Consider the following 57,671-nt stretch of genomic DNA (forward strand, 5'->3'; position numbering starts at 1 on the left):
TACTATTTTAAATTAGAGGTATTTATTTGCACTGTTTTACTAGATTTAAAACCAATACGATGCGCTTTAACAAGTAAATCTTTATCCTTTTGAATAAAAATAGGCTCTGTATAGATACTCCAATATTTAGGAAACTTTCCATTATCATTTTTAATCTTATAGCCTATTGAGGCTCCTTCTGTGTCGCAATTAATAACTAATTTTTTATTGGCATGTTTCAGTGTTGGATTAGCTGTAATAGGTTGCTTTTCTAAACCACCCCATAGCTTATCTATTAGTTCAGCTTCCGGTAAATTTGGATGATCTCCAATATTTTGCAACCAATTATCCATTTCATTTCGTAGCTCTTGCAATTTTTCTTTGTACTCCGGATAAGCGGCAAGGTTATTCAGCTCGAAAGGATCTGCTATACAGTCAAATAATTCTTCTTCAGGCTTACGTTCTCTAAACCATTGTTTTTGGACATCGTTTAATTTAACTTCATCCTTTAACCTTAAAAGTTCTTGCATGCTCGGAATCTTTTCTCGATATGATAAAGGTAAATAGTAACCTTGTTCTGGTCTGTAATTTCTAATGTACTTAAATTGATTATCTCTTACTGCTCTTATTACATCTGTAACTTCATCAAAACGATCGGCTGCAGCATGAATATATTTTCTTTCTTTTTTAGCTTTATAGTTTCCTAAAAAAGCTTGACCCTGCATATATTTTGGTGGTTCCACATCTATCAACGATAACAATGTGGGAGCAAAATCTATAAAACTGACAAGCTGGTTGTCTTTTGTTTTAGCTTTTTGTTTTTTTGGAAAACGAATTATCATTGGCGTATTTAAGCCCGAATCATAAATTAATCGTTTCTCTCTTGGTAAAGGTCCTCCATGATCGCCATAGAAAAACACAATGGTATTATCTAACAAGCCATCGTTTTCTAACTGTTTTAAAACAGCTCCAACCTGTTTATCCATTTCAGCTATATTGTTGTATAGTTTCCACATATCATTGCGAACTTTTGGAGTATCGGGTAAATACGGCGGAATATTAAATTTTGTGTCTTTAGGTAAGTGTTTCGTTATTTCCGATTCTGGAATCCTATTTTTAGAATCGGGCAATCCATTTTGCTTCCATACATACGTGGTATCGCCTTCATGATAATGTCTTGTTTCAACATTTCTAAATCCATAAGGCTCAAATAAACCAGACTCATGGGTTTCGGTAAAATTAATTACAGAGAAAAAAGGTTGATTTTCCGCTCTATTCCTCCAATGCGCATAATAACTACTTTCGTCCCATGCGGTAACTGGAGCTTTAAATTGGTAATCTTCCTTGTAATTATTTGAGCAATAATACCCGTTCATTCTAAGTAACTCACTAACCATTTTTACACTTGGAGGCGGCACTGCTTCGTAGGCTGGTAAACCTGTAACCTGTGTATACGAATTAGTACGCATATGATTTGCACCAATGCTAGAAGGATACATACCGGTTGCTATTGCAGCACGACTAGGCGCACAAACACCTGATGTTGAATAAAGATTCGGATAAACGACACCCTCGTTTGCTAAACGCGTTAAATTTGGAGTTTCAACAGTTAAATCGCCAAATGGCGGTATGTATGCGCCCATATCTTCGGTAACCAACCATAAAATATTAGGGCGTTCTGGAAAGGACAAACCCGACGATTCTTGCTTATAACTAGTACTATCAGCCTTTTTAGTTTGACATCCTGTTAAACATATACAAGTTAAAAAGGCTAAGGTTAAAATTCTCATGATAAAAAAAGGTTTACTCTAGTTCGTTTTCAATTTTAACGTTTAGACTTATTTAGCCCTTAAAGATACTGTTTGCAAATCTTTGGCCATAGATGACGCCCCAACAGATATGGTAAATGTACCTGGTTCTACCACCTTTTTCAGGTCTTGATTTAAAACATTAAGCTGGTTAAAACCTAGATTAAAAGTTACTGTTTTAGTTTCGCCTGGTTTTAAGGTAATACGCTTAAAACCTTTTAGCATTTTAAGATAACGTCCTACGGAGGCATAGTCATCTCGAACATACATTTGCACTACTTCATCACCTAAAATATCTCCTGTGTTTGTTACTGCTACAGATACTGTTGTTGAACCATCAATACTAATAGTTTGGTTTTCAAGTTTTGGTGTTCCGTACTTAAATGTGGTATAACTTAGCCCATAACCAAAAGGAAATAAAGGCGATTTATCGGCATCTTTATATAAACCTTTACCAGAACCAATAAAATCTGGACGCTCTAAATACGTTACGGGAACTTGACCTACAGATCTTGGAAAAGAAACGGTAAGTTTTCCTCCTGGATTAACATCGCCAAAAATAGCATCGGCAATAGCATCACCAGATCGCATTCCTAAATACCAAGTCTCTAAAATAGAAGGTACATTTTCTGCAATATAATTTATAGTTAAAGGACGTCCATTAATTAAAACAACAATTACTGGTTTTCCTGTTTTGTGTATAGCCTCTACTAATTCATTTTGAACGCCGTACAAATCTAAATCGGAACGATCAACACCTTCGCCACCCGTTTTACGAGAGCCACCAACCACAAGTACAACGGCATCTGATTTATTTGCTGCTGAAATGGCTTCTGAAAATCCTTCTTTGGAATTGCTTAACAAATCGCAACCTTTGGCATAATTTATTTTTACTTTCCCTTTAGTTTTACTTGTTAACCCTTCTAATACAGACGTATAATATGGTGGCAATCCAGAATAACCACCTAGTAAAGCATATGTTCCTTTTTCAGGTTGCTCTTCATGTGCGTTAGGACCAATTACCGCTAAGGATTTTATGCCATTAATATCTAAAGGCAAAAGATTGTTATCATTCTTTAATAAAATGATTGCTTTTTTTGCCATTTCATAAGAAAACTCTTGATGCTCTTTTCTTCCTGCATTTACAGTTTTAGTATCAATCTCTTTTGGTTCTGCATCAAATAAACCCAATTTATATTTTGCGGTTAAAATACGAGATGTTGCCTTATCAATATACTTTACTAATTCCGGATTATTCGTTATAGTATCCTTTAATACGTTTGAATGATATGAAGATAGGTCTACACTTTTTCCAATAACTAAATCCATATCCACACCAGCTTTTAAACCTAATATTGCTGACTCTGTTCTAGATTCTGAAATAAAATGCATTGTCTCCAATCGTGCAACATCATTATTATCGGAAACAATAAAACCATCAAACCCTAATTCATCTCTTAAAATATCCTTTAGTAACCAAGTATTCATATGGTTTGGAACTCCATTATAATCTTGATGCCCAGGCATTATAGATCCTACCTTTGCTTCTTTTATAGCAGCTTCAAAAGGAGGTAGATAAATTTCTCGTAATCGACGTTCGGACATATCGCTAAAACCACCATTAATACCGCGTCTATTTTCTGGATAACCTATAAAATGCTTAGCCGTTGCAATAACATGATTCTCATCATATTGCTCATCGCCTGTGCCTTGTAACCCCTCGATAAAAGCAACACCCATTCTAGACACCAAATATGGGTCTTCGCCATAAGACTCTTCTACCCTACCATACCGTGGATCACCAGAAATTACATCTAAATTAGGTGAATAACAATGTGTAACACCTAAAGCTCGTGCTTCTAGCGCTGTTTGAGAAGCCATTTTTTTAACTAACTCGGGTTGCCAAGTAGAAGCTGCAGCAATAGCTTGAGGATAAACCGTTGTATTACCATAATAATCTAAAACAAGCCACAAGCCATGTAGTGCTTCACCATACTTCATAAACGGAATTCCTAACCTGTTATTTGCAGGAGCATCTTGGGTCATTTCTGCTATTTTTTCATCCAGTGTCATTTGACTTACGAGGTGCTGTACTTTTTTAGCAATTTCAGCATCGTCCTGTCTTTTATTTTGTGCAATTGCTTTATTTGAATTACAACCTAAAAATGAGACAACAAAACATCCTACTAATAATAACTTCTTCATAAATTCACTTTTTATTTTTAATTATCTATTCAAAATTTCTTAAACCTGGAACAATTTTCAGCTCTATTTCATCCTTGCTTTCAGGCCACTTTAATACAATTAACTTCTGGGTATTAGAATCCCAAATAAAATTTGTTGGATCGATACCTTTCGCTAATTTATAAATTTCGAGACCAACATTTTTTAAAGGATTATAGTATAAAACTGAATGATTGCCTATTAAAACAGAAAAGCCATCTGGATAATGTCTATTGGCACCAATAAATATTTTGGATGCGCCTTTACTATTATCGGGTTTTAATTTAATATCTAAATTTCGTGTAGCATGATTGAATAAAAAGGATTGAATATCTCCTGCAATAACCTGCGGAAAAGGTCGTGATATTACATCTGTAATATACTTGCGCTCTACGGTACCTGCATCGGTGCTATCGCTAAAAATAGACCATGTTGAAGGACCGCCAGGTAAAAAGTGTTGCATGGTACGATTACCTAAAAACCAAGCTTTAATTGAGCCCACACCCATCCTATCGAATACCTCTGCGGTTCGTATATAAAGCTCTCTATACTTTAATTGCCCAAGTTTACCATCTATAATGGTATCGGTTGTTGCAAAGGTAGGGAAACCCCATTCCCCTATAAGAATTGGAGCATTTAGCATGTCTGATTCTTTATCAAAACGATCCATATTTCGCTTTATATAGTTAATATCATTTTGATATATATGCGGCGCAAAAATGATGTTCTTTCTTTTTATTGGTGCTGTTATTTCAGAATATTGGTTATTGTCAATTTTCTCCCCTTTATTCATGAAGATAGACTGAAATAACGTCATTTTATCCGCATTTATTTTTTGACTTTCATCTATAATCTTTTGATATAGTGGAATGAGATATTTATTAGTTAGTTTTTCATAAGAAATATCCATGGTTAACTTTCTAGGTTCGTTTACCACATCGTAACCTAATACCGAAGATTCCTCTGAATATCGATTCCATATCACTTTCCATGCATCAATATAGGTTTCATATTCATTCTTTTTGTTTTGCCAAAACTCTTCCCAAATAAATTTATCGACTCCATAAACCGTCATTTTAAAAATGGTTTTAATACCATGGTTTCTACCTAGTGCTACCAAATTGTCTAGTTTATTCAAATACGTTGGATCTAATTTACCTCCTGGAAAATGACTTAGCTTACCTAGTTCTAATCGTATTACTTGAAAGTTAGCCCCCATTCTAACCATTCGTGCATAGTCATCGCTATTAAAAAACACTTCGCCTTTATGGTCGTTTGTATTAACCACAAAACCTCTGGGTATAACATGACGCCCCTGTGCGTCTCTTAAACCATGTTTTATCTGACCAAAAGTTGTAAAATAAGTGAATAAAAATACTCCTAATATAATTTGGAATTTCATAAGGGTTTAAAGGTTAAAATGTAATGCAAGATAAATTTTGAATACTTAATTAGTACCCTGTACTGTGCTGTATGGCATGTAACAATAAGCAAATTAAAAAAGGCCAGAATAACGTTATTCTGACCTTTAATAAAACTAAATAAAAAACTAACTTCTATCTATACCCATTATTTGAAGGATCTGATTCTAATAAGTTAGGGTTTGTTTGTAATTCTTGTAGCGGTATTGGTAGTTTAACATGCCAGGTTTTAATATTTCCTGCAGGGTCCCAGAATCTGTAATCCAAATCCTGAACTACATCCAACAGAATCCCCCAGCGTATAAGGTCGTATCGTCGCATACATTCGCCTGCTAGCTCCCACTTGCGCTCATTGTAAATAGCTTGTCTAAATTCTTGCTGAGACAATCCTAAAATAGCTTCGGCTTCTGCTACTGTTTCGTAAGCACGCTCTCTAAGTTCTTTTATATAACCATAAGCTACAGATGGATTTCCTCCTGGGCGCTCATTTTCGCATTCTGCAGCCATTAAGTGTACATCTGCTAAACGAAAAACTAACCTATTATCCGAGTGATTAAAACGAGGCGAATCGTTAACATCTAAATTCCAAAATTTAGGCATATATGGAAAGTTTAATTCAAATCCCAAATACGTATCTGCTATATTTAATGGTCGTCTTAAATCGTTAAGCGGAAACTTTTCTGCGAAATCTTTGGATGCTACTTGTAAACCTGTTCCATTAAAAGCTTCGTTTCTAGCCGCTAATGCATCGGCCAACGCACCTCTTTCTGCTGAGTTTTTAGGTTCATCTCTTAAACGAGGACTAAACATACTTGGTCTCCAGTTCCCATTACCAAAAACGGCAGGTAAAGTGCCATCCTCTCTAACCGTTCCTTCTTCAAACTGTCCTCTAATATCTTTTGCAAAATCTAAAGACCAAATAATTTCTGAATTGTATTCGTTTTTTGGATCAAAAACATCGGCATAATTAGGCAATAAACTATGAGGCGATTGGTTAATAATTTCCAAACATTTATCTAACCCTAATTGCCATTCTTTTTGCTGCATTAATATTTTGGCCTCAATTATTGCGGCTGCCCATTTTGAAGCTCTTCCTCTATCATCTTCTACATATGTTGATTGTAAATTGGCTTGAGCGAATTGCAAATCGTCCAAAATGCCATTTATAATAGTAGCTTCATCTGTTCTTCCTAAAACTTTAACCTCATCTATTTCTAAAGCTTCTGTATAATACGGTGCATCGCCCCAAAGGTTAGTTACATGCCAGTAACATAGGGCTCTTACAAATCTGGCATCGGCAATAATATCAGTTTGCGAAGCAGGTGTTATAGCATTATTATCTGTAACCCTGTCAATAACAATATTTACGTTATTAATTACTCTATACAAATCTTTCCAAGTATCTGAAACACTCATTTTTTGAACGGATACATCTGCTATAGCTTCGTTTAAGGAGTAATTTCCAATAGGCTCAAAAATATTTGCAGCACGATTAGGTTCTATAATATCGGCGCCATTATCATAAAAAACATCTAAGCCCACTTGCCCATAAATAGAATTGTTTTTTAATATTCCATAAACGCCATTCATGGCTTGTCTTGCATCATTTTCTGAAGCAAAAAATGTTTCGGGTGCAATTACTGCTTTTGGATCCTCCTCCAGAAAGCTCTCACAACTAAAAAATGCTATAGTTGATAAGATGCATAAAAATATATGTTTTGTTTTCATTTGTTTGTATTTTTAAAATGTTACGTTTAATCCAAGAGTTAATACTCGAGGGTTAGGATAAGACCCATCATTATAGCCTTGAGCAATATTTCCTAGGCCACTTCGTCCAAAATTACTTGCTTCTGGATCAATTAACCTGAAATCAGAGAATAACAACAAGTTACTACCGGAGAAATACACGGTTGCATTTTTAAAGCTATTAAGTCCCATTTTATCCACAGGAAGGTTATAGGCTAACCTTAACGTTTTTAAACGTAGGTGCGATCCATCTTCAACATACTCTGAGTTAGGAGGTGTTCCTGTAACAGAATCTGCTCCGGCTCTTGGTATATTAGATGTTGGATTTTCTGGCGTCCATCGATTTGCCAAATCAGCAAATTTTGTAGTTTCACCTCTATTGAAGAAATGGTTACGTGTTCTTAAATTGTACACTTCGTTACCAACCGTTCCTTGAAAATAGAATGAAAACTCCCAATTTTTGTATGAAAATGAATTCTCGAACCCAAAAATTAAATCTGGTAACGGGCTTCCTAGTACAACGGCATCTTCATTTGATATAATGTTGTCTCCATTTACATCTTGAAATTTAGAACCACCAACAACTTGAGGATCTGTTAATCCAGATGCATCTATCTCTTCTTGACTTTTCCATGTACCTAAAAATGGTACACCTGTAAATACAGGAACAGACTCGCCAACTATTAAACGTGTGTTACCTGACCCTAGAATAGCATCGACTGTAACATCAATAAAATCTACTCCTCCAAGATCTAGTATTTTATTTTTGTTAGATGATAATGTTAAAGTAGAATTCCAGTTAAAATCTTGATTACTAATATTGGTTGAGTTTACTAAAAACTCCCAACCTTTATTTTCTAATGAACCAACATTTTGTAGTTGGCTTGTAAAACCTGTTTGTCTAGGTATGGTTACATCCAACAACAAATCATTAGTTTTCTTGTAATAATAATTTAATTCAGTAAAAACTCTACCTCCAAATAAAGAAGCTTCTAATGCAATATCTAAGGAATTAGTTGTTTCCCATATTAAATTAGGGTTTGATGGTCTTCCTAAAGTTAATCCTGGTTGCTCTAAACCATTAATTGTAGTATTAGCTTCTACTAAAATACCTTTAGTTCTATATGGTTCTATGGCCTGATTACCCGATTTACCATAACTAGCTCTTAACTTTAAATCTTGAAAAACCGATTGATCTTGCATAAATGATTCTTCCGAAATTTTCCAAGCTCCTGCTATAGAAGGGTAAAATTCATACTTATTACCTTCAGCAAAAACCGAACTACCATCGGTTCTTCCTACCAAGGTTAAAAGGTATTTATCTTTAAATGAATAATTTAATCTTCCGAAAAAAGAAGCTATTTGAAAACCTGTAAAATCACTGGAAACGACGCTTCTAGTTGGATCGGAAAAACCTAAGTTGTTAAAACCTGTAGCATCACTAGTTATACCAAAAGCTTCTGCCTGAGCTATTTCCGTAGTTACTTTCTGAAAAGATGCACCAGCAAGTGCCGTTAAACTATGGTTCTCTCCAAAATCTGATTGATATTGAACGGTATTTTCATTATTCCAACCCGAACTTGCCACCGTTCTTACACTAGCATTCCCCAAATCATTTACAATAAGTAAATGAGGACTTTGACTAGATGTAAACCTGTTTTGTTTTGTGTTGTTAAACTCCGGACTAAATGTAGAACGAATTATCCAATTTGGTGCTGGCTTATATTCTAAATATAGCGATGCTAATAAATTATTGGTAAATGTTTCGTTTGTATTTAAAGCTATATTAGCTATTGGGTTTGACCATGGCGAACCTATAACTTCATCAAATCCATTATACGTGCCATCCTCATTATAAATAGGTTGCGTACGAAGCGTTGCAAATGCATTACCAAAACTAGCGTTTCCATTATCTTGTTCTATTCTAGAATAATTAACTCTAAACCCTGTTTTTACCTTATCGCTTAATTTATAATCTAAGTTTGATCTAAATATATATTTTTCAATACCTGTACTTTTTACCAATCCATCTTGGTTAAAGTAGTTTAATGAAGTGTAATAATTTAAGTTATCTGTTGCTCCGGAAATAGACACATCTGCATTATAAATTGGCGATGGATCTAAGAGTATATCGAACCAATCATTATCAGGATATGTTGAAGGATCGTTTGGAAAAGGTTCTGCTGCCGACCTAAATCTTGCACTCTCATTTGTAAACTCAATTTGTTCTGCTTGAGAAAGCATATCGGGTAATTCTGGGACTAATTGCATGCTAGTGTATAAATTTACACTTACCTGTGGTTTACCTGCACCTGCGCCCGTGCCATTTTTAGTACTTACCAATACAACACCATTTGCACCTCTAGAACCATATATGGCAATAGAAGATGCATCTTTTAAAATTTCAATAGATTTAATATCATTACTGTTAATGTTATTTAAGTTAAAATTGGTACCAACAACAATACCATCAATAACCCAAAGTGGTTCATTACTACCAGTAATAGAGTTACCACCTCTTACTCTAATAACAGTACCAGCGCCAGGAGCTCCACTAGTTTGTGTTACCTGAACACCAGAAGCACGACCTTGTAATGCTTGATCGACTCTAGATACGGGAACTGCAGTTAGGTCTTCTGAACTCACAGAAGAAACCGACCCGGTTAAATCCGATTTTCTCTGTGTTCCATAACCAATAACAACAACTTCGTCTAGTGCATTATCTTGCTGTAATGTGATATTAAAATTAGTTTGGTTTCCTACAAGTATTTCTTTGGTTAGGTAGCCAACATAAGAAATAACGAGTGTACTTTGCGCATCTGCATCAATAGTAAAATCACCATCAAAATCTGTACTTGTTCCTTTTGAAGTTCCTTTTAATAAAACAGTTGCTCCAGGAAGCGGTTGTCCATCTGCCGAAACTGTTCCTGTTACAGTTTGGGCATTTAGCATAGCCATACTAGACCATGCCAAAATAAGACATATAAAAGTTTTATTAAAACTTAAACACGTGCTTAATTTAATTTTTAAATTCATAAAGTTTTAGTTAATTTGTTATACAAAGTCTAAATTATTATGAATTAAGACAGGAACCATCCTGTTGCATCCTTTGGTGTCCTGCACTATCCTGTTTAGGATTTATAAACGACTATTAGCATGACGTTTTAGGTTAAAATATCTACTAAATACTATGAAATAAAAAAACTCAGGCAAACACTAAACCTGAGTTTCTTAAGTTAAAATAACGAAGATTATTCCTTTTTTTATTGAGGAATTAATTCAATTAACTTAACACTATGCGCTTCCAAATCCACTTTTAAAGTTAGCTTACCTTCCCTTTTTTGCAAAATAGAATCCGTTATAGTTAAAGGCAATTTAGCCAACTGAGTATATTTGGTTAAGTTGGAGTTTAACACGTTATCCCATCCATCTCCAAAACGATCTGATGGTCTGTTTCCATAAATACGTCCGTTCGTATTTTCAGTAATACCAGCAGCTCTTAAATCTTTATAAAGCTCGTGCATCATGATACCATGGTTTTTATCTATAGTCCACTCGTTCATTTTCCAGCTTGTACCTCCGGCAATTAATCCACCATCTAATTGAGGGTAAAGCGTTCTGTTTGAAGTGCTGGTACGGCTTGTATTATGATTATAAACCATTAAATAAATAACATCACCTTTAATAACGGGTATTACTCCGGCATGGCCACTAAGGTCTTCAATAGTTTCTAATCTGCTACCACCTTCCATCTTTAAAAGCATTTCGGTTACATTTCGTCTACCTTGAGGTAAATTACTAGATTCTATTTCTTGCCCCCAATCATAAATTTCAGTTATTCTATTTTCATATGCTAAATCTGCTATTCTAGCATACCAACTTGCGCCTAACTCTGTTGCGTCGGTTAAACTAAGCCCACGAACCCTGTTTTCGTCTCGTAATATCCCAAATTCTTGAATATCAAAAGGTATATTACTAAACTGTGGATAACTATTTAATTTAGCCCTATACGCATCTACAGTTTCAGGAAACTTAACTGTGTTTTCATCAATTTTCTCGTAGTATGAAATACAGAAAAAATCCATTTTTGTCCCTATTTCTCCTGTTGCATAATTGGTACCATTGGCACAATGATCAATTATCTCTGTTGTGAAAGTAGCAACGCCTTCGGTTAAATTATTTCCAGGACCAATAATGGCATCTGGAATAACTTTTAATACCTCATCTACCGTAATATCATAATGTTTAAAAAACTCCTCTTTAGTACCGTTCCAATGTTGTGGCGAGTAGTTTGGCTCTGTAGCTACTCGAAAACGCCATGTTTTAACCTCACTCATACCAAACTCGTTAACAAGCGTTTGCATAAATGCATTTATGTATTGTCTCCAAATATCATAGTCGTCTGGTGGGTTTGTATTTCCGTAGGTATTTACCTCTTTTACGGCATTCATTTCCCATGGCACATTATCTAATACAATTCTAGGTTTAAAACCGGTTAGCATAAAATTGCGCATATCCTTTAACAACTCACTAAAATCTGTTATGATATTTCCTGAACCATCAACACCTTTGTAAAAGTTATTTTTATTATCCGTTCTACCACCTAAAACACGAACCAAATTATAACTTTTAACATACGGCTTAACATTTTCTATATTGGCTCTAAAACCAGCGCTACTAAAACGCGTTTGATTTATCATTGGTCTTGTTGACCAGAAATTATACAATTGACCTACAACTGCGCCAGTATTAATACTAACCAAATTGTCGGGATCTACAATAATTATAGGTTGTTCTGGTACTTCTGGGTTTTCTGGTTCTTCTGGTTCTGGATTCTCAATAATCGGTTCGGTTAGATCTTCTGACTTTGAACAGGTAAAGAATAAGGTAAATACTGAAAGGAAAAACAATAATGTAAATATGTTTTTTTTATTGGAATTTGTTATCATTCTATTTTAGTCTTAAAATTAATTTTATTTGTAACAAGCTATAGCGCAATGCTCTTATAGTTTTGGTGAATTAAATGCCTACTGAATTTTAAATTGGGTATATTCAATTGTATAATTACCCGATCCCATAACTACTGCGCCTTCTTTAACTTCGATTTTATGGTCTTTTTGAAAATCGTTAAGTCGTTTATTATTTATTTTTATGCTTTCAAGTTCTGATGAGGTTACCAAAACTTTAACTTTTGTATTAAATGGCACCTTAAGGGCCATCGTTAAAGCGTTACCACTTGCAGACCATTTATTGGTAATATCTCCATAAGGTGTTGGTATTTTTACTTCGGTGCTTTTGATTGCAGCAGGAAATTCAGGGTTTACAGTAAATTCTTTGTAACCTGGTTGATCTTTAGATGGTTTAATACCACCCAAGGACTCATAAAAATAAGCTGAAAAACCAGAGTGCATAGGGTGGTTTAAAGAGTTTGTTGGCCCTTCCATTTCTTCCCAAACAAATTGGCGTTCTGGCCATGTTGTAAATCCGGAATTCATTACATAGGTCTGACTTGGAAAATCTGGTGTTGTTAAAATTTGATGCGCTAAATCTGCCTTACCATATTTAGTTAAAACAGTATAAATGTATCTATTACCATGAATACCTGTAGAATGATGACCACCTTTTACCTCAACAATATCATATTCTAAACCATTAACAACTATCGCAATTTCTTGTTCTGGAACCATACCAAATTGAAGCGCCATAACCGTAGCTGTTTGACTTTGATACCATTTATGCTCGGTATTAGGGATACTTACCAAAAATGCCTTGTTGAAAGCATCTTTCAACTCTTCTTGCTCTTGTTTCATTTTTGCAGCATAAGCTTTATCATTATTTATTTCAGCAAAGGTTTTCATTATACCTAAAACATCATAAAAGTAAGCGTTTGCCGAAATAATTGGATCGCATTCCATTGCACTGGGGTTTTTACGTCTGTCCCATTTTGGCGGACACCAATCGCCCATTCCATCTTGCATAATGCCTTTTTCATCTTTATAATTTAAATAGAAATCGGTCAAGTTTTTCATGTCTTTATAGTACTCTTTTACTATGGCATCATCACCATAAAACTTGTAATTATACCAAGGCAAATACATTGTAGCCACACCCCAATCTATTTTGGCATAAGTAGATGTTCGTTTACCTGGAGCAATCATAGTTGGTACTTGAAACTTAATTTCTGGGTTGTTGTGTCCTTTGGTTGGTCGCATTTGTGTACGGATGTCTTCCATATATTTTTTATAGAAATCGTACATATCGTAATTGTACAGCGCATATTCGCAAAATGCATGTGCATCGCCCAACCAGCCACATTTTTCGCGGTGCGGACAATCCTCTGGAATGCCATGAATATTATCAACTATAGTCCATTTACTAATGCTATGCATTTTGTTTAATAAAGCATCTGATGATGTAAAACTTCCTGTTTCTTGAATATCTGTAGCTACCAAAACTGCCTTTATCATATTAGCATCTGGCTTTTTTGAAACACCTTTTATTTTTGCATACCTAAACCCGTGATAACTAAATTTGGGTTCCCAAGATTCTAAACCATCGCCTTTACAGATGTATTTATAAATTTGTGCCATTCCATTTGCTCCTCCTCCTGTTGATCCTGGAAAAATATCCTTCCCGTTGGTAAGTAATGCTTCGGTAGTTGTAATTTCAATTAATTGCCCATCCTTTTCTTCAACATTTAATTTTACCCAACCTGCAATGTTTTGTCCAAAATCTACAATCCAATTACCGTCTGGTGCTTTAAAAACCTTTTGTGGTGCAAACTCTTTTAATTTTTTAATTGGCGGAATTTGTTGAGCACTAATCTTGTTTAATTTTGGAGAGGCTATTTTTGCATTTCCCCATTTAGCATCATCATAGCCAACTGTATTCCAATTTCCTAATTCATATCGTGCATCGTAGGTGTCTCCTCCATAAATATTATTAAATACTATTGGACCTGTAGCTTCTTTCCAGTTTTCGTCAGTATAAAAATCTGCCGATGTACCATCTTTATAATTTAATTTCACCAAACAACGCACAGTTGGCGGACCATAAGACACCCCTTTTTTATTGGATTCTGGATCTCTACTCCACGAAATATTTTGCCCGTAAAACCCATTTCCTAATATAATTCCGAAGGCATTTTCACCAGAATTCAACTGTTCTGTAATGTCGTAATTTACATAATAAGCTTGCTTATCATAATTAGATGGTGCCGGGTCCAAAACATGATCGTCAACTTTTTGTCCATTTAAATACAATTCGTAATAGCCTAAACCACAAATATAAACTTGGGCAGTTTCGACATCTTTACTAAGGTTTAACTCATTTCTAAAATAACTAGCAGCAAAACCATCAACCGGCTTCGCTTTTTTCATATTACCGGTTTTGTAATCCCTAAAACGATACGGAGAAGTTCGTGTATCTTTATTGAGCGTAATCCATTTTGAATTTCCCCAATTGGCTTCATCCATTAAACCCATTTGGAAACTTTGAGGTTCAGACCACTTAGATTCTTTATGGGATTCATCCCAAATTTTTACTTTCCAAAAGTATTTTTGCATTGGTTTTAAACCTGTACCTTGATATTTCACAAAAGTTGATTTGTTGCTTTTTACTTCTTTGGAATTCCATAAATCTGCATCTCCTTCGCTTAATTTTTCTTTTGATGATGCAACCAAAATGTGATATGCTGATTGGGATTTATTGAACCCTTCTACCTCTACAATCCACGAAAAAAGAGGCTGTTCGCTTTCAATAGCTGTTGGATTAACTTTTGAATTAATTAATAATTTTTCAAAACTTAAAGAAGCATTGGTATTTATTTTGGTTTTACACGATATACAAAGTATTACCAATAAGGTTGTAAAAAACACAAAAGGTTTATTTTTCATTATTATTGATTGATTTAAAATATTGATAGTTGAAAATTGTAAAGTTGGAAATTACATGGAAACTTAAAAAAGTTTATCCTGCACTGTCATGTATAAATTTGAAGATTTTTTATTTACTAAAAATTGAACGCAACCAAAATAAATTTATAGTAGCGTTTTAAATTAAGTTTAATTTTTACTTCTTATAATTTCCAAGAATTTAATTAACCACTATTTTGTGAGTAGAAACACCTGTGTCACTTTCTAATTGTAAGATATAAACACCTGTTTTATTATGTTCCAAACGAATCTCTTTATTTGAAACTACATAACCTTTTTGGATTTCTGTACCATTAATTGAATACACACGATACTCTGCTTTCTCGCCATGACCCAATGTTATATTAAACGTGCCTTTATTTGGATTTGGATATATTTTTACAGCATCTTGTCCAACTATGTTAGACGTAGATAATGATGCATTGGACAACTCAATAATATTTATTGAAAACTTGGGTAATGTAATACCCAAATTGCCCTCACTAATTAAAGTTAATGGGTCTGTATCAATACCCATAGTTCTTTCTTCATCCATGGTAGAAAAAGCTAGAGCTTTATGCACTGCCACATCCGTATAAGCTACACCATCAATATTAATGTTAAATGGAACATCTTGATTACTAAGATTTACGACAAACACCGAAGTTTTTCCATCTTTTGTAACCACTCTTGCATTTACTGCTTTTACACCTTCTACGAGATTTGAAACTTGTACATCACTTTTAATTAATGTGGTGTTTTCGAGTACTAAACGTATAATTTCATACGCAGATCCAAACAGCGTTTTTTCTAAAGGATATTTAATTCTTGGTCGTTCTACACCACTAGGAGAAATATAAGTTTCCCAAACATAATGTGAGTTTAATTGCCCATTTACACTAAACCAATTAGCCCGCTCAAAAACATCCTGATTTTCGCTCATAAATATATAGCAATCTGCCATTCCTAATGCCGACACCGCATTTGGACCACCAGATTTTACACCCCACTCGGTTAACCAAATGGGCTTATTGGGGGCTACTTGGTGCGCATAATCGTAAATAGAATTACCTAAAAATAACCGAGCTAAAAGTGCTGTTCCATAAGCTTCATCGCTATTTGTAGCATCATCAGGATCTGAACCGACATAAGTATGAACAGTAACTGCATCAAAATAAGAAAGGTCTTGAGTTAAATCGGCATTCCAATTAGGGTTTGCCCAACTGTCTCTTCTTAACAACGGGACAGACACTTTAATATTGGGATTTTTGGCTTTCAATGCAGCCGACATTGCTTTTGCCCGAGCAATATAATCTTCTGTATTTGGTATGATAGAGCTTCGTTGCCCTGGATAAAAACACTCGTTACCCATTTCAACAGCCTTAACCTCAAATCCTCTAGCAATCAAATCGTCGTATCGTGCTATCGTTTCTGGACACCCGTTACTAAAATCGGTACCATCTGCACTCATGTTAAAGGTCCACATCATATCGAACCCTTTGCTTGTAGTGGATTTTCTAGAAGTATTTAAACTTGTTAGTCCATCAATGCCAACTTTAATATTGTTGCTATCAAATATCTTTATATTGGCTAATAAGTCTGGAGATTTTGCTCTTATTGTCTTGTTTACTCCTTGTTCGTATTGAAAGCTTTCTGCTCCAAAAAGGCGAGTAACATCTCGTCTCCAATCGTACCAATTAGCCCATAAACCATGAGGAAATCTTATAGTTATAGGTTTTAATTTGTTAATTAAATCTTTCTCCTTTGAGGTTGAAAAATGATGTGTATTTGTTCCGAGCAACAAATTATTGTACATCTCTATTGAAGAGGAGGTTATATCAATAGCTGCCTCCATATCTGAAGGTAAAATAAAAGGATAATCTTGAGATACAACTGGCAATGAAACTAACAATACAAAGTAAAAACAAAGTAATTTCTTTAGCATAATGTGTTTCTTTTTTATGCTTAAAGATAGAGTTATTACTATCCGGTAGTATCCTGCACCGTCCTGATTAAACTATTGGACGCCACTTAAATAGAATTCCCTATTCCAACTAACACTACAGATAAAAGAATAACTAAAATTCCAGTAGTAATAGTATATTTTGTTTTTTTAGCAACGCCATACCACTCTTTCCTATAAACACCCCAGAGATTTGCTGTTAAAATAATAGTAGACATGTGTAAAATCCATGAACTTGCCCCATTACCTAATTTACTCTCACCCATACCATAGAAAAAGAATTGCAAAAACCAGATGATTCCAGCTAAAGCGGAAAACATAAGATTTTGTGATACTGGTGTGCTTTTATTAATGAAATCTTTATATGATTTATTTTTTAAACTTAACATCGTAGTCCATACTAGGTTAGAAACTAAACCACCCCAAAGTATAACTACAAAAGTTACGTTATTAGCAAATAAATGATCATAACCTGCAGCAACAGCTGCATCAGCCATAGGTTTTCCTGACTCTATGCCAAAACTAAAAAAAGAACTTAAAATACCAGAAAGTACAGCTACTATTAAACCTTTTACCAAATTGAATTCTGAAACACTTTTCTTTTTTTCTTCTTCAGAAAGTTCCTTTTCTTTCATGATACCAGCTTTACCACAAACCGCAATACCAATAATGCAAACTAAAACACCTAGCAACACAATTTGACCACCAGAACTAGCCAACATATCTGTGATAGACACCTTTCCGGCTTGTGGATTTATATTATAATAAATTGAAGGAACAACGGCACCAAAAGCGGCACAAAATCCAAGAACAACTGAATTTCCTAAAGACATTCCTAGATATCGCACTCCAAGTCCGTATGACAATCCTCCAACTCCCCAAAGCAGTCCCATTATAAAGGTAAATAGTAATATACTGCTAGAACTTGTTGCTATTATATCTAAAAAACCAGGAACGGTTAGCCAAGCTGCTATTGGTGGTACTATAAGCCATGACATGACGCCACCAACCATCCAATAAGTTTCCCACGACCATCCTTTTACTTTATTATAAGGCATGTAAAAACTACCAGCGGCAACGCCTCCTAATGAATGAAATAAAACACCTAATATTGCTTGCATAATTATTATTTTGTATTGTTCGCTTTTTTTCTAACAAATAGTAACAACCCTTAAATTTAAAAGTTTACCAAGTTTTCCTAATTTATTTCCTATGTGCCCTACGCCAATAGCACAATGATGCGATGGTCCTTGTTTAGACCATTCGTTCATAAACCCTCTTGCACCTATAGAAAAACGATAACGACTATTTGTATTTCCTATTTGTAACACAGGCCCTTCTACAGATTCACCTTCGGCAACCAATAAAAATACATCGTCTTTACCTTCTACTACAGATAATAAGGTTACTGGGCCATGTTTTACAGTCATTTGAATAGATAATCCCTTACCTGGTTTACCGTGGTATACAGGAAGCGGAACCAATTGTACATTGCCTTCTGCTATGGCAAAATGTGCTGGTCCATCATGCCCGAGCATCACAATATCATCATTAAAATCCATGGCATAAAACTCAGAAAAAGAACCACCAACACCAAAGGCATCCATAATTTTCATGGCTTGTGCATTTTTGACTTCATACTCGCCAGCTACAGGTATATTTCTCCCTGTTAATAAGGTGTTTCCTGCAATAACAGAGGTTACAATATTTTCATATTCATTTCCTGAATCTCCTTCATAATAATAGGCTAAAGATCCTAAATTATGTGCTTCAACTAATTTATCTAACGCTACAGATGTTTTAGCTGCACGTTTTATTTCGTCTTCCTCACAAGCCTCAACCACTTCAAACGTGGTATGAAATTCTTTAATTTTTTCATTTACCTCCGTATCTGTAGCTTCATCTCTATACCTTTTAAGCTCACACATTTCTACAATTTCTATATGCGTGCCAAATGCTGCCGATTGCTTCGTTAAATCTGAATATACATCTAGCATACCACAGTAATAGTGCCCCAAAACACCTAAACGATTATTGTTCATAACTTTGGCTACTTGAGAAGCATCAATCCAATCTTGGATTTCATTCCAAACGGCAGGTTCGTCTAAATAACCGGTTACAAATTCGTAATCTATTCCTGAACGATTAAAAACGTTTGCCAACTCTGGCACCGAACAAGCTTGACAATGTGCTAACCACTCTCCTGTCATTTCACCTCTATCTCCAAGCTTATTGAAACTCTCATAATCTATAGCTGAAACGGGTTGAATATTTAAAATAACAACAGGGCAACCTAATTTTTGAACCACTGGCAACACTGTTGATGACAAAGCGTAAGTCGATACATATAAGAATAGTATATCTACATCCTCTGTTTTTAAAACCTGTGCTTTTTCTCGAGCTTTTTCAGATGAATCCACTAATCCCACATTAACTACTTCGGCTCCGAAGCTTTCCATCTTATCGGCTACTTGTTTTTGGTAGCCTTCCAGTCGTTCTAATAGACCTTCAAATTGTGGCCAATAGGTATCTAAACCAATACCAAATAATCCTACTTTTATCATTCTTTTATTTTTTTTTTAATTCCTATGATTCTCTCTTAATTCAATACATTAAAAGCTTTACAGGCCCTTCGATACCTGTTGGTACTAAATCTTTGTATCGTTTAGTCCAACCAATGGTCATTTTATTATTTTTAAGCGATTTCGCGTAGTTTGCCAATACTGTGGTGTAATGAATTTCTATTTCATTATTGCCTTTTTTAAGATAATCTTCTATATCATAAAGCGCTTTTCCGTACCAACGCTTCCCTACTTTTTGCCCATTCACGTACAACTCTGTAACCCCTTCGTTTACATCACCTAAATCTAAATGTGTAAAACCTGCTGTGTTACTTACCGTTGTTTTATAAATTATTTTTCCACCAAAATTACTTTGTGTGCTATCGTTAGATTTACTAAAATCGATAAGATCTTTCATTTGCCACGTAAAACTTTGTTTATTTATTTGATTTCCTGTTATGTTCCAATTAACATCTAATACTTTAGAATCTTTTATTTTAGTACTTACGGGAACAGCTTTTACAGATGGTTTCTCGTCTTCAAAAATTAATAATAAAGACTCTAAAGGATTTAAACTGATGCTTAACTCATTTGTTTTAGAAGCGTAATAATACGGTGTTCTTTCTCCTGTTTCAGGATTCCAAACCCAAGGGTATTTCCCTTCAACAGGAAATTTAGCATCAAAATTGGTGGTTTCGAATCTGTTTATATTAGTAAAAAAGTAAATATCTTTATCTGCAGTAAACTGATGTAATTGATACACCTTTTTAGTTGGATTGCTAATTACAACATCTGCAGCAATTTTAGATTCTTTTAAAATCTGTTCTGTCCAAGGTAATAAATCATCTAAAGACTTTGGTTCTTTAACCTGAATAAATGATTTAGGATTTTCTGCCAATAACTTATTTAAAGTACTTTTTACAATGTTATCATTTTTTTCAAAATCTTTAAAATGCAATGATTTTGTTGGCATTTGATCTACAACCACTACTTTTCCTCCAGATTCTACATAGTTTTTTATTATTATTGCTGCTTCTGGGCTAATCGATTTTAAGCTTGCTAAAACAAGTAAATCATAGGTCATATCACCAAAAGAAATAGTCCCATCTTTAATTACGGAGCCTTCTAAAACTCTTTGATTGATGTATTCACACGAATATCCTAACTGACTGATAGCCTCCCATAATTTATACAAATACCCCAGGTTGTTTTGAAGTTTGCCACGGTTTAATCCGTAATCTCCCCAAACATCTGCGGTTGGACCAACTATAGCCACCGATTTTTCTGCTTGCGAATTTTGAAATACATGAGATAAACGTGCATTATAATCTGTCCAATGGTTTAAATGCTCCCACCAAGTATTTCGTTCACTAAAATAAGTACCAAAACGAACCCATCCTGGAAACTCAACTTCAGGTGGCGAATAGTTATAACCATGCACTACAGTATGATTAATTCCTGTAATAAAATTCATATCATCATGCTGCTTTATCTCTTCAAGGGTTGCTTTAAAAACCCCATGTAAATTGGTAAATGCTTCACTACTTGTAATTTTCTTTCCTGTTAAGTGTGCCCCTGCAGACGCATGCATATTCCAAAGCATATACCCATGACTTTCTTTCCATTTCCAGATAGAATCTTTCATTTCAACGGTATAAATCCAGTTATTACTTTCTGGAATATCTGGTATCATATTACCATCTAAAAGCCCCATTAAAAATGGTGTTCCGTAAGCTTGGTAACGACATAACACATTATTTTCTTCACAAAAATCTTTATAAGTTTGGGTAAAGTTTTTTAAGAATGTTTCTACCAATAATTTATTATAATCATAACGTACACGCTTTAATTGATCTTTAAACTCTGGTGTGAAATTTTTAGAATATTTATCTTTTGAATAATCATCATAGGCTAAATAAAATACAAAAGGCAACCAATTATCTAATTTATAACCATATGCTTTATAAAAAATATCAGCAAAACCATCGGTCCAGTTTGCTCCAGAAACTTCTATACTATCGCAAAATAAAGCTCTTATTAAATCGCTTAAAGGATATCCAGATCGCTCAGATATTTTCTTTAATCTATTTAAATACGCTAAGGTCATTTCTTTTTTATAATGATCCATTACAGGTCCTGCACCACCTGGCGCACCTAATGTTACATCTCTAAAATTTTGTTGTACTAAGCCATAGCTTAAAAAGTAATTTCCTTCTTTTTCTATCTTGTACGATAATTTTCCGTTGCTATCTATATACTTTTTAAGATCTATCACCTCATTGGCATTCTCGCAATTTTCTGGTACTAACGTTACGTGCGATAGTTTGTAAGTTGTACGCTCGCTAATGTGTTTTTGAGCACGGTAGTTTTTATATTTTTCTTTATATAAATTGATAAGAAAAGGTTCGTCTACAGAAATAGTTTCACCACCTTTATAAGCCACATTATCGGAAACCATACGTTGGCAAGTTTCATCGTCTTTTAGAAACTCGCCTCCAAATGGCCAACCTGTACCAGCAATCATATCGGTAATCATGCCTAAATCTTTGGCTTTTTTACTCGCATGTACTACCATATCAATCCATTCGTCACTCATCCAAACTAAAGACTTATCTCCATTATCAGGAGCTGCTGGCATACCAATAGGATTAATTTCTACACCACCAAAACCTACACTGTGTAACGACTCCAACTCACGATCTAATTCTTTCGCTTTAATTTTATCTCCGTTCCACCACCAACGAACAAATGGACGTGCTTGGGCTGGTGGATTTTGAAAACTACTATAAAGATCTGAACTTTCTTTTTGAATACTAACGTTATTCGTGTTTGAATTCTGGCTAGTACTACAACTCTGTAGCACACATATTGCCAAAACAATAAAAGTGGTTGTAACTACATTTTTGTAGTTAGTGTAAGTAGATAATCTCTTTAATTTATACATTTCTATTTTTTAGTTACTGTATTTATTATGATTATTTTAAACAATTTAATTCTTATAATTAATTATAAAGTAGCTTTTTAAACGTACCTCCTATTTTTAATATATACATGCCTTTTGAAAATGAAGATATATTAACTTTATGGCCATTACCAATTAAAACTTTATTACCTGTAATACTATAAACTTCCCATCTTTGATCTAGAGGTGTATTTACGTTAAAAACACCGTTATTACTAGGATTAGGATAAACCACTAAATTATTAAGCGAATTTTCTTTTACAGATAAAGCTTTTTTAATAAAAACTGCTTTTATATCTAAATCTGAAGTTACTGTTAAAGTAAACGGATTATCTGTACTTACTATATCTCCTGTCCAGCTTTGAAATTCCCAACCATCATTAGCTATTGCATTTAAATTAAATTGCTGTCCTGTAAAAGCAGTTCCACTTGTATAATTTAACAATCCATCACCTTCTTGTGTAAGTGTTACATTATGCGTAGTAACCGTTTCTAAAGGAATAAACTCTATTCTATCAAAAACAATACTTCCCGTATTTATTCTACTGTACACTTTAAACTCATTAATGGTACCTGACCAGTGTGACCAATCTGTAAGATTTACATCAATAGTATGCCATTCATTATCATTAGGAATGGTTATTTTTTTTCTACCTGAAGCAAATTCTGTACCAGGTATATTAGCAGCCATTTGAAGACTTGGCTCTCCAGTACTGTTTTTAACAACTAACCTTAAAATTCCATATAAATCAGAATTAATATTCAACCCTGTTATAGCCGCCATAGGAAATGCAAATCCATCTGAAAAATCTAATGTTAGCTTATCATCATCTGTGTTTACATTCATTCCTGAGCTAACTGAAGTCCAAGGCGAAAAGTCTTCAGTTGTTGTCCATACGACAGAAGTTGGCGCTATAGCTTGAACAAAATGATCCTCTGATCTGAATTCAAATTTCTGAAATGCAAAAGACGGAAGCTCAGTATTTACAGTTACTACAGAACCACTCTCTCCATCAGTACGAGATATAGTTGTTACACTTGTCCATTCACTAAATTCTTCTGGATTTGGATTAACATAGGCATTATAGGCCGTTAAGCCTGCCTCTGTTAATATACGATTTGGATCTCCCATATTATTAAAACCAGATTTAACAGTATTAGGATTTTCTTTTAAAAAGTTTTGAAGCTTGTTATTATTTTCTCCGTATGATAAACTTCGATAATAAAGCGTTGTACCAACAGGAAGATCTGTAGAAAAAGAAAGATTTACAAGTTCATTATCCCTATAATTTAATGAATTTGAATTATAATTGTAAATCATAGCATCATACTCTGAAGTTAATTCATTTTTAGCAAAAAAAGCATCTAATTCATTCGTTGATGAATTTGGCGTTCCTGATAATTCGGTAGAGTAATGCGTCAATCCATTCATGGTATTCAATGTTGCAATAGCAGTTGGATCTTGAGTCCCTGTTTTATTACCCCATCTATAAACAAACTCTAATCCTTTGTCTTTATTTTTATAAAAAATATTAGAAAAAGCTAACTCTACAATTTCTGCATGCGAGGTTGCATTATTTATAAACCCTTTTCCATCTGCCCCATTCATGGTTGTGACCGTTGCATACTCCATTAAATCTATCTTGGTATTTGTATTCCATTTTGGGTGATCTACTAAACCTTTAAAAAGATTATCGTATTTGTCCTTCATGTTTCTTAAAGAACTATTGCCAATAATTACATAATCTGATATTCCCCAAAAATCATATCTTAAATTATTATCAAAAGAATACTCGATAAGATCATCTATAAACGACGCAAAAGGTTCTCCTTTATAATTTAATTCGGTTCCGTTTTTAAATAAAAAACCTGGAGCTCTTGTATGAAGCCCAATAATAGCATTAGGTAATACAGATCGTACTGCTTTTTCAGTATTTTCAAAATGCTCAATAAAATCTTGTTTTGTACCATACCAATGATCTGGTGTTTCAATTTCAGAACCTACTCTGAAACGCCATTTTGAAACCTGTTCTTCCCCATAGGTTTCCACTAATTTAGTCATTAAAGCCTTTATAAAATCATGATAAGCTTGTTTATCAGCAGGAGGTAATGAGTTCCCATAAATAGACATCTTTTCGTTTTCACGGAAATTTATATTATCTCTAGTTCCTTCTGGAATAAATGTATAACCATGCTGAAAAGCCCATGGCGGTTGATCTAATGCTATTTGTAGAATCTCTGTTTGAGAGTTTACCACTTTATTAAGTCTTTCAATAAGTGGTTCCCATCTATAAACATAGGTGTTATTTATTGAATCGTAAAGACATGGATCGAAATCTAAATCTTTGTGAGAAACCCCATTAACAACTTTTCTAATACCACCAACCATTCTAACAATATTCATTTTGAGACCTGGTCGTATGTTAGAACCATTTGTAGGACTTATACGATTTGCAACATCCCAAATATTATGCAGAGGTTGATTTTTATAGCTATCATTTGTAAAATCTGTAGACAGCGTTACTTGGGCTTCAATACTATAAAAGACTAGAGTACACAATAAAATAGTGATGACTCTTTTTAATTGATATTTTTTTTTCATTTTATTCATTTTAAAATTATACATTGATATTATTTAAACAGAAGATACATCTAGATTAATTTAATTAACAATTACTTTATAAGTTGATATCAACCGGAGGATACCTCAAGGCATCAAGGGGCTTCAAATTAATATAAGTTTTAAATTTGGGAGCTATTAATGTAGTGTCAAAAGACGTAGATGCCATTGAGAACGTTGGTTTCAAATACATTTCAATTGCTTTTTCAGGACCGCCTTCGGTAATTTGCCGCTGAGGCCATTTTTCAGTACCTAACACAAAAGGAGTCAAATATTTATAAGCTTTTTTTAGGCTTCTACCATCTTCCGTTTCAAAAGCCCATAAATCTATGCCTAACTTTCTCCCCATAAGTGTCAACTCCGTCATAGACCACAAATTTAAAGTGGCATACTGTACAGATTTGGTTCTCCCCATTTCCCTAGGTTGGCTTCCATCTGGCATAATTTGATCTGCAATTCGAACTTGTTTGGCGTCTTCAATTACTTTTTTTGCTTCTTCATTCTTGCCGAGATACATCATTAACCCAACTACTTGATAATTATAATGATTTGCATGGTTCTGCCTAGTTAAACCCGCTTCAATTGCCATAGGGTTGGTTATAAGCCAATGGAGATAATCATTAAACCAAATATCCATGCCTTGTTTTACGTCTTTAGGTAGAATCCCATCGTTTTCAAACATTTGCATTGCTGTGATTACTTGAGATTGCTGACACCATTCATGAACCCCTGCTTTTCTTCCATCTGCAATACCAGGAACACCTTGACCAAAATTAATATTGGGATTTACCCTAGTTTCAGGGTTCAAATACCAAACCTTAATTAATTTAATCGCTTTTTCTGCAAACTTCTTATCTTCTGAAAAATAATAAGACCATGTTAGCTTCTCGATAGCATCAAAAAATTCAGTCTTCCTGTTAAAATCTGTATCTGCACCACGTGAAACTGGATTAATTACACCATCTCGAGCAACCCAAGGCAAGCCATCTAGTTTAGAAGCATCTGGCCACCTATAAGGCGCGTAACTTAAATAATCGTGCAAATCTTTACTAGGAGGAATTTGGGTTTTATTTGTTACAGGATCCGCCACATAATCCAACGCCGCTTGTCCTTCTTTTAACACCTCATGGTACTTAATATTGAAATAACTATCCTTTTCTTTAATTCGTTTTTTTACTAATTGTAAATGAAGTTCATTGTAATAAATCAAGATATTAGACTTATCATCTGCAATGCTATTTTCGCCTATTGAGTTTAAACTCTTTTTCCCTGAAGCGTTACAAGATGTTAGTATTAAAACCATTAGTAAAGTATTATTTAATATACTTCGTAATAAAAAATGTTTCATATAATCTTTATTTATTCAAAATATTTAATGATCTGGTTAGCAATTAACTCATGTCCTTTTTTATTAGGATGATTTATTTGTGCCATGTATTTTTTTAGTTCTTTGGTATCACCATAAAGAAATTCGAAGGCCTTATAACTATCTACTAAACCTACATTATATTTTTTGGCTAGTAACCTAATTTGATTTGTATGCTGTTTTAATTCGTTTTCAGGGTTATTATAATCAACTCTCGTGTCTGGGGAAGGTGTTAATAATACCACAGGAATGTTTTGTTTTAACGCTTCTTCAATCATCTTTTTCCACGCTTTTTTAGCTTTTTCTAAACCAACACGTCTATCATTTAAAGCGTAGTCTATAAAAAGCACATCTGGTTTGTGGTTTAAAACAGTATTTTTAAACCTAGCAGCACCCTTAACAGAATTTTCCCCACCAATACCTGTCAAAATTGTATTTATTACTGCATACGGATATTTTTCTTTTAACTTTTCTAAAACCAAATGCGGATACGCAGCTAGTGTATTTACATTTGGTGTTTTAAAATATCCTGACGGCACACTATGACCGTGAAATACAATGTTTATGGTTTTATTATCTGGCCACTTTTTTAAGAGGTCTTGTTTTACTTTAGACAAATAATTATGTGCATCTACATCTTTAGCAATTAAAGAACGAGACGTTGTGCAACCACAAAAAAGAGCTACACAACATAAAGTAATAAAATACCTAAATCTTAAGACCACCATTTTATTTAATTAGATTGATATATTTTTATTTCTGAAATTGATGGTGCTTTTTTAGCATCAATAATATAAATTCTACATTTTGTAGCTGTAACAGCATCAAATTTATGCGTTTTATTTGCACCACAAGTGGTATAACTTACAAGATCTTTCCATTTGTCATTTTCCCAGTATAGAATTTTATAGTTTGTAATTTGATTGTCAAACTCATTAATCATTATCTGGTTAAACGTTTGAGGTTTTACCCAAGCGACTTCTAAATATTGATTTTTAGTTTCAGCAGATAACCAGCGTGTTTCATCATCTTCATCATTGGCTTTAAAGGCTTCAAAACCTGGTAGTTTTTCAGTTTCAATAAACATAGACGATGCACTCATTCTACCTATTAAAGCAAAATTAGTTAAGTTATTTAATGGCTCTGGATAGCTTGTTTCTGGCACATCGGTCACATTAAAATCGTAAATACCAGATGTTACATTATAGATTACATAATTTCCAACCGCATCATTTTTTTCTGTACCTACGTAGCTTATATATTCTGAATTTTCGGCCAATGCTCCGCCTTCAGTTATACTATTTTTATCCGTTGCTGGTAAATATACTTTTGCCGTTGTATTTACAGGAACTTCAATATGAAATGTAGCTGTGTTTGCTTTCTTTGTCCAATTAACAACCACATTACCATACATCGATTCGTATGCTGTATTGGCATAGGTTAAATCGCCAACAGGAGCTGGTTTTATAATCATATTTTGCATTCCTAAACTTTCCGGATTTGGTCTAATTCCACCAAAACCTTTAATAAAATACCCACCAATACCTGTGTAACAAGTGTGAATTTGACTATTTCCTACCGCAGACCAACGCTCTGGCCATACCGTTTTACCTTGTTCTATAAAATAGCCATAACTAGGATGGTGTTTGTCTCTTAACAACTCATAAATTAAATCCATACGCTCACCAGACTCTGTAAAATAGCGTGTATAAAGGGCTTGACCAGAACTACCTGTATCGTAATATGGAAAATCATACAACACATTATTAACCAATTGCGCCTCTGCTTTTTCTTTTTCTGATGCTGGTGTTACTCCCGATAAAAGTGCAAAAGCTTGATCTACTTGATACCCCTTTAAATATTTACCCGTTTCTGGATTGTAAGACAGTTTATGGGTTGCTTCTTGCTGCACTTTCAATCTATTTTTATAAGCTAGTGCATCTTCAGTTTTATTCAATGCCTCTGAAATATGCATCGCATTTTCTAACATAAAAGCATATAAACAATTGTTAAAATGTGCTGCGTCTGGAGAATTACTACTTGTCCAGAAATTACCACGTGGCGTACACCAATCTCCCAAACCTGGCATTTCTCTTTTTCCTTGTTCACCAATTATTAAAGCACCACCAGTTTTGTAATTAGAATGCTCATACAACCAAGTCATCCATTTTTGCATCGATTCGTAATTGTCTTCTAGTACTTTTTTATCGCCTAACATTCTGTAAGTTTCCCAAACTGTTAGTGGGTTATTTGCTTTCCACATTAAAAACGGACGATCTTCTTCATTTAATACGGCTCTAGTTTGACCATCTAGAAATTGTGCATCTCTAGTATATTGTAAATATTGATCCATATACGCGCCACTTTCAAAATTGGGCAACGCATCACCATACATTGCAGCTACAGTAACTTCTCCCCAACCACGTCGTTCACGGTGTGGACAATCGACCAAAATACCATCCATAGTATTGGCTAAATAGGTATTTAAATTAACTTGATAAATTTGATTCAATTGCGCACTTGAAGATTCAAATTTGCTGATTTGCTTACGATTGTTAGTCACTACATAACCTCTTGCATCTGCTATTTTAGGTTCATATTTTAACCCATAAACGGTAACCCAACGTCCTCCTGCAACATTAAACCGGTTGGAAAACTTTCCTTTTCCTGATTTCCCAAAAATATATTTACTTTTTTGACTCCAATTCATAATTCTTTCGGTCTGATCACTAATTTCAAACAAAATAGAATCACCTTCCTTTCCATTATACAAATCCATTTCAAAAAAACCTGTATAGTTTTCTCCTAAATCAATACGATAGGTTCCATCATCATTTTTAGCAACCCCAATAGCTTTTATCTTCTTAAATTTTACTTGAGGCTCTACCATTTGAGCGCTTAACTCAGCTTTTATTGGACTATACAACGCACGAACTTCTCTGTTTTTATTACTGTTTAAGGCAAAACTTATATTGTTACCTTCAGGTATTTTAGCATTTAAAACTTCATAATCGTACACACTTGCATTCATCCAATTGCTGTCATTATATTGTGCAGTATTCCAATCGTCTTCTCTTTTGCTATCATCAATCGTTTCACCTCCAAAACGCAGAATATCCCAATCTCCATAATATTCAGAATTACTTTTTTTAGTTTTCCAAGTTTCATCTGTTTTTAAAGTAATATTTTCTCCTCCTGCAACAATTTCTGCTTGTGCTTTAAATACAAACGGAACCATTCTATATTCTCGAATACGTGTCCAACGTGCCCAACCAGCAGCGTGCCATACCGCAATAACATTGTTTCCTTTTTTTAATTTATCAGCAATATCATACGTTAAATAAGGAATCCTTTTTTTCATATAAGATGCCACAGGATTCAATACATTATCGGTAACTTTTTCACCGTTCACATACAATTCATGATAACCAAAAGATCCTACGTGCACAAAAGCCGAAGTAGCATTTTCTGAAAGTGTGAACGTTTTTCTATACCAGTTATGATCGATCTTTTTTTGATCTGCTTTGTAAATCCAATCCCCTTTCCAATCTTCTGATTTTAAAAGTCCCATTGAAAATTTACCAGAATCACTCCAATTAGATTCCTTGTTTGCAGCATCCCAAACTTTTACTTTCCAAAAACAAGCTTGGTTAGATGCTAATTTTTTACCCGCGTAAACATTATTTACAGACGCATTGGTTTCTGTTTTACCAGAATCCCATAAATCGCCAATATTATTGTTCAAATTATCTAAACTACTCGCAACAAGTATTTGAAACGCTGATTGTTTTTGTCCTCTTTTTTGATGTTGATCAACTAACTTCCAACTTAATCTTGGCGCAGTATTATCTATACCTAAAGGATTTATGCGGTATTCGCAACGCAAATCATTCACTTCAAGTATTTCTGAATTATCAGATTTACAACTAGATAGTAATGCTAAAAAAAGTATAGTCAGCATAGTACCGCCTACCCATTTTAGACTTTTATTGAAGAAATTATTCATTTTATAAATTTTGTTTGTAGCATGATATTCAACTATTTATTTTTGATATACTTCAAACTCTGAAACGCTTGGTTTATCTTTAGCGCTAGTGATAAACAATCTACATTTTTTAGATGTAACCGTTTGAAAATTGAATGTTTTAAGATCTCCAAAAGAAGTTCCGTTAGCAAGATCTACCCATTGGTTTTCTTTTAAATATTGAATTTTATAATTGGTGATATGCTTGTCTATTTCTTTAAGTACAATAGTATTGAAAGTTACAGGCTTCACCCATTCTATCTCTAACCATTCCTTTTCTAAACCACTTGCTTTCCAATGCGTTTCAATATTTTCGTCATTCGCTCTAAAAGCTTCAAAAACTGGTAATTTATCAGATTTAATAGTCATTGAAGACGCATTCATTCGTGCTATTAAAGCTAAATTTTCTTGTTGATTTAAAGGCTCCGGATATTTTGTTTTAGGAAGCTCCGTCACGTTAAAGTTGTACACACCAGATTCTACTTCATAAATAACATAATTTCCAACAGCATCACTTTTTTCTGTGCCTATATAATTAATTCCTTCAACATTTTCTGCAATAATATCACCCTCTAAAACATCTTTACTTGAAATGGCTGGAATGTATATTTTAGCTGATGTATTTACAGGAATTTCAATTTGAAAAACTGCTGAATTGTCCTTTTTCTTCCAGTTTACAACAATATCTCCATACATCGATTTATAAGCTGTATTCGCAAACGTTAAATCGCCTACCGGAGCAGGTTTTACAATAAAACGTTTCATTCCAAATATTTCAGAATCGGGTCTTATTCCTCCAAAACCTTTGATAAAATAACCACCAATACCTGTATAACATGTATGTATTTGACTGCCACCTACAGCAGACCATCTCTCTGGCCATACCGTTTTTCCTTGCTCAATAAAGTACCCATAACTTGGGTGACGTTTATCTTGAAGTAGTTCGTAAATTAAATCCATACGCTCGCCATACTCAGTAAAATAACGTGTATAAAGTGCTTGCCCAGAACTACCTGTATCATAATATGGAAACTTATACAGTACTTGGTCTACCAAATTATCATATACCTTTTGTTTTTCTGATTCTGGAGTAACACCAGCAATTAATGCAAATGCTTGATTTACTTGGTGACCTTCGCCATATTTTCCTGTTTCAGGATTGTAAAGCTCTTTATGTGTTGCCTTACGTTGCACCTCTAAACGATCTGCAAAAACTTTTGCATCCTCATTTTTATCTAATGCTTCGGCAATATTCTTAGCTGCATCTAACATAAAAGCATACACGCAATTATTAAAATGTGCAGATTCTGGAGAGTTACTTGAAGTCCAGAAATTTCCACGTGGCGTACACCAATCTCCTAAACCAGGAAAAGCCATAGAACCTTGTTTTCCTACTTTTAGCGCACCTCCTGTTTCATAGTTTGAATGTTCATATAGCCAATTCATCCATTTTTTTAATGCTGGATAATGATTGTTCAGTAGCTTTTTATCACCTAACATTCTGTAGGTTTCCCAAATGGTAATTGGGCTATTTGCCATCCACATTAAAAAATTAAAATCATCACCATTAATAACCGCTCGCATTTTACCATTATCAGCTTGAGAGTCTTGCATAAATTGTGCATATTGCTCCATATAAGCTCCACTTTCAAAATTTGGTAAAGCATCGCCATACATAGCCGCAACAGTAACCTCTCCCCAACCACGTCTTTCACGATGTGGACAATCCACCAAAATACCATCAATAGTATTTGCGATATACGTGTTTAAATTAATTTGATAAATTTTATTTAAAAGTTCGCTAGAGCTTTCAAATTGGCTAATTTGTTTACGATCATTGGTTATTACATAACCCTTAATATCTTTTAATTCTGGCTTATAATTTATCCCCTGAATTGTAATCCAACGACCACCTGCTACATTAAAACGATTGGTAAAATGACCTTCTCCAGATTTATCATAGATATACATACTTTTTTGTTCCCAAGAAGAAGTTTGTCCTAGCTGGTCACTAATTTCAAAGGTTACTGTATCACCTTCTGAACCGTTAAATAAATTCATCTCGAAGAAACCTGTGTAGTTTTCTCCCATATCTACCACGTAAGTACCATCGTTATTTTTTTGAACACCAATAGGTTTTACCTCTTTAAACTTAACTTGGGGCTCTACCATTTGCGCACTTAGAGTCGCGGTTATTTTACTTGTTGGCGGATTATTATCGGTGCTTTCTACAACTTTAGCTCCTTTTAAACCCAAATAAATATCGGCTTTACCAATTTCTTTTGCATCAGACTGATTGAAAACAACGGCATTTGCCCAATTGCTATCGTTGTAATCTGCTTTGTTCCAATCATCTTCACGTAAACGCTCATCAATGACTTCTCCTCCAAAATTTAAAATATCCCAAGGCCCGTAATACGCGCTGTAACTTTTTTTACATTTCCAGGTTGTATCTGTTGCTAAAACCATATTATTACCTGCAACAGAAATATTAGCTTGCGCTTTAAATACAAACGGCGCATCGTGATACTCAACCATTCTTCCCCATCTAGCCCAACCTGCAGCGTGCCAAATACCAATAACGTTATCTCCTTTTTTAAGGTGATTTTTTATGTCGTAGGTTAAATACGGTAAACGTTTTTTCATCATCGAATACACCGGATTCATAACAGCATTACTTACTTTTTCGCCATTAACATAAACTTCGTGGTATCCAAAAGAAGCCACGTGTATAAGTCCAGATTCTGGAACATCAGTAAGTATTACGTTTTTTCTGTACCAGTTATGATCTTTTTTTGTTTGGTCGTTTTTGTAAATCCAATCGCCTGTCCAATCTTTTTCATTTAACAATCCCATTGCAAATTTGGCTGGCTCACTCCAATTAGAAACGCTACCAGATACATCCCAAACACGAACTTTCCAATAACAAATTTGTCCGGAAGTTAATGCTTTACCTTGGTATATATTATTAACAGATTGCGCATCTGAAACCTGACCAGAATCCCATACATCACCTTTATTTGCGTTTAGATTTTCTATACTATTGGCTACTATTATTTGAAACCCTGTTTGCTTTTGACCACGGGTTTTATTTTTATCTATAATTTTCCAACTTAATCTTGGTTGCACATTATCTATTCCTAACGGATCTACAAGGTATTCGCATTTAAGATCTATTGGCGTAACCTCGCTTTTAGTTTTTGAATTACAACTGATTATTGTTAACATAAAAACGGTAACAATAACAACTTTAAAAACTGAATTAAATGGACTTAATAATTTATTTTTCATTTGTAATAATTTAAAAATCTTATAATACATGTTACCCGTATATTATGATAAAACACAGATTTGAAAACATGCTTTATTTTAAATTGAAGTAGGGACTTTATTTTTTTATAAATTTCTATAATTAAACACTATTTATCAATTAACAATTTGATATATTAGTTGCACAAAATGATATGAAAAATACATACCGAAAATATCTAATAACTCTTGAAAATGATAAAAAATGGGGTTTTTACATAAATAACCTAGGACGAACTGTTATCGAAAAAAACAGTAATTACCCTCCAAAAGACCATCCAGATAATTATTTTTTCACTTGGAACAGAGGTCGTGTTTTAGATGAATTTCATGTTGTGCTTATAACCAAAGGCGAAGGTTTTTTTGAAAGTAAAGAAAGTGGACCTCTAAAAGTATCTGATGGGGACCTTTTTTTATTATTTCCTGGAGTTTGGCATAAATACAAACCGTTAAAAAAAACAGGATGGACAGAACGCTGGGTTGGATTCTCTGGTGACATAGCCAATCAGTTATTATCAAATGGTTTTTTTACGCCTAATGAGCCTGTAATATCTAAATGCAATAAACCTCAAGTTTTAAATTATTTTAATTCCCTTTTTAAATTATTTGATGAAGAACCTTTTGGGTTTCAAAAATTAGCCTCGGGTATATGTATGCAACTTATGGCAGAACTCCATAACATAAAGCACGGAGGAAACAACATAGAAGACCTAAACTCTATGGTCTCTAAAGCAAAAGGTTTAATGTATGAAAACATTAATAAAAACATTGACTTAAAAAAAATGGCTACCGAATTAGGTGTGAGCTATTCTAAATTTAGATTAGACTTTAAAAAGCAAACAGGTGTTTCCCCTTTGCAGTATTATTTATTATTAAAAGTTGAAAAATCTAAAGAGCTACTGTTAAGTTCCGAAAAAAACCAAAAAGAAATAGCCTATGAGCTAGGTTTTGAATCTGATTATTATTTTAACAGATTGTTTAAAAGTAAAACGGGATTATCACCTGGTAAATTTAGAAACCTAAGCAAAATACATACTTAAAATTGTAGTTTTAGCTTACTGTTAATGAAATAAGCAGTTCCTTTATACCTTCTTCAAAAAATACTTCTAAAGGCAATGCTTCGACTCCTGGTACCATATTAAAAGTTCTACTACCTTCTATTTCTTTTATTTTTATTGATGCATTCGATTTAACTGTAACCAATCCGTCTCGTTTTTGTATCGTAATCTCTGTTTCACTTACCTTAGTTACTAGCTCATTATTAGGTGATATTATTGGTAAAACAAAAGCTGTTGGCTGTAAAATATCTTCTGTCGTTTTTACATGAACCTCCATTTTATCGCTTGTACATTTATACGCAATATTAAATTCTGCTGCTGTTTTTTCAACCACTTTTCTTTCAACATTCTTAAGTTTTACAATGGAAAGCAACTCTATTGTATCATTATTATCTGTGCTCGAAACCGTAGCTGGCAAATCATAAAGGTTTGTGTACCACACACCATCTTTAAAAGTTTCAATACGAGGTGTTAAGGCAATATCTTTATTTGGTTGTGGTTGCTGATTATATGGCTCCACCATATGGTACTCCGCCATACTTGCGGCACATAAAAGTCCTACTTTATTATGATACAACGCACCTAACGCACCTCCTGAAGCTTGACGATAATCATATTTATAATGGTACTCGGCATCATAAGCACTAACGGTTCCTCTCCAATCACCTCTAGAAAAAAGATATACATCTAAATCTTTAAAATGTTTTACACCATCTGCTATGGTTCTTGGTAATGCTGTGTTTTTATTTATTTCTGGTAAATGTTGCCAATGATCTAACATTGCAGCTAATGGTTTTGCATGTGCAAATGTGTGATGCACACAAGGTGGTATACCTGCAGATATAAAATGTGGTCCTCCATGAATTAAGCCATCTGCTGTACAACGTTTTAACAACTCGGTGTTTTTTACTGCTGCTGTTCCAAAAGCAGGATTAATATGTGCCATCATACCAAATGCTGGCTGGCTACCATCGCAAGTTCTACTTCCCCAATAACTCCATTTATACATGCGGTTACCCCAACTATTATCCCATGCGCCATCTGGTAACATAAATTCTAAGTGACTGTTTAAAGATTTTGTTACTAATTGTAATAACTCCTCATCATTTTCTTTTAGAGCATACATTACAATGCTATTTAAAGACTCTTCTACATTGTAACCTAAATCAACTCCATTCAATCCCTTGGCACTTAACTTATTAGAGCTTTTTTTACATTCTCCAAATAAAAGGCCTTCATTTGGTGTAAAGTAAGATTTCACATCTTCTGCTAACTCTTTACTTTTAGCTTTATATGCTTCGTTTTGCAACACATCTCCCATCAAACTTAAGCCATAAATAGCTGTTGCTCCATAATTAATATTTGTGAAATCGATAGTAAACGTATCGTAAATATACTTACCAGAACGAGCTAATCGATTAGTCCAAGCTTTGCGCGTTTTTTCGTTTAAAACATGGGCATGATAATGTAAAGCCTCGGCTAAAGCAATAGCTCCAAAAATAGTGATGCCTTTCCATGATTTGGGATTAGGAATAACTGTCCATGCACCATTTTCTTGAGATACATTATTTTCTGCCCATGTCATGACTAACTCTGCAGCTTCAATATATTTTTTATCGCCTGATACATCGGCCATATATAAAAACGGATATACAGCATCCATACATCGGCCATGAATATGGGAACAAGACGGACAACCTAATGCTCCATGTTCTTCTAAATTTTCTGGGTTATTAATTTGGACTTTTATCATACCATCGCACCAGTCTTTCAATAAATCTGATATTAAATTTTCAAACTCTAAAGAATGCTCAGGATGATTTGAACAAGCGTTTATTATTCCTGCCATAGGAAGTGATAGTCCGATTCCTGCAAGGGCTGATAATTGCATAAAGTTGCGTCTTTCCATAATTAACTACAATAAATTTTCAAATTGAAAAGTATTTAAAATTAAATTTTAATCTATCCTGTTTCATCCTGTAATACTTAATTAAAAAAGCCAGAACATAATTTTCTGGCTTTTTTAACAATTGATTTTTATTAAACTTTTTTATTTTATTACAAGCTTGGTATTGTAGGCTTTATTAGCACCATCAACAACCCTAATAAGATAAACACCAGACTTAAATTGTCCATCATTAATTACCTTTAGATTTTCACCTTGAGACTCACTTTTAAAAACTGTTTTACCTAACATATCAAAAATTTCAACTTTTACTTGATTTAGGTTTTTAAAGGCCATAGTAAAGCTATTATTTGCCGGATTAGGAAAAACGCGTACCTGTGAAGATACTAGCTTATTTTTACCTAAACTAAGAGACACACTTGTTGGAATAGATTCCCAAACGCTTCTAGTATCTGTATCATCAACTGAAATATGAGTTACCGTTCCATTGATGTCATGATACATGAATCTACCACTGGTACCGGATTCAAATCTATAAGTTTCCTCTACTTCATCATAGTGAATGGTCCATACTTTATCTCCATCACTTGCTGGTGGAGCTTTTGTAGTACTAACAACCACATAAGCACCTCCCGGGCCACCCGCACCTGGAGCACGGAGTATACCTAAAGTTTCACTATCTATATTAAAATAACTTCCGCTTTCTACAAAAGTCCAATGCGTATTTGGTGCCTCTCCTGAATCTGTCATAGTTACTGCTGTAGCACTTGCGCCAGAATCGGTTAAAAATTGACCAGTGGCAACATTTCTTAATCTATAAATATCATCAGCTGGACCAGAATTACCAGTATCCATATCTACAACTTCTTCTTTTTGGTATGTGGTATTTGCCCATCTAATTTGAGCTCTACCTCCTTTAACCCTATAAGCGCCGTATCTAATACCGGATTCTGTTCCTTTTTCTGGTTCTGGAATATTCCAGTTGAAAGCATCGCCTCCAATTACAGCATCACAATAATGAATCTTTTTAGTAGCATCGTTAGGGTCTTCTCTAAAACCTACTTCTAACTCAAAGTTTGTCTCTACATTTTTACTAACATTTTTTAGAAAAACGACTTCCCTACCACTTCCCTCGCCGCCTCGATACAAAATACGTTCGGCGTAAATATCGAATGACACTTGTTTATCTGAATCGGCACCCGTACCATAAACAGGTTTAGCTAGATATAAACAAATTGCTGGATCTGGAGAGCCTCCTCCTCCTGTATGTTTACCCTTAGCCTGTGCTAAATAAGATCCATTTTGACCAAATGAACCAGCATCACCAACTTCAAGTATTCTAAAAACTCCTGTAAATCTAGCATAACTACCCACACCTGTTTCTTGAGATCGACTAAGCGAGCGTTCCATTCTAGGTTGTAAAGTTGTTTCAAATTGATTTGAACCATCTGTAATATTGTAAACGCCCCAAGTTTTGTTGTAAACATTACTTTCTTTGTAATTTGCGTAACACGTACGATCATCGATTGTTCCTACATTAACCGGATTTGGTAAATCATAGGACGTTCTTGTAGCATTCTCGCCATCCGGATTACAAGTTGTATATGTTCCGGTGTCCTCATCTGGCGCCGATGTTTGTGCTGTTATAACAGCCGAAAACATTGCGAAACCAAATAATAACAAAAATTTAAAAGTATTTTTTTTCATAGGTATCTCTTAATATATATTTTTTCTTAAAATTATAACTTTTAAAATTAAGGTGTATCCTGACCTGTCCTGCTGGAAATAAACCAATTGGTTTTTACTAAAAACAATCTATTCTCAAGGCTACAAACCAACTAAAATAACAAAGAATTATTGCCACATTTTTAAAACCACAGGGCCGATTAATCCTGCAATCTCCAATTGAGTTTCATTATGTTTAGGCGGATTTGTAGTCCATGTTTTTTTATCACTTTTAGCACGTCTGTTATCAAAAATCAGTTGATTTCGCCAGGTATTCGTAACTTTTATTTCCAATTGATTAATTCCTTTTTTAAGTACGTTGCTAATATTAAAAGCATATGGCGGCGCCCAACGTGTACCTACTTTTTCGCCATTACACCATAATTCTGCTATATTTGAAACTACGCCCAAATCCATAATGGTGTACTTTTCAACTTTTTCAACATTAATGCTTTTAGTGTATGTTAACGTTCCTGAATAATGCTTGATAGCATCGTGATTAAACTCTGATAGGGATTTTAATTCTGGTACCTCAACGGTTTCCGGAGTATCCCATCCACTTTCAAAACTTACTTTCCAATTGTTTTGAATTAACGTTTCATTAATAACTACGTCTATTAATTTAACACCTAGATTTTGATGTAATTTATAGGTTCCTGAATTTGATGCATAGACGTTTCCTTCATCAATTTTAACCTTAACTACTTTACTTTTTTTATCATGTAATCTATACCATCCAATTTCTGAGTTTAAAATATTTTCTTCTTGAAATTCTACTTTCGAAGTAAACACGTTTTTATCTCCTTTCGGAAAAACTAATATTGCACTTCCGTTGGCATCAAATGAAATTGCAACATTGGTTCTTTGATTATCTTTACTCCAAACCATAGCCTCTTTTTGTTCTCCTGTAAAAGCATCCCAAATTTGCGGATATGTGTTTTTAACCCTAAAGCTTATTGCTACATCAATGGGTTCTTCATTTTTTGATGCTAGAAAGTAAATATCTGCATCCTTTGTTTTTCTATGAATCCAATTAATATCTACTTTTTCTGATACAATTACATCCTTTGAAACATTTTCAGACTTTAAAACTTCTTCTAAGGATTTACCCCAATACACTTTCCCTTTTCCAGTTTGTTTTACTCCTTCTTTACTGTTTCCCCACAATTCATTAGCTATTTTTCGAAGCTCAATTAAATCATCCTCATCATCCATTAAACTTGGCGAATCCTGTGGTTTGTCTCCTATAATTACAGCACCTTTTAAAACTAAGGCTTTTAGTTTCTTTGCTGTAGAAAGCAACATTTTATTAGAATCTCTAAGAAGAATAACACGATAATTTCCTGCATTTTCAACATGAATTTTACCATCTTCGACACTTAATTTATCGTGTAAAATTTCTGCATTTAAATAATCGAATCGATAGCCCTTAGGAAAGTAATCTAAATCGAAAGGCGGTCGTTCAAAATGATCGCCGTAGTACCAAAGTACATCTGCTACATATTCGCCTTGTTGTAAAACATATTGATTTCTAGTTAAGTAATCGGTCCAATCTTTCATATAGGGCCACCATGTTTGCTGCCTTACCAATGGAAATCCAATATGCCCTCCAAAACTAGATCCTGGATACACTTCTGTTTGTGGTGTGTGTGAAAACGTATGAAATACTAAGTGGTTAACACCTTTTGTAAAGTTATAATCTATTAAGTATTTAACAGAAAACGGGTGCTCATTCCATTTTACACCCACCTGCGTGCAAGCCTCTGCTGCCAACACTGGTTTATTATATAAATGAGTTGCAGATGCAGCCGAAAAAATGGGTTTTGCATATTCGTTTTGAGCAGATGGTGATTTAGGATACCAAAACTCAGTCATAGGAATATCACTAACACCGTAGTATCGCATGGGGTCTATTGGTAAAACTTCTCCTCCTGCACCTTCGGTATACACCTCTGCTCCCATGTTATGAGCTACTGTGGCAAAATGTTTAAAAAAGTTATCTATAAAAACATCATCCATAGTATGCCTCAAGTCTCTTAAAAACTTTGTACTAATTTCTGGGCTATCCACAATGTAGCCCATTGTAGCTGGCAAAAAGGGTACCATACTATATCCACGACGATTTTGAAATTCTTGAAATAAATCGTCTGATTTAATTGTCCAAGTAGGCACATGGCTTTCCCAGCTATCTATTAATAAACCGTGCAACTTTCCGTCTCCAATTGGGCCACCATCTTTAATTAAATTACCTATCATCCCCTTTCGCAAATGATTTTCAATAGCAATTTTATCTAACTTACTAGATTCCCATCCCGTGGCTTCTGGTACAGCTGGTTTGTTTTTAAGCCTCATATTAACATGTCCAAAACGCACTATAGTCCAATTGCCTTCAGGAACATCCCAGTCCAATTTTCCTTCAGAAGTCATTTTATTGGTTAGGTTAATAATTTTATTAGATTTAATAATTGTATTTTCGGAATACTCATAAACCACATCTTTTTCTAAACTTCGTAAAGCTTTGGCTGCTTTTGCTTGATGATTATGCAACATAGGCTTTGACGTTAGATGCATAAATTCTGGAGCAACGGAATGTTCTCCTTTAAAAGTAAAGACGAATTCGTTTGAAGTTGTTTCTGGAATTACAAAAGTTAGTTTTTTACGTCTGTCATTCCAGTTTCCATTAGGAAAATTTATGGTAGTTATATCTTTTAATTTACCATCAACTACGGCCTGAACATTCAATTTCGCCTCAACTTTAGGATATTCCTGATTCAATAAAATATGGCGCAAAGGCGGAAATACAATAGAGCGAATGGTTACAGGCGCATTAAATTTTGTTTTTACCCAAGTATTATTACCATTAATTTTACAGGTTCCTTGAGCTCTGTAATCGGGTAAATCTAAATCTAATCTTGTTGTTGTGCGCGTAACAATTATTTTAGAATTGGGGTTAAAAATTTTTATCCAAGGTGCTGTTTTATTATTACTTTCAATTTTTACAGGGTTAAGAACAGCCATATCACTGCCTGCAGGTGTTGGAAAAGCAAGCACTTGAATATCTTTATAATTATATTCTGATTTTTTGTAAAGAGAATCTAATTCCAAAATTTGGTTGAATTCGGTTCCGCCAGATGTATGGTAAACCGATTCTACAACTTCGCGTTGTGCTTCTTCAACCGGAACCCACGGACCACCTGTCATAGACCAACCAGGGCAATTTTGCATCGTAAATTTCAACCCCAATCGTTTACACTCATCGGCGGTATGCCTAATCATATCTTCCCATTCGGGAGATAAAATTTTTATTTGATTTACCTCAGGATATGGTCTTCCGCTTTTGTTAAAAAGTTGAATACCTTGAAATCCCGCTTCTTTAATAGCTTCTAAATCTAAAGTTAGCCCTTCTTTACTAATATTATTACCATTAAGATGAAACCATGTTTCTGGGCGGTATTTTTTAGAAGGTGATTTGAAATTTTCACTTAATGTTTTAAAATCTATTGAATCATTATCCTTTAAAGCCTTATGAGTCTTATTGGATTGACAGTTATTAAATAGAGCAAACCCTAAAATTAACAATGGTACGAGTCCCTTTTTCATGGTTTTCAAAATTTTATTTTTCAATGCTATTATATTCAATATGATAAATTACACTCCTTTACCTAGTGGTATTAAAGCACAAAAAAAGCCATTTAAAATTTTTAAATGACTTTTTATAATTAATACAAGTTAACTATTTACTGCTTAACTATTTTTTTGCTAAACTCAGCATTTTCGCTCTGAATCTTAACAATATAAAGACCGCTAGATAAAGCACTAGTATCTACATTTATATCAGATTCATTAATAACTGCACGAGATAACACTTTTTTTCCTAATAGGCTATACACATTAACCTCTTTAATATTTGGAGATAAGCCTTTAATTGACAATTGGTTACTCACAGGGTTTGAGATAAAAATTGAGCTTGTATCAAAATCTATTGTACTTAACGGAGCTACAAGATGGTATTGAAGAACATCAATACCTGCACCATCAAATTGAACAGCTTCTCCTGCAGCAGCTGGAATTACACCGTACCTAGAATTACCACCGAGTGTATTTTTTAGAAACAAGGCATTGTTTCCATCTGCTGGGTTAGATCCATTGGCATCAGCAAGTCCCTCTGCATTAACTTTAGCTTTTCTTCTTTGAAACTGATCTAGCCCCGAATAATCTCCAGAATAGGTTATAGGATCTGTTGTATCATCGTATGCTACACTTTTCGGATCACCAGGTCTAACGGCAAGCGTTAAATTAGGATGAGCTGAGTCGTCTGTTGTACATAAGGTAACAGCTCCTAAACCAGTAATGTTTCCCGTAATTTCAATCAATCCCGTGTCTGCTGGGGTTCTATGACCTTTTATAGTCCAGAGTTGTGTTTCATCTTCACCTGGTAATTCTTCGGCCCATTCTACAGTACCTAAAGATGTATTAACTGTAATGTAAAGATTGGGAGATAAACCTGATGTTGAAATTTTATAAGTACCTTCCACTGAGTATAATGCTTGGCCCTGTACTTGAAGCGCAAACATAGTTAGTAAAAAGAAAGCACTAATTTTTAAAGTAATTTTTTTCATTGTTATTTTAGTTTTAGTTATTATTAGTACAATTTATAAAATCTTGTTAATTCTATTATCCTGTACTATCCTGTTCTTAAATTTAATAACAAACTAAAAATCATTAAAAATTTTAAAAAAAGCAATGAATTAGGCATACAAACTACAGCTTCAAAACATAAAAATTAATATATGAGTGTGCTTTAATTAAATTTTAAAACCTCACTACCTGCCATTAAAAAAGCACCGGTACCAAAATTTTGCCAAGAATCGGCAGATGCAGGTTCTGGGAATGCTCCAATATTTTGCACCCAACCTACGCGACCATCATCGTGTTGACATGCCGCTATAGCATGCCACGCTTTTTTGACTGCTGGTATGTGTTTTTTATCTAACAAACCATTATTTATACCCCAGGCTAAAGCAAATGTATGAAAACCACTTCCACTAACTTCTCCATGATTATACGATTCTGGAGAAAGCAAACTTGTTCTCCATAAACCATCTTCTGGCTGAATAGCTAATATTTTAGAAGCCATTTCTTTATAAAGTTTCTCGTAAAATGGACGGTGCTCATAATCTGTTGGCATATCATCCAAAATCAAAGCTAAACCGGCAATAACCCAGCCGTTTCCTCTAGACCAAAATACTTTTTTACCATTAGGTTCCTTACTGTCTTTTTCTGAGCCAGTCCAAACAAAACGCATATCTCTAGCAAATAACTGCTCTTCTTCATCATATAACTGATTGTAAGTTTGCATATAAAACTTATGCATTTCATCTAAATACTTAGGTTGGTTAGTATGTTTAGCATATAAATTTAGGACTGGAGGTGCCATAAATAAAGCATCACACCACCACCATAATATGGTTTGCCCCATTTCATTCTTTCTATTACCAGCTTTCCATACATCATCTTCATAGAGATGTGCGTCTAGAAACTTTTTAGTAGGCTCTAAATCCACAAAGTTTTTTCTGCTATCTACCATATCAATATACAAATAGCTATACGAGATAGCAACATCGTCTGCATGGTGTAACCTATTGTAAGTTTGCCAATTATTCCAATAGGCTTGGTTTTTTAAAGCAGCCATATACATCATATCATTGGTTGCTTTATGAGCTCTAGTTACACCTGTATAATAAGCCCCAGCCGTCCAATCTGTTGGCGCAATAGCAAATATAGGGTGTGCTTCTTGCCACTCTAAAGCTTTTATCATAGAGGCTTTAACCTCTGCTTTATCTATGGGCTGCTCTTTGGTGATTTTTTGAGCGGTTGAACAATTAAATAATAATACAACGGCTACTAGTGTTAAAATCGTCTTATTCATTATGTCTTATTTATTTAGTTTAAATGTTGTTTCTAAATACTTTTGTGAAGAGGTTCCTATTTTTACAGTATAGTCTCCTGCTTCTAAAACCTTTTTCATTGAAACACCCGTAAATTCTAACATTTTTGGTGTAATTGTGAATGAAACGGTTTTACTTTCTCCTGGATTTAACTCTATTTTCTCAAAACCTTTAAGTTCTTTATCTGGTCGTGTTACAGAGCCAATTTCATCTTTAATATACATTTGCACCACTTCTTTAGCTTTAATACTACCATTGTTGGTAACCTTTACACTAACCTCCAACTCTGTATTAGGTGTTATTTCAGGGTTTGAAATTGTAATGTCTGAATATTCAAATTCGCCATAACTTAACCCATGTCCAAAAGGATAAAGCGGTCCCTGACCTAAAAATAAGTATTCTTTTTTATAATTAATCTCTTTCATGCTATAATGAAATGGAATTTGCCCTATGGATCTTGGAATAGTAACAGGAGATTTACCAGAAGGCGATACCTCACCAAAAATAATTTTTGCTGCAGACTCATCGCCAAACTCACTTAAATCCCAAGCATCTAAAATGGCATCTGCCTTTTCAGCTATGGTGTTTATAGATAGGGTTCTTCTGTGTTTTAAAACTACAATTATTGGTTTTCCTAAAGCTTTAATTCTTTCTACCAACTCGTCTTGCGGTCCAACTGGATCTATGGTTGCACGATCTCCTAAAGTACTACTACTAAAATAAGCTTCTTTTGATGTAAACTCGTCTCCACCTAAAAATAAGATAGACACATCGGCTGCTTTTGCTTTGTTAACCAAACTGGCTATAGCTTTTGGATCTCTATCTAGAAGTTCTGGTGCACCACCTTTTTGGTTTGTTAATTGAAATCCTTTTTCGGCAATAAACTTAACATTTGAACCAGCAACAGTTTCAAACATCTGTTTCGTGTTTTCTTTTAACAAAGGACCTAATAAAGCTACGCTTAGTGTCTTATCTTTTGATAGCGGTAAAGCTTTATCTTCATTTTTTAGTAAGATAATAGATTCCAAGTCTGACTCTCTGGCCAATTCTAAAGATGATTCTGCTCTTACGCCTTTCTCTACTTCTTCAATATCAATATACGGATTATCAAACAAGCCTAAAATAAACTTAGTTCTTAGTACTCGTCTTACAGATCTATCGATTAACTTTTCTAACTCGGGATTTTTCTTAACCATTTCAGGAAGATATGCATAAGAATCTTCGGCGTATAAATCAATATCAATACCAGCTTCAAGTCCCATTTGTGCTGCCGCTTCCGGAGATTCTGCCACATTCATAAAATAAAACAATCGTGCAATATCATTAGAGTCTGAAACCACATAACCTTCAAAACCCCATTGGTCTCTAAGTACACCTGTTAATAATTCTGGGTTCCCATGACTTGCCACACCATTTAAATCACCATGCGAAGCCATGATTCCTAAAGTTTTGGCTTCTTTTACAGCCGCTTCAAATGGCGGATAAATTTCATCAATTAAGGTTCTTTCAGAAATCTCGATAGCTGCAAAATTGGAACCTCCTAATACTTGCCCGTATCCCGCAAAATGTTTTGCAACGGCACCAATATGCGTTCCGTTTCCAAGGCCTTCATAATTACCTTGTACACCAATAATGGCATTTTTAACCATTTGCGTTGTTAAATAGGTATCTTCTCCAAATGCTTCGCTCATACGCCCAAAACGAGGATCTCTTACCAAATCTGCTTCTGGTGAATGGCACATGTGCATACCTCTTAACCTAGCCTCTCTCCCTACAACATCCCATTGACGTCTTACCAAAACTGGATTGAATGATGCTGCGGATGTCATTGGACGACCAAACTTAGTACAGCCTTCTGCATCTACGCCATTATAAGACTCTGTAACAAACAATGCTGGAATGCCCCAGCGATTATTTTCTATAATATATTTTTGAAGTTCGTTATTCAACTTAGCAGCAGCTACAGCATCAATATGCTCTCCAGGGTTTTTTATACCTGCAATACCAATTTTTAATTTTTCTATAACTTTATCAGACAGGGTTAGTTTTCCATTTTCGTCGTGTTTTACTCCAATATTTGCATGAAAAATACGCATTTGCGCTACTTTTTCTTCCAAAGACATTAAAGGTAATAACGCTTCTACACGATCTTCTATTGCCAATGATGCGTCTTTATAATCCTTTGATGAAGACGAAGACTCTCCGCAGGAGTAAAAGATTATGCTTAATAACGTTAGGGGTAAAATGAATAATTTTTTCATTAGTATTTATGGTTAAATTTTAATTATTTCGAAAAGGAAAAGGAATCGATTTGCAATGAATTATAGTCTAATTGCTCTACTAGAAAATAAAAATTCTCTGTACTTTGTAAGTCTTGCAAATCGATTTGTAAAGTTTTAAATGTATTACTGTTAGGCTTTAAATTGACTATTTTTTGATTTATAATCTCCCCATCTAATCCATTTTTTCGGATTTGAATAGAAAACTGTCCGCCGTTAGGAGCGTTTACTTTCATATTTAGTATAGAATACTTTTCTAAGCCATTGATATTAGGAAAATTTAGATAACTTCTATTTGCCGCTGTTTCGACAACAAAGCCATTTTCAAATTCTTTTTTTAGTAAACCATCTGCCTTAAAATAATCTTCAGCTTCAATTTTAGACTGATTAGCATTGTATTGTCCAACACCCACGCCATCCACTCTTATTGTTGCCATTTCTCCATTTTCCTTGTAGTGAATGGAGCTAATAAACGTATCTCTAAAATAACGATTTCCTGTTTGACTCATATCACAATAGGCGTAATACCATTGGTTATTCCATTCAAAAAAAGAGCCATGGCGTCCTTGCAAAAATCCATTGGGCCAAGTGGGAGCGTCATAACCTTTGGCAAAACTTTCCTCTTTTATAACAGAATCTTTATATTCATAAGGGCCATATAAGTTATCAGACATGGCATAAAAGCAACCCCAAGACAAATAGTATTTCCCATTTCGTTTATGCATAAACGGCTTATCGTCTGTTGGTTTTTCTAAGTTCTTACCATCTGGATTGTAAGGGCCTTTAGGATTATTAATAATAAGTTTTCTTGGTTTTTCAGCAAGACTAATCATATCATAATTTAACTTAGCTATGTAATAATCCCAAACACCAAAAATGATATAATGCGCTCCATTTTCTTCAAAAATAGCCATATCGTATTCATGTGTTGGCGTTAAGTCTGAATTTAAAAGAGGTTTTCCTAAATCATCTTTCCAAGGTCCTGTTGGTGTATCTCCTACAACAACCCCTGTTTGTTCATTTCCTTCTGAAAAATACCAGTAATATTTTCCGTTTTTATATGCTGCATCCGTTGCCCAACATCTTGAAAAGTCTTTTCCTATATAGGTGTCTTTAGGATTTAAAACGCTTCGCTTTGTCCAATTCACTAAATCTGGAGACGACCACACCCACCAATCTTCCATAATAAATTTTTTATTATCAATGGATTTATCGTGAGATGCATAAACATAAGCTGTATCATTAAAAATATGAATATGCGGGTCGTTTAAACCTTGATTTGGAACAATAGGATTTTGAGCATATAAGTAACTAGTAAACACGAATAAAAAAACAGTATATGCGTATTTAAAATTCATAAACCTATTTGTTTTTTTGCTGGATTTTAACTGAATATATTAGTGAATAAATATATAATTATGGCTTTTGAATTGCGTCCTGTCCTATCCTGTTTTTCACTCTCATTTTCATGATTTTAGAACATATCTCTCTTAAATTGAAGTATCTGTAATTAAAAGAAAATAAATATAAATAAAGTTTGAAATAATTTTAAACTATTTATGAGCTTGGATACATATTACCCAATCTTTATCTATTTCTGAAGGAGAAACTCCTAAACTAACATATCCGTTTCCTTTTACAGAAGTAATTGATATATTTTGAAATTCGCCTCCCTCTCTTGGGTCAAACCATTTTACTACATAGCTTTTACCGGAAATTCTATGCCCTTTTTTTAACTCGACATCTATTAAAACCTTTTTTTGAGTTTGACATCCTATAAGTTGGATATAAAAAAATGTAAAAAGGACAATTTTATATATTTTTTTCAGATTAATATATTATATAATAAAAATTATTCAACATTTTTTTCTTTACAGTTTTATGTTTTCTGCTAATTCATTTTAAAAGATAGAATATCCCAATATGATAGATACTGATTTGAATTCTGTACCCCAAGACCCTTGGCTATTTAAAATATTTCTATTTGGTAAATATCTTAATTCTAGGTTATATCTATCGTTATATTTACACCCAATCCCAAGAGCTGTGCTAATTCCTGTAACAAGTTTTGCTGAGAACAATTCTGCACCACCAACTCTATTTACTTCAACTGTTGAATTCACTTTATTATCTATAACACCCAAAGCATTGACAAATAGTTTTAAGTTTTTGTTCAGAAATAAATAATGTCTTAAACCAAGATTAATTTGAATGGATTTATGATTTACATTAGCGACAGACTCCTCCTCAGTAGTTCTATTTGAAACAAACGTTTCTTCAGACTCAAATTGTTGATAGGTGGGCTCAAAAAGAATCGCCCATTTATTATTGTTAAATCCTAAAACAAATTCAGCCTCTACTCCGAATCTAAAAGAAGTTAATCCTTTACCAAAGTCAATTTCCTTCCAATTATATTCTCCGTTTTTCAAAACAAGAGATGAACTACTTACACCAGGGCGCAGCGTTAAATTAAACAAATCTTTTTTCTCTTTCTTTTTTATATAATTAATAAATTCTGAATTAGTACATTCATTGTATTTTATAAAAAACTTAATTAATGCAGATTGTTTATAATCTAGTTTTGAAAGATTATTCATTGAAATACTTTCACACTTTAAGGTATTCCACAATTGTCGCCTAAACTCATTGTTTTTAGCTACTTGTCCTTCAGAAGTTAAATAATTTTTATAAACTAATTGCGCAACCTCAGAGTTATCTTTATTGTAAAAATATCTAGTTAAACCTTTGTCTTCATATAGAAATAAATTAGCTTTTCCTGCAATTAATACTTTCAAAAACAGCTCTTCCTTATTGAAAAATGGATTTTTATTATAACCTAATTCATTAACTATTTTGCTAGATCTATCAATATCAACATTATGCCTAACATACTTTGATATATTAAAAAACCCAAACTCTTTAACCGAACTAATGGTTAGGGTTTTCTGTTCTGCACTTTCCGTAATTTTATATTCAAATTCAGTTGGATTGTTCAACCAATCATTATTTTTTATAAGACAGTTTATTTTTTCATCAGAGTTTTTAATGAAATATCCCTTAACAAACGTGCTTTGACTGAAACCATTAAGTCCAAGAATTAGTATTAAAAATAAAGTTATTAATTTATTCATTTTTTGTATAATTCATTTAAGATTGATTCGATTATAAACTCAATATATTTATCATATTTGTACTAGGCTAAGTTCAAAAAAAATTAAAATATTATTAAATACATTGTATTTTTTCTCATTGATTAGGCAAGATGTTTAAAAAGTTATTTTATCACTATTTTTTTTACTGTAGAACTATGGTTAGAATTTAATTGAAGAAAATAAATCCCAATTGGATATTTCATTAAGTCCAAACTGTTATTAACCAAAACTCCTTTTTTTAGCACTTTTCCTTGCGTAGAAATTAGTTTATAATTTAAGTTTTTTATTGGACTATTTATATTAAAAATCCCAGTACTAGGGTTAGGGTAAACCCTTACTTTTTGAATATTAAAGTTATTAGTATTTAAAGCTGACTTCAACTCAAACTCGATTTTATCTGGTTCGCTTGATAATGATCTTCGTTGTGTTAGTCTTACTGTGTTTTCACCTTGATTAAGTGTAACATCCGGAATTATTGTTTCTAAATACACATTCCAATCAAAAGTTCTTATTATTAGAACATCGTCATACAACGTGCCATTAATTTCAATATCCATGATTGAATCGTCTCTATTTCTATTCGCTGCAAAAAGAATAAAATCATAAGTACCAGCTGTTGCTACTTGAAATTTATGTTCGATAAACTGACTTGCTGCAAAAGCATCTATATATTCACCTCCAGATGCAACAGAATTAGTCCCAACTATAATAGCACTTGATGCGGTTGTGTAGTCTTCAGCTTCTAATAATAAATTATCAACTTCTACTGGAGCATCAACCTCAGACAATGTAAATTCTTGAAAGTATAAAGGGCGCTTATCACCAACACCTGGTGTGTTATTTCCTGTGTCTTGCATTAAATAAACATATAATTTATTACCTGTAACAAAAGCATCAAAGTGATCAAAATTTATAGATTCTGTACCTACATGTGCTATTTTCCAATTATTCTGACCTTCTAAAGTGGTTTTAACAATTATTTTCCCTCCTACAATTTCCACCATAAAGACATGGTTTTTATAACTGTAAAGTTCACCACGAGTTTGAGGATTGGGGATAACACCACCTACATCACTAGAAAAATTTGCATCTGTAGCCAACTTATAATAATGTACATTTTTATTATCTACTCTTTGTACAAAATGAATCGCACCATTTTCAGTAACCGTCCATGCTGGATCAGAAGACGATTTAGGAAATGTATCTGTACCATAATCATCTCCAGGTTGTGCAATCTGAACTGGATCTAAGTTTGGGTTAATATTATTTTGAATTGGCAAAGTAATAGAAGTATCATTAACATCAAACCATGCTATTGATGCATTTTTAGGAATTCCGTTGGTATAAGCATAATAAAGTCCACTATTTAACATATAGCCGTTACTGGTATTTGTATCATTATTAGTAGAATATCTTATTGAAAAACCTGAATAAAATTTACCGTTTAAAAAACGTTCACCTCCATACATATTATTTCTGTTAGGTAATGCCAAAGTTCCTTCATGAAATAACCAATTATTGCTCCATACATTACCATCATAATGTGCTAAAAGTATATCACCATTACCAGAGCCGCCTTGTCTATATCTAGCAATCAAACTTCCATCGTCAGCTCTGTGTATCATGGGATAGGTCATACGTTCGTAATCGCCTCCAGATTTTAAATAGTTTTGCTTTGGATTAAAAATAGCCAATGTGAATTCATTATCTGGTACGAAAGCTTTATTTTTAAGCGATACTGAATAATTAAAAAAATCATTAGGTAAAGAAGAAGCTCTGTAAGCATGCATATCATAAATGATATGTATTGTGTCATCTATAGTACTGATGCCTATAGCTGCGGTGTTATGAGAATCGCCTCGAATACCTGTACCATTTAACAGTTCGCCAGATTGCCCTACATGTTTGTGTGGAAACTCTATAGAAATCCAAGGCGAATTAGGGACATTCAAATTTTTTCTAGATAACATTAAATTGCGTTTATCCATGCCGCCTTTATACCATGTTATAAAGGCATAACCATTAACAACATCAATACAATCACCATGAGGAGATATTCTTTGGGAAAACCTATAATTTACATCTTTTGTTCCTGCAAAATATAAACCACCTACACCATCTGTAGTTACTTTGGTGGAACTATCAAGAGTTACTTCTAATACTTTTTGTGCTAATGCAGAAAACACAGCTAATAATAGACATATTGTTAAGTAATACTTTTTCATCATTGTTTTTTATTTTATGCCTTAAAATCTTAGCTAAGCTTACAAAAAAACCAGTAAAATTAGTGTTTTACTGGCTTTTTATATCCTTACCATTTTTCTTAAAATGAATTAATTTTAAGTTGAATAATATGCTTTCCTGGTGATAACCTAATAGACTCGAAAGCCGATGGCACCTTGTCTCCATTATGTATTAAATCTTTTCCATCTAGCCCATTTAAAGAAAACTCTGCTACCATATTACCCGGTATTTCTATTTCATAGGTTTGAAGTCTTGCACCGTTATACGTGTATTTTCCTTTAATAGCACCTCTTACAGTTGGTAATTCAATTTCACTAGACTTTAACTTACTCATCTGTGGCTTAATAGTTGCCACCCCAAATCCTGCTGTTTTAGGTTTAATACCCCACAACCCTCTTGGAATTACATTTGCTGGTACTGCACCCCAAGCATGATTCCAATCTAAATTGTTTTTATATTTTAAATCCCAAGCTTCTAATGTAATTGTAGAACCGCTTTTAATCATATTATACCAGCTTCTTTCTGCTTTACTTGCCATTAATTCTAAAGCATAATCTGCTTCGCCTGCATTATACAATCCATCCATTAAAAATTGTGCACCATAAACACTACAAGCCATACCTCTAGATTTTACATAGTCTACTACAGTTTGGTAATGCTCCTCAGGTACCAATCCAAATGCTAAAGGCATCATATTAGCATGCAACGATGCATGATCTGTACCTATTCCATCCACATAAATGCCTCGTGAAGAATCAAACATTTGCTCATTAACTGCTTTTTTAACTTTGGCTGCTCTTAATTCAAAATCTAAAACTTCTTGGGTTTTTCCTAAGATTTGAGCAAATTCTGCCATGATTTTCATATTCTCATAGAAAAACGCATTAATTACAGTACTGTATGGTTTAAATACAAATCCGTCGCGTTCTCCTTTAGTTTTACTACCGTTAAAGTTTGCAGAAGGCCAATCAACAATATCTGTTAATGGTTTTTTATAGCCCTCTTGAAAACCTAATTTTTTCATAAAGTCGGCATCTACTTTTGTAGACGTGATTAAGCCATCTTCATTAGAAAGTTCGAATAATGTTTTGTGTTTTAAAGGCTCATAATAACGCTCTATGAGTTCTGTATTTCCCGTGTACATATAGTCTGCATAAATTAACAATGCTACATGTTGTTGCCATTCTGTTGGCCATGTTGGGTTTTTCATAAAATACTCGATAGTTCGTCTTGCCATAGCAAATTCCCTATCTGTGGTATAATGACTTAACTGATTTAAGTATGCATCAGCTTCGTAAGGAATGCGCTCTCTATCGCCATCGACATATAAACCATTAAAGGTTGTCGCTTTTATTGAATACTTACATAACTCCCATACTTGATTTAAAATATCGTTGTTACTTGTAAAACTGCTAGCCTCATCATCCCAATAGGTACGATATACTAATTGTTCAAAATTATCGCCAGATATTGCATCTTGCGCACCTTCAACTTCAGCATATCTAAATGGCACAAGTGGAGGAAATCCGTTTGGTAAAGGAATGGCTTTATTGGCTCTTGTATTTCTCTCATTTTCCTGTACTTTTATTTGATATTTTGTCTGTCCCGGCTTTACATCAACTTTAATCTCTTGATAACGAATATTACTTTTCTTTGGTGGTGTTCTATTAACATTGCCATTGTCGTCAATCATTTCACCAACTCTAACGGTTAAGGTATGTGGTGTTTTTGCTTGGTATGTAAAGTCCATAGTAGCAAATCCTGCTTTACCAAAATCCATGAAATAAAAATCACCTCGCTTTTCAAACTTAACCGGCTTTATTCTATCTATTTCAAATTTATTTTCAGTTGAAATTATATAACTATCACTTTTACCTGTTGTGAATTTTTGAGCTTCGGAATAATCAACCAATCTATTTTGCTCATCCCATATTCGCACTTTCCAATAATAGGTTTGTCCTATTGTCAGTGGGTTTCCTTGATATTCAACATTTGTTGATTGTAAAGAACGTACTTGACCACTATCCCAAACATTGCCATTATTATTATCAATGTCCTTTTTATTTGAACCTACTAATATTTGATACGCTCCTTGAAATTTTGAACCTAACGGAACCGTCCAACCAAACTCTGGTTTTAAATCGAATATTTTAACATCGGTAGCAGGCTCTCTAATTAACTCTACCGTTAAATCTGTTGGAGCTGCTCTATATTCATTACTATTCTTTTTGATTAATTCATCAAGTTTAGAGCGAAGTTTATTGGCAACGTCTTTATACTTTTTCTTACCAATTAGGTTGTTAATCTCTTTTGGATCTTTCTTTAAGTTATAAAGTTCTTCAATACTTTTATCATTTACATATCTAAAGTATTTCCATTCATTTGTTCTTACACCTTCACTAGGTGGAATCTCACTAAAATCCCAGATGTGTTCTATTAAAATGGTATCTCTGGAGATGGTATTTGTTTCCTTTTTAACTATAGGCATTAAACTTTTACCTTGCCATGCATCTGGAGCTTTTATACCCGCAATATCTGCAATAGTTTGCGGTACATCTATATTTAATACCATATCATCAACATCTTGATGATTATTAACTCTAGGGTCGAAAACTATTAATGGCACACGAATAGAGTTATCGTACATTAACCATTTTCCAGCTAATTTTCGTTCTCCTAAGAAATAACCATTATCTCCCATCACGATAATTACGGTATTTTTATCAAGCCCTTTTTCTTTAAGTTTTTCTCTAATTTTTTTAATTTCTAAATCAATTCCAGAAATCATTCTATAATACCCTTTTAAACTATGCTGATATTTTTCTGGTGTATCATAACGCCAAGTCCAACGCAACCAGTTAAAACCATCTTTTACAATTTTTGGTTGGGCATTAAAATATTTATCATCGCCTAAATCTGGACCAGGAATGGTTGTGTTTTCTAGTAATTTATCGGTTTCGGCCTGCCAGAAGTATTGTTCTGGAGCACCATCGTGTGCATGCGGTGCACTAAAACTTAAGGATAAGCAAAAAGGCTTTTTGTTTTCGGCATTTTTTTCAATAAAATTTATAGCTTGGTGCCCCGTATATCTTGTTAAGTGTACCGTATCATTATCTATTGTTTTATAGTAATATCCTCTTCTGTCTTTATATCTGTTATTTCTGTCGTAAGACTCATATTCATCAAACTGTTTATCCAACTCATCATATCGAACCCCATATTTTCCATAAAAACCAGTGTAATAGCCATTGTTTTTAAGAAGCGTTGGATAAGAATTCTCCATATATTCGCTTCTTATATTTCCTGTTTGAAAATTAAAGTTATGCGCACGTTCATGCAAACCCGTTAAAATACTTGCTCTACTAGCCGCACAAATTGGAGTGGTAACTATGGCTTTATTGAAGTAGGTTCCCGATTTAGCCAAATTATCCATTTCTGGGGTTTCAACAAACTTATTACCAGCATAACCAATAGCATCAAAACGTTGATCGTCTGTTAGAATAAAAATAATGTTTGGTTTCTCTAAAGTATCAGCTTGTTGAGCAGAGATAGAATTCAAACTGTAAATAGCGGATAATAACACTAAGAAAAAACTGTTTTTACGCATTTTGTATTTTTGGTTTTATAGATTTAATTTGAAGATATTTACATGGTCTCAGTAAGTGATAAAAATAAAATTTACTCTATCCAATTGTATCCTGCTCTGTCCTGAAATAAAGAATCTATATTTTCTTTACTCCTCTCTATTGTATGTGTCCTTAAACAAACACCTATTTACTATACTAGTCAAAATTTATATATTTTATTAAAAGAACACACATGATCTTAAATGAGATAACAATATATAACATAATAAGTTTAGTTTAAATATAACAAAAACAACGCTCCTAAATAACCCTTTTATGATGGAAAACATTAACTAACTCAACCAATTATAAACTAAATTAAATATAACCTTTTTATGAAGGTATAAAGTTTTCAATTAAAAACTGCCCTCTAGCATGCTACTAACCTATTACTAAAACTATAGCCTAGTAACCATAATATGATTAATGGCCTAAATATACCAAAGGCTGTTGCGCTTGCATAAAGAGCAAAAAAAATAGCGAGGGTAAAACCTCGCCATTTTTTAAATTATTATAGTTTATGAGAAACTATCAAAAGCTATATAATTATTCGTTCGTTGTTTCAATAGTAAACTCTTCAAATTTAACATCTCTGTCTCTAATTACTAAAGTGTCTTTAACTGTGTGCAATAAATCGAATGTTGATGTTTTAGTTGAAAGCAATGTACCAAAAAAGCGGTTTTCAGTAACTTCAACTTCAAGTTCTCGGTATTGATAATCTAGGTAAATTACATCTCTAGTTTCTCCTCCCCATGCATCTCCATCTTCTACAAATTTACCTGTACCAGTAACACTAATGGTACTATCTGGATCTGCGTTAGTAACAGTAACGTCTTCATTATCATTGAATGTTAATAATAAATCCAATGTACTATTAGTAGCAATGCCAGGTCTTCTAATATTAATAGTAGTAATTACTTCGTTTCTACCTGCAGTTAATACAGGAAGTAACTCATCACCTACAACAAACTCAGATCTATACACTGTAGAGCCTTCAATACTTTCGCTTTCTGTTTCTATAGGGCTACCATTTGTATAAACCGTTACCGATTCGTTAGAACCCACAGCTTCATCTTCACCACGTCTTAAATAGACACCTTGATATTTATTCATGAACTTAATACCAAAAAGGGTATAGTCTTTAGGTTGCGTTTCCCAATCGTCTGCTTTAATCTTGATAGGATTTGTAACACCTTCAGCCGGCACACCAACTAAAAGCGAATCCAATTCTTCATAATCGGTAATTCTTAATGGAAGTACATAGTGCACTTCACCAAAATCTGCAAATGATTGCGGATCATCAAAAAAGACATCTGAAAGCTGCACAGGAATACGGCCCTTTGTTGAACCCGAAGGAATTGTTACCGGGCTTTCTTGTTCTATGGTATAGTAAGAAGATGGTAAAACTTTAACATTCACGGTATCTAAGCCTAACGCAGCTGCGTCAATTAATTCTGGAGCTAACTCAAAATGGACTCTTCGGTTTTTTTCATTGTTATAAACTCCCGACATAATAACACCAATTTCAAATCGACCATTATTATCGTTTTCATTAAATCCCAAATCATACTTTCCTTGAATTAATGTTCTAATAGGGGTTTGAAATGGAAAATATACTGAAGTTGAGCCAAAGTCGTCAAATTCATTTTCCTGATTTTCGCAAGCCATAAAACTAAAGGCAATTGCACATATAATTAAATATTTTATTTTCATGTCTAATATTTTTTTGTTCTTCTAAATTACAAAATTACTTTACCATCCATTATTTTGTTCCAATTCAGAAAATTTCAGGATTTCAGAATTTGGAATTGGCATATAGGTAGCAAAAGGTTGATAGT

30 protein-coding genes (1 of these 30 running past the window's edge) are annotated in these 57,671 nt (G+C 33.8%); 1 reads left to right on the forward strand and 29 read right to left on the reverse strand.

Annotation, left to right across the window (positions count from 1 at the left end; translation table 11 throughout):
* Window positions 1-2: 2 nt before the first annotated feature.
* The 16 genes from HNQ90_RS12530 to HNQ90_RS12605 all read right to left on the reverse strand — a co-directional run bounded on the left by HNQ90_RS12530 (window position 3) and on the right by HNQ90_RS12605 (window position 33,877).
* Window positions 3-1,769 carry a sulfatase family protein gene (locus tag HNQ90_RS12530; protein WP_144116372.1) on the reverse strand — a complete coding sequence of 589 codons (1,767 nt, stop codon included), beginning with the start codon at window positions 1,767-1,769 and terminating at the stop codon, window positions 3-5.
* Window positions 1,770-1,817: 48 nt separating this feature from the next.
* Window positions 1,818-3,992, reverse strand: a complete 2,175-nt coding sequence (locus HNQ90_RS12535) for a beta-xylosidase (RefSeq protein ID WP_144116373.1) — start codon at window positions 3,990-3,992, stop codon at window positions 1,818-1,820.
* 25 nt (window positions 3,993-4,017) lie between these two features.
* Complete coding sequence (locus HNQ90_RS12540; RefSeq protein WP_144116374.1) at window positions 4,018-5,412, reverse strand: cellulase family glycosylhydrolase; 1,395 nt, start codon at window positions 5,410-5,412, stop codon at window positions 4,018-4,020.
* Window positions 5,413-5,566: 154 nt separating this feature from the next.
* Window positions 5,567-7,159 (reverse strand): RagB/SusD family nutrient uptake outer membrane protein, encoded by a 1,593-nt coding sequence (locus HNQ90_RS12545; protein WP_144116375.1) that lies wholly within the window; start codon window positions 7,157-7,159, stop codon window positions 5,567-5,569.
* A 12-nt stretch (window positions 7,160-7,171) separates the two neighbouring features.
* Window positions 7,172-10,213 (reverse strand): SusC/RagA family TonB-linked outer membrane protein, encoded by a 3,042-nt coding sequence (locus tag HNQ90_RS12550; RefSeq protein ID WP_144116376.1) that lies wholly within the window; start codon window positions 10,211-10,213, stop codon window positions 7,172-7,174.
* A 227-nt stretch (window positions 10,214-10,440) separates the two neighbouring features.
* Window positions 10,441-12,126, reverse strand: coding sequence for a GH39 family glycosyl hydrolase (locus tag HNQ90_RS12555; protein ID WP_144116377.1), 1,686 nt, complete (start codon window positions 12,124-12,126; stop codon window positions 10,441-10,443).
* Between the two features lie 78 nt (window positions 12,127-12,204).
* Window positions 12,205-15,072, reverse strand: a complete 2,868-nt coding sequence (locus HNQ90_RS12560; protein WP_144116378.1) for an alpha-L-rhamnosidase — start codon at window positions 15,070-15,072, stop codon at window positions 12,205-12,207.
* A gap of 199 nt (window positions 15,073-15,271) precedes the next feature.
* Entirely contained in the window at window positions 15,272-17,035 is a 1,764-nt protein-coding gene (locus HNQ90_RS12565; protein ID WP_144116379.1) for a T9SS type A sorting domain-containing protein, read from the reverse strand.
* Between the two features lie 86 nt (window positions 17,036-17,121).
* Complete coding sequence (gene rhaT / locus HNQ90_RS12570; RefSeq protein WP_144116380.1) at window positions 17,122-18,174, reverse strand: L-rhamnose/proton symporter RhaT; 1,053 nt, start codon at window positions 18,172-18,174, stop codon at window positions 17,122-17,124.
* 30 nt (window positions 18,175-18,204) lie between these two features.
* Window positions 18,205-19,617, reverse strand: coding sequence for an L-fucose/L-arabinose isomerase family protein (locus HNQ90_RS12575; protein ID WP_144116381.1), 1,413 nt, complete (start codon window positions 19,615-19,617; stop codon window positions 18,205-18,207).
* Between the two features lie 40 nt (window positions 19,618-19,657).
* Window positions 19,658-22,558, reverse strand: coding sequence for a glycosyl hydrolase (locus tag HNQ90_RS12580; RefSeq protein WP_144116382.1), 2,901 nt, complete (start codon window positions 22,556-22,558; stop codon window positions 19,658-19,660).
* 58 nt (window positions 22,559-22,616) lie between these two features.
* Window positions 22,617-25,178 (reverse strand): GH39 family glycosyl hydrolase, encoded by a 2,562-nt coding sequence (locus HNQ90_RS12585; RefSeq protein WP_172625870.1) that lies wholly within the window; start codon window positions 25,176-25,178, stop codon window positions 22,617-22,619.
* A 76-nt stretch (window positions 25,179-25,254) separates the two neighbouring features.
* Window positions 25,255-26,544, reverse strand: a complete 1,290-nt coding sequence (locus HNQ90_RS12590) for an alginate lyase family protein (RefSeq protein WP_144116384.1) — start codon at window positions 26,542-26,544, stop codon at window positions 25,255-25,257.
* 11 nt (window positions 26,545-26,555) lie between these two features.
* Entirely contained in the window at window positions 26,556-27,290 is a 735-nt protein-coding gene (locus tag HNQ90_RS12595; protein WP_144116385.1) for an SGNH/GDSL hydrolase family protein, read from the reverse strand.
* Window positions 27,291-27,295: 5 nt separating this feature from the next.
* On the reverse strand, window positions 27,296-30,568 hold the full coding sequence (locus HNQ90_RS12600; RefSeq protein ID WP_144116386.1) for a family 78 glycoside hydrolase catalytic domain: 3,273 nt from the start codon (window positions 30,566-30,568) through the stop codon (window positions 27,296-27,298).
* 36 nt (window positions 30,569-30,604) lie between these two features.
* Complete coding sequence (locus tag HNQ90_RS12605) at window positions 30,605-33,877, reverse strand: family 78 glycoside hydrolase catalytic domain (RefSeq protein WP_172625871.1); 3,273 nt, start codon at window positions 33,875-33,877, stop codon at window positions 30,605-30,607.
* A 173-nt stretch (window positions 33,878-34,050) separates the two neighbouring features.
* Between HNQ90_RS12605 and HNQ90_RS12610 the strand changes: the two genes are divergently transcribed.
* Window positions 34,051-34,935, forward strand: coding sequence for an AraC family transcriptional regulator (locus HNQ90_RS12610; RefSeq protein ID WP_144116388.1), 885 nt, complete (start codon window positions 34,051-34,053; stop codon window positions 34,933-34,935).
* Between the two features lie 10 nt (window positions 34,936-34,945).
* On the opposite strand, the gene HNQ90_RS12615 is transcribed toward HNQ90_RS12610, so the two are convergent.
* From HNQ90_RS12615 to HNQ90_RS12670, 13 genes are all read right to left on the reverse strand, one after another.
* Entirely contained in the window at window positions 34,946-36,844 is a 1,899-nt protein-coding gene (locus tag HNQ90_RS12615) for an ulvan lysase-like protein (RefSeq protein WP_241678359.1), read from the reverse strand.
* Window positions 36,845-37,003: 159 nt separating this feature from the next.
* Window positions 37,004-38,566: a T9SS type A sorting domain-containing protein gene (locus tag HNQ90_RS12620; protein WP_144116390.1), complete on the reverse strand. Its 1,563-nt coding sequence runs from the start codon at window positions 38,564-38,566 to the stop codon at window positions 37,004-37,006.
* A gap of 147 nt (window positions 38,567-38,713) precedes the next feature.
* Complete coding sequence (locus HNQ90_RS12625) at window positions 38,714-42,184, reverse strand: glycosyl hydrolase (protein WP_144116391.1); 3,471 nt, start codon at window positions 42,182-42,184, stop codon at window positions 38,714-38,716.
* Window positions 42,185-42,321: 137 nt separating this feature from the next.
* On the reverse strand, window positions 42,322-43,203 hold the full coding sequence (locus tag HNQ90_RS12630) for a T9SS type A sorting domain-containing protein (protein ID WP_144116392.1): 882 nt from the start codon (window positions 43,201-43,203) through the stop codon (window positions 42,322-42,324).
* Window positions 43,204-43,385: 182 nt separating this feature from the next.
* Complete coding sequence (locus HNQ90_RS12635; RefSeq protein ID WP_144116393.1) at window positions 43,386-44,513, reverse strand: glycoside hydrolase family 88/105 protein; 1,128 nt, start codon at window positions 44,511-44,513, stop codon at window positions 43,386-43,388.
* A 6-nt stretch (window positions 44,514-44,519) separates the two neighbouring features.
* A complete protein-coding gene (locus HNQ90_RS12640; RefSeq protein WP_144116394.1) occupies window positions 44,520-46,793 on the reverse strand; it encodes a glycoside hydrolase family 3 N-terminal domain-containing protein in 2,274 nt (757 codons plus the stop codon).
* Between the two features lie 23 nt (window positions 46,794-46,816).
* Window positions 46,817-48,169: a family 43 glycosylhydrolase gene (locus tag HNQ90_RS12645; RefSeq protein WP_144116395.1), complete on the reverse strand. Its 1,353-nt coding sequence runs from the start codon at window positions 48,167-48,169 to the stop codon at window positions 46,817-46,819.
* Window positions 48,170-48,364: 195 nt separating this feature from the next.
* Window positions 48,365-48,646 (reverse strand): putative collagen-binding domain-containing protein, encoded by a 282-nt coding sequence (locus tag HNQ90_RS18130; RefSeq protein ID WP_476725013.1) that lies wholly within the window; start codon window positions 48,644-48,646, stop codon window positions 48,365-48,367.
* A 66-nt stretch (window positions 48,647-48,712) separates the two neighbouring features.
* Window positions 48,713-49,942 (reverse strand): porin family protein, encoded by a 1,230-nt coding sequence (locus HNQ90_RS12650; RefSeq protein ID WP_144116396.1) that lies wholly within the window; start codon window positions 49,940-49,942, stop codon window positions 48,713-48,715.
* 143 nt (window positions 49,943-50,085) lie between these two features.
* A complete protein-coding gene (locus HNQ90_RS12655) occupies window positions 50,086-52,191 on the reverse strand; it encodes a BNR-4 repeat-containing protein (protein ID WP_144116397.1) in 2,106 nt (701 codons plus the stop codon).
* 95 nt (window positions 52,192-52,286) lie between these two features.
* A complete protein-coding gene (locus tag HNQ90_RS12660; protein ID WP_172625872.1) occupies window positions 52,287-55,814 on the reverse strand; it encodes an alpha-L-rhamnosidase-related protein in 3,528 nt (1,175 codons plus the stop codon).
* Window positions 55,815-56,379: 565 nt separating this feature from the next.
* Window positions 56,380-57,546 carry a DUF5627 domain-containing protein gene (locus HNQ90_RS12665; RefSeq protein WP_144116398.1) on the reverse strand — a complete coding sequence of 389 codons (1,167 nt, stop codon included), beginning with the start codon at window positions 57,544-57,546 and terminating at the stop codon, window positions 56,380-56,382.
* Between the two features lie 39 nt (window positions 57,547-57,585).
* Window positions 57,586-57,671: the end of a RagB/SusD family nutrient uptake outer membrane protein gene (locus HNQ90_RS12670; protein WP_144116399.1), read on the reverse strand. The gene runs 1,642 nt beyond the window's last position; only the last 86 of its 1,728 coding nucleotides appear in the window; its start codon lies off the right edge, out of view — the gene reads right to left on this strand; the stop codon is at window positions 57,586-57,588.

The sequence above is a fragment of the Algibacter amylolyticus genome (assembly GCF_014202225.1).
In the GTDB taxonomy this organism is placed as follows: domain Bacteria; phylum Bacteroidota; class Bacteroidia; order Flavobacteriales; family Flavobacteriaceae; genus Algibacter_B; species Algibacter_B amylolyticus.

Coding starts and splice junctions, on each gene's coding strand:
- HNQ90_RS12530 (WP_144116372.1), bottom strand. CDS start 1,769: ATGAGAATTTTAACCTTAGCCTTTTTAACTTGTATATGTTTAACAGGA.
- HNQ90_RS12535 (WP_144116373.1), bottom strand. CDS start 3,992: ATGAAGAAGTTATTATTAGTAGGATGTTTTGTTGTCTCATTTTTAGGT.
- HNQ90_RS12540 (WP_144116374.1), bottom strand. CDS start 5,412: ATGAAATTCCAAATTATATTAGGAGTATTTTTATTCACTTATTTTACA.
- HNQ90_RS12545 (WP_144116375.1), bottom strand. CDS start 7,159: ATGAAAACAAAACATATATTTTTATGCATCTTATCAACTATAGCATTT.
- HNQ90_RS12550 (WP_144116376.1), bottom strand. CDS start 10,213: ATGAATTTAAAAATTAAATTAAGCACGTGTTTAAGTTTTAATAAAACT.
- HNQ90_RS12555 (WP_144116377.1), bottom strand. CDS start 12,126: ATGATAACAAATTCCAATAAAAAAAACATATTTACATTATTGTTTTTC.
- HNQ90_RS12560 (WP_144116378.1), bottom strand. CDS start 15,072: ATGAAAAATAAACCTTTTGTGTTTTTTACAACCTTATTGGTAATACTT.
- HNQ90_RS12565 (WP_144116379.1), bottom strand. CDS start 17,035: ATGCTAAAGAAATTACTTTGTTTTTACTTTGTATTGTTAGTTTCATTG.
- rhaT (WP_144116380.1), bottom strand. CDS start 18,174: ATGCAAGCAATATTAGGTGTTTTATTTCATTCATTAGGAGGCGTTGCC.
- HNQ90_RS12575 (WP_144116381.1), bottom strand. CDS start 19,617: ATGATAAAAGTAGGATTATTTGGTATTGGTTTAGATACCTATTGGCCA.
- HNQ90_RS12580 (WP_144116382.1), bottom strand. CDS start 22,558: ATGTATAAATTAAAGAGATTATCTACTTACACTAACTACAAAAATGTA.
- HNQ90_RS12585 (WP_172625870.1), bottom strand. CDS start 25,178: ATGAAAAAAAAATATCAATTAAAAAGAGTCATCACTATTTTATTGTGT.
- HNQ90_RS12590 (WP_144116384.1), bottom strand. CDS start 26,544: ATGAAACATTTTTTATTACGAAGTATATTAAATAATACTTTACTAATG.
- HNQ90_RS12595 (WP_144116385.1), bottom strand. CDS start 27,290: ATGGTGGTCTTAAGATTTAGGTATTTTATTACTTTATGTTGTGTAGCT.
- HNQ90_RS12600 (WP_144116386.1), bottom strand. CDS start 30,568: ATGAATAATTTCTTCAATAAAAGTCTAAAATGGGTAGGCGGTACTATG.
- HNQ90_RS12605 (WP_172625871.1), bottom strand. CDS start 33,877: ATGAAAAATAAATTATTAAGTCCATTTAATTCAGTTTTTAAAGTTGTT.
- HNQ90_RS12610 (WP_144116388.1), top strand. CDS start 34,051: ATGAAAAATACATACCGAAAATATCTAATAACTCTTGAAAATGATAAA.
- HNQ90_RS12615 (WP_241678359.1), bottom strand. CDS start 36,844: ATGCAATTATCAGCCCTTGCAGGAATCGGACTATCACTTCCTATGGCA.
- HNQ90_RS12620 (WP_144116390.1), bottom strand. CDS start 38,566: ATGAAAAAAAATACTTTTAAATTTTTGTTATTATTTGGTTTCGCAATG.
- HNQ90_RS12625 (WP_144116391.1), bottom strand. CDS start 42,184: ATGAAAAAGGGACTCGTACCATTGTTAATTTTAGGGTTTGCTCTATTT.
- HNQ90_RS12630 (WP_144116392.1), bottom strand. CDS start 43,203: ATGAAAAAAATTACTTTAAAAATTAGTGCTTTCTTTTTACTAACTATG.
- HNQ90_RS12635 (WP_144116393.1), bottom strand. CDS start 44,513: ATGAATAAGACGATTTTAACACTAGTAGCCGTTGTATTATTATTTAAT.
- HNQ90_RS12640 (WP_144116394.1), bottom strand. CDS start 46,793: ATGAAAAAATTATTCATTTTACCCCTAACGTTATTAAGCATAATCTTT.
- HNQ90_RS12645 (WP_144116395.1), bottom strand. CDS start 48,169: ATGAATTTTAAATACGCATATACTGTTTTTTTATTCGTGTTTACTAGT.
- HNQ90_RS12650 (WP_144116396.1), bottom strand. CDS start 49,942: ATGAATAAATTAATAACTTTATTTTTAATACTAATTCTTGGACTTAAT.
- HNQ90_RS12655 (WP_144116397.1), bottom strand. CDS start 52,191: ATGATGAAAAAGTATTACTTAACAATATGTCTATTATTAGCTGTGTTT.
- HNQ90_RS12660 (WP_172625872.1), bottom strand. CDS start 55,814: ATGCGTAAAAACAGTTTTTTCTTAGTGTTATTATCCGCTATTTACAGT.
- HNQ90_RS12665 (WP_144116398.1), bottom strand. CDS start 57,546: ATGAAAATAAAATATTTAATTATATGTGCAATTGCCTTTAGTTTTATG.